This window comes from Sediminibacterium sp. FW305-C-49 (genome assembly GCF_058231085.1).
In genome coordinates this window covers 1,334,620-1,392,290 of record NZ_JBIQXS010000001.1, presented here as the reverse complement: position 1 = coordinate 1,392,290, position 57,671 = coordinate 1,334,620, and the positions used below count along the sequence as shown (strand labels likewise).

Annotated in this window: 53 protein-coding genes (2 of these 53 only partly in view); 12 read left to right on the top strand and 41 right to left on the bottom strand. The window is 41.6% G+C overall.

Going from position 1 to position 57,671, the window contains the following annotated elements; all coding sequences use genetic code 11:
- From ACH3Z1_RS05795 to ACH3Z1_RS05735, 13 genes are all read right to left on the bottom strand, one after another.
- Window positions 1–393: the 5' portion of an OmpH/Skp family outer membrane protein gene (locus ACH3Z1_RS05795; RefSeq protein WP_490820918.1), read on the bottom strand. It extends 123 nt beyond the left edge of the window; the window shows 393 of its 516 coding nt (coding positions 1–393); it begins with the start codon at window positions 391–393; its stop codon lies beyond the left edge, outside the window.
- Between the two features lie 23 nt (window positions 394–416).
- A complete protein-coding gene (locus ACH3Z1_RS05790) occupies window positions 417–3,131 on the bottom strand; it encodes a BamA/OMP85 family outer membrane protein (RefSeq protein WP_490821237.1) in 2,715 nt (904 codons plus the stop codon).
- A gap of 181 nt (window positions 3,132–3,312) precedes the next feature.
- On the bottom strand, window positions 3,313–4,077 hold the full coding sequence (gene uppS, locus ACH3Z1_RS05785; protein ID WP_490820917.1) for an undecaprenyl pyrophosphate synthase: 765 nt from the start codon (window positions 4,075–4,077) through the stop codon (window positions 3,313–3,315).
- Window positions 4,078–4,185: 108 nt separating this feature from the next.
- Window positions 4,186–5,040: a type IX secretion system protein PorG gene (gene porG / locus ACH3Z1_RS05780; RefSeq protein ID WP_490820916.1), complete on the bottom strand. Its 855-nt coding sequence runs from the start codon at window positions 5,038–5,040 to the stop codon at window positions 4,186–4,188.
- Window positions 5,041–5,383: 343 nt separating this feature from the next.
- On the bottom strand, window positions 5,384–6,262 hold the full coding sequence (locus tag ACH3Z1_RS05775) for an NAD kinase (RefSeq protein ID WP_490820915.1): 879 nt from the start codon (window positions 6,260–6,262) through the stop codon (window positions 5,384–5,386).
- 72 nt (window positions 6,263–6,334) lie between these two features.
- Window positions 6,335–7,762, bottom strand: coding sequence for a POTRA domain-containing protein (locus ACH3Z1_RS05770; protein WP_490820914.1), 1,428 nt, complete (start codon window positions 7,760–7,762; stop codon window positions 6,335–6,337).
- A 141-nt stretch (window positions 7,763–7,903) separates the two neighbouring features.
- Window positions 7,904–9,184 (bottom strand): M24 family metallopeptidase, encoded by a 1,281-nt coding sequence (locus ACH3Z1_RS05765; RefSeq protein WP_490820913.1) that lies wholly within the window; start codon window positions 9,182–9,184, stop codon window positions 7,904–7,906.
- A gap of 114 nt (window positions 9,185–9,298) precedes the next feature.
- Window positions 9,299–9,958 (bottom strand): CBS domain-containing protein, encoded by a 660-nt coding sequence (locus tag ACH3Z1_RS05760; RefSeq protein ID WP_490820912.1) that lies wholly within the window; start codon window positions 9,956–9,958, stop codon window positions 9,299–9,301.
- Between the two features lie 40 nt (window positions 9,959–9,998).
- Window positions 9,999–10,772 (bottom strand): alpha/beta fold hydrolase, encoded by a 774-nt coding sequence (locus ACH3Z1_RS05755; protein WP_490820911.1) that lies wholly within the window; start codon window positions 10,770–10,772, stop codon window positions 9,999–10,001.
- A gap of 155 nt (window positions 10,773–10,927) precedes the next feature.
- On the bottom strand, window positions 10,928–11,473 hold the full coding sequence (locus ACH3Z1_RS05750; protein WP_490820910.1) for a CvpA family protein: 546 nt from the start codon (window positions 11,471–11,473) through the stop codon (window positions 10,928–10,930).
- 72 nt (window positions 11,474–11,545) lie between these two features.
- Window positions 11,546–12,001 (bottom strand): GatB/YqeY domain-containing protein, encoded by a 456-nt coding sequence (locus ACH3Z1_RS05745; RefSeq protein WP_490820909.1) that lies wholly within the window; start codon window positions 11,999–12,001, stop codon window positions 11,546–11,548.
- 11 nt (window positions 12,002–12,012) lie between these two features.
- Entirely contained in the window at window positions 12,013–12,357 is a 345-nt protein-coding gene (gldC, locus tag ACH3Z1_RS05740; RefSeq protein ID WP_490820908.1) for a gliding motility protein GldC, read from the bottom strand.
- Between the two features lie 67 nt (window positions 12,358–12,424).
- On the bottom strand, window positions 12,425–13,555 hold the full coding sequence (locus tag ACH3Z1_RS05735; protein WP_490820907.1) for a glycosyltransferase family 4 protein: 1,131 nt from the start codon (window positions 13,553–13,555) through the stop codon (window positions 12,425–12,427).
- An 86-nt stretch (window positions 13,556–13,641) separates the two neighbouring features.
- Between ACH3Z1_RS05735 and ACH3Z1_RS05730 the strand changes: the two genes are divergently transcribed.
- Window positions 13,642–14,781, top strand: coding sequence for a hypothetical protein (locus ACH3Z1_RS05730; RefSeq protein ID WP_490820906.1), 1,140 nt, complete (start codon window positions 13,642–13,644; stop codon window positions 14,779–14,781).
- A gap of 46 nt (window positions 14,782–14,827) precedes the next feature.
- Here the strand turns inward: ACH3Z1_RS05730 and ACH3Z1_RS05725 are convergent, their stop codons facing one another.
- The gene (locus ACH3Z1_RS05725; protein ID WP_490820905.1) at window positions 14,828–16,603 is read right to left on the bottom strand and encodes a DUF885 domain-containing protein; all 1,776 of its coding nucleotides are present in this window, start codon (window positions 16,601–16,603) and stop codon (window positions 14,828–14,830) included.
- A 73-nt stretch (window positions 16,604–16,676) separates the two neighbouring features.
- Window positions 16,677–17,525, bottom strand: a complete 849-nt coding sequence (locus tag ACH3Z1_RS05720; protein WP_490820904.1) for a 3-hydroxyacyl-CoA dehydrogenase family protein — start codon at window positions 17,523–17,525, stop codon at window positions 16,677–16,679.
- 97 nt (window positions 17,526–17,622) lie between these two features.
- Here ACH3Z1_RS05720 and ACH3Z1_RS05715 point away from each other — a divergent pair, with 97 nt between their 5' ends.
- Entirely contained in the window at window positions 17,623–18,339 is a 717-nt protein-coding gene (locus tag ACH3Z1_RS05715; RefSeq protein ID WP_490820903.1) for a MerR family transcriptional regulator, read from the top strand.
- A 59-nt stretch (window positions 18,340–18,398) separates the two neighbouring features.
- Here ACH3Z1_RS05715 and ACH3Z1_RS05710 read toward each other — a convergent pair whose 3' ends face one another.
- From ACH3Z1_RS05710 to rsfS, 6 genes are all read right to left on the bottom strand, one after another.
- The gene (locus ACH3Z1_RS05710; protein ID WP_490820902.1) at window positions 18,399–19,487 is read right to left on the bottom strand and encodes a mechanosensitive ion channel family protein; all 1,089 of its coding nucleotides are present in this window, start codon (window positions 19,485–19,487) and stop codon (window positions 18,399–18,401) included.
- Window positions 19,488–19,506: 19 nt separating this feature from the next.
- A complete protein-coding gene (locus ACH3Z1_RS05705) occupies window positions 19,507–20,232 on the bottom strand; it encodes a UDP-2,3-diacylglucosamine diphosphatase (protein ID WP_490820901.1) in 726 nt (241 codons plus the stop codon).
- A gap of 53 nt (window positions 20,233–20,285) precedes the next feature.
- A complete protein-coding gene (locus ACH3Z1_RS05700; protein ID WP_490820900.1) occupies window positions 20,286–20,714 on the bottom strand; it encodes a gamma-glutamylcyclotransferase family protein in 429 nt (142 codons plus the stop codon).
- A 7-nt stretch (window positions 20,715–20,721) separates the two neighbouring features.
- Entirely contained in the window at window positions 20,722–21,363 is a 642-nt protein-coding gene (locus tag ACH3Z1_RS05695) for a LutC/YkgG family protein (RefSeq protein WP_490820899.1), read from the bottom strand.
- Window positions 21,363–23,423: an ATP-dependent zinc metalloprotease FtsH gene (ftsH, locus tag ACH3Z1_RS05690; protein WP_490820898.1), complete on the bottom strand. Its 2,061-nt coding sequence runs from the start codon at window positions 23,421–23,423 to the stop codon at window positions 21,363–21,365. The genes ACH3Z1_RS05695 and ftsH overlap by 1 nt, the downstream gene beginning before the upstream one ends.
- A gap of 62 nt (window positions 23,424–23,485) precedes the next feature.
- Window positions 23,486–23,887, bottom strand: coding sequence for a ribosome silencing factor (gene rsfS / locus ACH3Z1_RS05685; protein ID WP_490820897.1), 402 nt, complete (start codon window positions 23,885–23,887; stop codon window positions 23,486–23,488).
- A gap of 149 nt (window positions 23,888–24,036) precedes the next feature.
- Here rsfS and ACH3Z1_RS05680 point away from each other — a divergent pair, with 149 nt between their 5' ends.
- Window positions 24,037–24,756 (top strand): biotin--[acetyl-CoA-carboxylase] ligase, encoded by a 720-nt coding sequence (locus ACH3Z1_RS05680; RefSeq protein ID WP_490821236.1) that lies wholly within the window; start codon window positions 24,037–24,039, stop codon window positions 24,754–24,756.
- A 17-nt stretch (window positions 24,757–24,773) separates the two neighbouring features.
- Entirely contained in the window at window positions 24,774–25,826 is a 1,053-nt protein-coding gene (gene selD, locus ACH3Z1_RS05675; RefSeq protein ID WP_490820896.1) for a selenide, water dikinase SelD, read from the top strand.
- A gap of 7 nt (window positions 25,827–25,833) precedes the next feature.
- On the opposite strand, the gene ACH3Z1_RS05670 is transcribed toward selD, so the two are convergent.
- The 4 genes from ACH3Z1_RS05670 to ACH3Z1_RS05655 all read right to left on the bottom strand — a co-directional run bounded on the left by ACH3Z1_RS05670 (window position 25,834) and on the right by ACH3Z1_RS05655 (window position 29,164).
- Window positions 25,834–26,685 carry an arginine deiminase-related protein gene (locus ACH3Z1_RS05670; RefSeq protein ID WP_490820895.1) on the bottom strand — a complete coding sequence of 284 codons (852 nt, stop codon included), beginning with the start codon at window positions 26,683–26,685 and terminating at the stop codon, window positions 25,834–25,836.
- A 1-nt stretch (window position 26,686) separates the two neighbouring features.
- Complete coding sequence (locus tag ACH3Z1_RS05665; protein ID WP_490820894.1) at window positions 26,687–26,917, bottom strand: 4a-hydroxytetrahydrobiopterin dehydratase; 231 nt, start codon at window positions 26,915–26,917, stop codon at window positions 26,687–26,689.
- A 94-nt stretch (window positions 26,918–27,011) separates the two neighbouring features.
- The gene (locus ACH3Z1_RS05660; RefSeq protein WP_490820893.1) at window positions 27,012–27,455 is read right to left on the bottom strand and encodes an IPExxxVDY family protein; all 444 of its coding nucleotides are present in this window, start codon (window positions 27,453–27,455) and stop codon (window positions 27,012–27,014) included.
- Window positions 27,456–27,520: 65 nt separating this feature from the next.
- Window positions 27,521–29,164 (bottom strand): M28 family peptidase, encoded by a 1,644-nt coding sequence (locus tag ACH3Z1_RS05655; protein ID WP_490820892.1) that lies wholly within the window; start codon window positions 29,162–29,164, stop codon window positions 27,521–27,523.
- Window positions 29,165–29,330: 166 nt separating this feature from the next.
- Here ACH3Z1_RS05655 and feoB point away from each other — a divergent pair, with 166 nt between their 5' ends.
- Window positions 29,331–31,445, top strand: a complete 2,115-nt coding sequence (gene feoB, locus ACH3Z1_RS05650; protein WP_490820891.1) for a ferrous iron transport protein B — start codon at window positions 29,331–29,333, stop codon at window positions 31,443–31,445.
- A 120-nt stretch (window positions 31,446–31,565) separates the two neighbouring features.
- On the opposite strand, the gene ACH3Z1_RS05645 is transcribed toward feoB, so the two are convergent.
- The gene (locus ACH3Z1_RS05645) at window positions 31,566–32,426 is read right to left on the bottom strand and encodes a serine hydrolase (protein ID WP_490820890.1); all 861 of its coding nucleotides are present in this window, start codon (window positions 32,424–32,426) and stop codon (window positions 31,566–31,568) included.
- A gap of 97 nt (window positions 32,427–32,523) precedes the next feature.
- Window positions 32,524–32,991 (bottom strand): thioredoxin-dependent thiol peroxidase, encoded by a 468-nt coding sequence (bcp, locus tag ACH3Z1_RS05640; protein WP_490820889.1) that lies wholly within the window; start codon window positions 32,989–32,991, stop codon window positions 32,524–32,526.
- 218 nt (window positions 32,992–33,209) lie between these two features.
- On the opposite strand from bcp, the gene carB reads away from it, so the two are divergent.
- The 3 genes from carB (at window position 33,210) to ACH3Z1_RS05625 (ending at window position 36,793) form a co-directional block, all read left to right on the top strand.
- The gene (carB, locus tag ACH3Z1_RS05635; protein ID WP_490820888.1) at window positions 33,210–34,856 is read left to right on the top strand and encodes a carbamoyl-phosphate synthase large subunit; all 1,647 of its coding nucleotides are present in this window, start codon (window positions 33,210–33,212) and stop codon (window positions 34,854–34,856) included.
- A gap of 209 nt (window positions 34,857–35,065) precedes the next feature.
- Window positions 35,066–36,028 carry a transketolase family protein gene (locus tag ACH3Z1_RS05630; protein WP_490820887.1) on the top strand — a complete coding sequence of 321 codons (963 nt, stop codon included), beginning with the start codon at window positions 35,066–35,068 and terminating at the stop codon, window positions 36,026–36,028.
- A gap of 186 nt (window positions 36,029–36,214) precedes the next feature.
- Window positions 36,215–36,793, top strand: a complete 579-nt coding sequence (locus tag ACH3Z1_RS05625; protein ID WP_490820886.1) for a hypothetical protein — start codon at window positions 36,215–36,217, stop codon at window positions 36,791–36,793.
- Window position 36,794: 1 nt separating this feature from the next.
- On the opposite strand, the gene pdxH is transcribed toward ACH3Z1_RS05625, so the two are convergent.
- The 9 genes from pdxH to ACH3Z1_RS05580 form a co-directional block, all read right to left on the bottom strand.
- Entirely contained in the window at window positions 36,795–37,436 is a 642-nt protein-coding gene (pdxH, locus tag ACH3Z1_RS05620; protein ID WP_490820885.1) for a pyridoxamine 5'-phosphate oxidase, read from the bottom strand.
- Between the two features lie 106 nt (window positions 37,437–37,542).
- A complete protein-coding gene (locus tag ACH3Z1_RS05615; protein ID WP_490820884.1) occupies window positions 37,543–40,617 on the bottom strand; it encodes an efflux RND transporter permease subunit in 3,075 nt (1,024 codons plus the stop codon).
- A 50-nt stretch (window positions 40,618–40,667) separates the two neighbouring features.
- Complete coding sequence (locus tag ACH3Z1_RS05610; protein WP_490821235.1) at window positions 40,668–41,717, bottom strand: efflux RND transporter periplasmic adaptor subunit; 1,050 nt, start codon at window positions 41,715–41,717, stop codon at window positions 40,668–40,670.
- A gap of 241 nt (window positions 41,718–41,958) precedes the next feature.
- Window positions 41,959–42,924, bottom strand: a complete 966-nt coding sequence (locus ACH3Z1_RS05605) for a hypothetical protein (protein WP_490820883.1) — start codon at window positions 42,922–42,924, stop codon at window positions 41,959–41,961.
- 23 nt (window positions 42,925–42,947) lie between these two features.
- Window positions 42,948–43,685 carry a peptidase associated/transthyretin-like domain-containing protein gene (locus ACH3Z1_RS05600; RefSeq protein ID WP_490820882.1) on the bottom strand — a complete coding sequence of 246 codons (738 nt, stop codon included), beginning with the start codon at window positions 43,683–43,685 and terminating at the stop codon, window positions 42,948–42,950.
- A 144-nt stretch (window positions 43,686–43,829) separates the two neighbouring features.
- Entirely contained in the window at window positions 43,830–44,561 is a 732-nt protein-coding gene (locus ACH3Z1_RS05595; RefSeq protein WP_490820881.1) for an esterase family protein, read from the bottom strand.
- A 74-nt stretch (window positions 44,562–44,635) separates the two neighbouring features.
- Window positions 44,636–45,379 carry a ParA family protein gene (locus ACH3Z1_RS05590; RefSeq protein WP_490820880.1) on the bottom strand — a complete coding sequence of 248 codons (744 nt, stop codon included), beginning with the start codon at window positions 45,377–45,379 and terminating at the stop codon, window positions 44,636–44,638.
- A gap of 229 nt (window positions 45,380–45,608) precedes the next feature.
- Window positions 45,609–46,868, bottom strand: coding sequence for a chromate efflux transporter (gene chrA / locus ACH3Z1_RS05585; protein WP_490820879.1), 1,260 nt, complete (start codon window positions 46,866–46,868; stop codon window positions 45,609–45,611).
- 258 nt (window positions 46,869–47,126) lie between these two features.
- Window positions 47,127–48,071, bottom strand: coding sequence for an isopenicillin N synthase family dioxygenase (locus tag ACH3Z1_RS05580; protein ID WP_490820878.1), 945 nt, complete (start codon window positions 48,069–48,071; stop codon window positions 47,127–47,129).
- A 128-nt stretch (window positions 48,072–48,199) separates the two neighbouring features.
- Here ACH3Z1_RS05580 and ACH3Z1_RS05575 point away from each other — a divergent pair, with 128 nt between their 5' ends.
- A complete protein-coding gene (locus ACH3Z1_RS05575) occupies window positions 48,200–49,234 on the top strand; it encodes a DUF3089 domain-containing protein (protein ID WP_490820877.1) in 1,035 nt (344 codons plus the stop codon).
- 49 nt (window positions 49,235–49,283) lie between these two features.
- On the opposite strand, the gene ACH3Z1_RS05570 is transcribed toward ACH3Z1_RS05575, so the two are convergent.
- The 4 genes from ACH3Z1_RS05570 to recQ form a co-directional block, all read right to left on the bottom strand.
- Window positions 49,284–49,538 (bottom strand): hypothetical protein, encoded by a 255-nt coding sequence (locus ACH3Z1_RS05570; protein ID WP_490820876.1) that lies wholly within the window; start codon window positions 49,536–49,538, stop codon window positions 49,284–49,286.
- 215 nt (window positions 49,539–49,753) lie between these two features.
- Window positions 49,754–50,248 (bottom strand): ExbD/TolR family protein, encoded by a 495-nt coding sequence (locus ACH3Z1_RS05565; protein ID WP_490820875.1) that lies wholly within the window; start codon window positions 50,246–50,248, stop codon window positions 49,754–49,756.
- A gap of 48 nt (window positions 50,249–50,296) precedes the next feature.
- Window positions 50,297–51,028 carry an endonuclease/exonuclease/phosphatase family protein gene (locus ACH3Z1_RS05560; RefSeq protein ID WP_490820874.1) on the bottom strand — a complete coding sequence of 244 codons (732 nt, stop codon included), beginning with the start codon at window positions 51,026–51,028 and terminating at the stop codon, window positions 50,297–50,299.
- Between the two features lie 211 nt (window positions 51,029–51,239).
- Window positions 51,240–53,531 carry a DNA helicase RecQ gene (recQ, locus tag ACH3Z1_RS05555; RefSeq protein WP_490820873.1) on the bottom strand — a complete coding sequence of 764 codons (2,292 nt, stop codon included), beginning with the start codon at window positions 53,529–53,531 and terminating at the stop codon, window positions 51,240–51,242.
- Between the two features lie 321 nt (window positions 53,532–53,852).
- Between recQ and ACH3Z1_RS05550 the strand changes: the two genes are divergently transcribed.
- The 3 genes from ACH3Z1_RS05550 to ACH3Z1_RS05540 all read left to right on the top strand — a co-directional run bounded on the left by ACH3Z1_RS05550 (window position 53,853) and on the right by ACH3Z1_RS05540 (window position 57,237).
- A complete protein-coding gene (locus ACH3Z1_RS05550) occupies window positions 53,853–54,815 on the top strand; it encodes a KpsF/GutQ family sugar-phosphate isomerase (RefSeq protein WP_490820872.1) in 963 nt (320 codons plus the stop codon).
- Between the two features lie 125 nt (window positions 54,816–54,940).
- Window positions 54,941–56,023, top strand: a complete 1,083-nt coding sequence (locus tag ACH3Z1_RS05545; protein WP_490820871.1) for a mannose-1-phosphate guanylyltransferase — start codon at window positions 54,941–54,943, stop codon at window positions 56,021–56,023.
- A 143-nt stretch (window positions 56,024–56,166) separates the two neighbouring features.
- Window positions 56,167–57,237 carry a 3-oxoacyl-ACP synthase III family protein gene (locus tag ACH3Z1_RS05540; RefSeq protein ID WP_490820870.1) on the top strand — a complete coding sequence of 357 codons (1,071 nt, stop codon included), beginning with the start codon at window positions 56,167–56,169 and terminating at the stop codon, window positions 57,235–57,237.
- Between the two features lie 40 nt (window positions 57,238–57,277).
- On the opposite strand, the gene ACH3Z1_RS05535 is transcribed toward ACH3Z1_RS05540, so the two are convergent.
- Window positions 57,278–57,671: the 3' end of a dioxygenase family protein gene (locus tag ACH3Z1_RS05535; protein WP_490820869.1), read on the bottom strand. It continues 818 nt past the right edge of the window; the window shows 394 of its 1,212 coding nt (coding positions 819–1,212); its start codon lies beyond the right edge, outside the window; the stop codon is at window positions 57,278–57,280.

Here is a 57,671-nt window from a genome sequence, read left to right as displayed (position 1 = left end):
CTGAACAGCATTGTACACCCTGTCTTGTACCGGCTTTATAAGACGCTGGCGCTCTTTAAAAAGGTCGCCCTCATAGCCAAAACGTTTTTTCTGAAGGTCGCGGATCTCCTTTTCCCTAACAAAAAGTTCATCTTCCCGTTTCTTTCTCAATGCTTCAGTCAGCATAAACTGTTCAGCTTCATAGTTCTTATACATTTTATCGAGCTGCACCTGTTTATCATCAATTTCTTTTTGCCATTGCTCACCTACCTGCTGTAGTTTTTTATCGGCATCACGATATTCCGGAATACGTTCCAGGATATACTTTGTGTCGATGATGGCATAACGCTGTTGTGCTTGTGTTCCGAAGGCCGTACATACCAATACCAGTGCAATGAGTAAGGTTTTTTTCATAAACTTTTTTTTAGGGTTCAGGTTTATTCAGGTTCAAAGCCCAGCATAAAGGTAAACCTTGCTGCATCTTTCATTGAACCATTTGGTGAAAACCTATCCAATCCTATGCCATAATCAAATCCGAGTAGTCCAAACATAGGCAGGAAGAAGCGCATACCCAGTCCAACAGACCTGCGGAGCTTGAATGGATTATAATCTTTGATATTGAACCAGCCATTCGCAGCCTCATAGAATGCAAGCCCATAAATGGTACTGCTTGGATTCAGGCTCAATGGATACCTGAGCTCCATGGTGTATTTGTTAAAAATTGTAAAATATTGCCTGGCACTCTGCTGATCGGGGTTCACTTTAGGGTTTGAGTTATCATAAACAGGATAACCACGGTGTGCAATGATATCATAACCCAATAATGCAAACTGGTTACTCAAGCCCGCATCACCGACCTGAAAACGTTCAAATGGTGAAATCTGCAGGTTCTTATTAAACTTACCCAGGAAACCAAATTTTGCCGATGCCCGCAATACAAATTGTTTATTCCTGTCTTCACCATGTGGTCGACCCAACGGAACAAACCATTCCCCATTAAAACGCCATTTATGGTATTCTACCCAACGATAGGGATTGGTGGCAGTAACTATATTTTTATTGATCAGCGAGTAAGGTGGTGTAATCGCAAGACTCAGCATAAAGTTGGAACCCGAACGTGGGAACAATGGCTGATCTACAGATGAACGCTGTAATGCTATCCTGAAGTTGAAGTTGTGTACATTACCATTGTCAAACCCGGGCAGGTTAATAGGATCGATGGCATAATTACTCAGTTTATACCTGGTAAAGTTTAAACCCAGTGACAGGGAGAAAAAGTCATCCGGCCATTTTAATTGTTTGGCCAGACTTACGGTAGCTCCGGTAGTAGATATAAAACTTTTGTTTGAATAGCTAGGATCGAACAGACCTGTGTTTGGATCAAATGTTTGTCCGAAACGGGTATTATAAATACTGAAAGTAAGTGCATTTCTTTTCTTACCACCTAACCAGGGTTCGGTGAACGAGAAGTTATACGACCGGAATGCTTTACCATTACTCTGCACACGTAAACTCAGTTTTTGCCCATCCCCCATTGGCAATGGATCCCATGCAGATTTTTTCCAGATATTTCTGATGGAGAAGTTATTGAATGACACACCCAATGTTCCGGTCAGACCAATCATACCACCCCACCCTGCACTCAGTTCTAACTGGTCACTTGATTTTTCTTCCACACTGTAGTTAATATCTACTGTTCCATCTTCCGGATTGGGAATAGGGTTGATACCGATTTTTTCCTGGTTGAAATAGTTCAACTGAGCTATCTCACGCTGTGAACGTATCAGGTCGGTACGACTGAATTTTTCACCCGGAATGGTTCTCAGTTCACGACGTATTACGTGTTCCTTTGTTCTGTCGTTACCGCTGATGCGGATATTTTTAATAGTGGCCTGCGGACCTTCAATAATCCTGATTTCAAAATCGATGGTATCATTGTACACCGCCGTTTCTACAGGATCCGTTCGGAAAAACAGATAACCATCATCCTGGTAGATGCCACTGATATCGCCTCCATCCGGTGAAGCCGATTTCCCTAATTTTTTATTGAGTACATCGAGGTTATAAATATCCCCTTTCCGGATACCCAATATAGCAGTAAGGATAGAATCAGAATATTTGGTATTACCTCTCCAGCTAATATTACCAAAATAGTAACGACGGCCTTCGTTTACTTTCAGATCGATATTCAGGTTTCCGGCTTTATTAAAGTAAACAGTATCTTTTTCAATTACCGCATCACGATAACCCAGAGAGTTATAATAAGACAGAAGACTTTCTTTGTCTTCACTGAATTTTACCCGATCGAATTTTGCAGATGACAATTTAAAACGTGCATATGGATCGAGTACTTTTTTGGTTTTGCTGAGTGTAAGGAATCCTCTTTCTTTCAGGTATTGTTCAAAACCGTAGCGTTTTACGGTTACAATCTGACCACTATCAAAAGTCGGATTAAGTGTTAACCTTGATTTCTCTTTGGTGCCCTTTAGCTGTTTTTTCAGTTTTGTAGCTTCTACTGTATTACCTCCAAAGTTGATATTATTGATTTTTACTTTAGCACCTTTATTCACCACAAATTCAAGAATCAATGTATTGTCAAAAGTAGTATCAACTCTTTCATCAATTCTTACAGATGCATTTTGATATCCTTTTTCACCGTAGAATTTTTTGATGGCTTCAATCGCAGAAATTTTCATGTTTTCTGTGATCACTCGATTACGTACAAGACCGGTTTTTCCTGTAAGGTCTTCAGATTCTCCTTTACGCACCCCTTTAAAAACAAAGTTTGATAACCTCGGGCGTTCTGTTACGGCTATTTCAATTTCAATTTCTTTGTCAACCAGTTTGGTGATGAAAATCTCTACATCACTAAAATATTTTTCATTCCAAAGTTTAGTAATGGCTTTTGAAAACGCATCACCACCCGGAATAGTAATTTCATCCCCTACATTAATATTAGCAATAGAGATCAGAAGGTTCTCATCGAAGAACTTATTTCCTGTAACCTTTACAGCCGATACTTTGTATTTTTTGGGTGTTCGCTGGTTAAAAATATTGAGGAGCTCTGCATCCACAGATGTGATAACGGTATCCTTACTAGTCGTTTGTGAATAAGCAAGGTTACTTACCAGTGATGATACTAAAGCCAACACGAAAAATTTGTACACTTTCTGCATCCGGATTCTGTTTGTTCTTCAACTGGCTGGTCTCTTGTTACAGCAGTCTCTGCAATGGTTTTGGGTTATCTAAGCGGGGCAAATTAACGGGAATTATTAAAAGTCTTTGTTAAATCAACCACCTTATTTTAGTATTAGAAGGGATTTAAGACTTTTATCATGCCACTGTGGTTTCATTCTGTACCTGCTGACCTGTTTTTCCAAACCTGCGTTCCCTCATCTGGAAATCGAGAATGGCCTCATATAAATGCTCTTTTCTGAAATCAGGCCAGCGTGTATTGGTAAAATAGAGTTCGGCATATGCCAGTTGATATAAAAGAAAATTACTGATTCTGTATTCCCCACTGGTACGTATCATCAGTTCAGGGTCGGGTAACTGACTGGTCGACAGGTATTGCTGCAGGGTATCCTGGTTAATAGTTTCGGGATCAATCTTTCCGGCTTTCACATCTATTCCTATCTGTTTTACGGCATTCACCAACTCCCAGCGGCTGCTGTAACTCAATGCCATCACAAGGTTCAGTCCGGTATTGGTTGATGTCATCTCTAACGCCTCATTCAGTTCATTACGGGCAAATTCAGGCAACATCTGCATATCGCCGATCACATGTAAGCGAATATTGTTCTTGTTTAAAGTAGGTACTTCCTTGCGGATGGTATCTACCAGCAGTGCCATCAGTCCTTCCACTTCCTGCACGGGGCGGTCCCAGTTTTCGGTGCTGAAAGCATAAAGTGTGAGATAACCGATACCCAGTTCGGCACAGCCTTCTACGATATTACGTACACTTTCTACGCCATGAAAATGGCCGTATAACCTTTCCTGGCCTTTTTCTTCTGCCCAACGGCCATTACCATCCATGATAATGGCAATATGTTTGGGCAGGCGGTCTTTATCAATTTGTGCAATCAGTGCTGACTCCATGGTCGTTCCGGACGGTATTAAGGCTGCGAAATTAACAAAATCAACGGGTTGGAGGGATTTAATTGGTGGAAATATAGCCCTTTCCCCCTTTTACAGCCTAAAAAATGTTTAACGGGTGGTAGCAGTAGGACATTTATACGATTGCAGGCTGAAAGATACCCCTACTTTAAAAGTGGCAAAAGCGTCTTTTTGAGGGCTATTGCCCCGCTGACGGCCTTTGATACCAATAGAACTGCCTGTTTCATAACTTCTGTCTTGTAGCAGGAAGGCAGGTGAGGGAGATCCGTCCGGTAAGGGAGGGAAAGCGTCCGGTGCATATAAGCCGCTTACATCGTCGAGGTAATCGGTATTGGTAAAGCGATAAGTCAGCTCACCAAATACATTCATCTGCTCATTGAGCGCATATTTAAAGCCTACAGTAAAAGGAATACTGATAGCAATAGGATTGTATGGCTTTAAGTCAGGATACAGGGAACTGCCCTGCCCCTCTGTGCCTAATGGACGAAGCTGTACTTTTTCTCCATTCAGATAAGCATAGGGGTCGTGTGAGAAAACGCCCAAACCAATCCCTACGTAGGGTGTATAATGATACCCTTTAAAACCAGGCTGAAAACGAAAGAAATTGAAATCACCGGCAACCGAAAGTTCCCATACATTGCTGTTGAAACTCAGGTTACGTCTGCGTTGCGATGCATTGTCGCTATATACATCCGAATACCCCAGCATGGCATAATCAGCCGATACCCTTACACCAATATAGTTGCTGATCTGTTTACGAAAAAACAATCCTGCGGCTATCTTAGGGCGGTTTACTTTGATATTGGGATTGAGGTCACCAAAATAATGAGCGGCCCCCACAGAAATACCTATTTCACCCTGGTGAACAAAGCTTTCCATAAGCTGTGCATTTGCTTCATGCAAACCCAGGAATAATGCTGCGGTAACAATTGCTTTTTTAAACATAGAACTATCGGGTGCTTACATCCCTGTAAAATAGCATCAAAAAATGTTACTATAAAAGTTAATTTCTCTCTATTTCAATGAAAGATATTACTACAAAGAGCCGGCCAAATCACCGAAATCGACTCAGAATTCTTAAAATATCCCTTCTTCTTACTGTAAAGATCGATAAACCACAGTTAATGATGCCTGAACCTGAACAGTAAATTTGGCTGATAGTCGTGAGCGCTGAGCCATAAGTTTGTTTATAAGGTTTAGGAGGTAGATCAGCGAATAGTTTAGTATTCACAAATCGACTCGCAGCTCGTAGCACAAGGCTCAGCGCTTTTAAACCTTCCTCCGGCTATCAGTTTCTTTTATCTAGTCCCCAGGTAAGTTTACTGCGTAATGTAGACAGAAAACTGTTTTCATTCAGTCTTACCAGGTTTACCGTGAATTTTTCCCTTCGCACCGCTAATTGTACTGTTTTATCAACTATTTCTCTTCTTGCATCAAGGGCGCAGATAAACTGATCGGCCCTTCCTTCTACTTCAAAGGAGATCACGTTATTATCAGGTACAATAATGGGTCGAACATTCAGGTTATGAGGTGCCACAGGCGTAATTACAAAACTGGCCGATTCAGGAAAAAGGATGGGGCCGTTACAACTCAGATTATATCCACTGGAACCGGTTGGCGTAGAAACGATCAGGCCATCGGCCCAATAACTGTTCAGGAATTCGCCATTCAGGTAAGTATGAATTTTAATCATGGGTGAAATATCCCGTTTATGAATGGCAAATTCATTCAGTGCAAATGGCGCATCGCCAAATAGTGGCTGGTTGGAATCGAGATGAATAAGGGTTCTTTTATCTACAACAAAAGTCCGGTTGATTAATGCATCAACAGCACTGCCCAGTTCTTCCGGACTGATGCTGGCCAGGAAACCCAGCCTGCCAAAATTAATACCCAAGATAGGGATGCCGGTATCACGAACCAGTGTAACTGCATCGAGTATGGTGCCGTCACCTCCAAGGCTAATCAGGCAGTCTATTTCATCATTCAAATCAGCCGAACTATAAAAAGGTATCATTTTTTCGGCCTGGGGCAAAGGCACCTGCATGGCTGCAATCAAGGGCTGATAAATATATACCTGGGTTTCATAACGTGCGAGTTCTTCCAGCAATACCAATAAAGGATTGCCCATATCGGCATCAAGCCCGCGGCTATAAATGGCAATTTTCATGTCTTATTCATTTAAACTGAAGCATATCTCATCCTCTTTTCACACGCGCATGATAAGCCCGCTATACCAGTTTTAAAAATCGTTCCTGCTCTGTAAATATAAGCCATTGCGGCCCAGTTGATTAAAGCTGTATTCAATTTTAAACACAAAGTCATAAATGGAAACAATATCAAGCCCAAGTCCCCAGGTACGCAAGAGTTTATTGTTCAGCGTATTGGACGGAAGTGGATTCGTGTGATACCCATAACCCAGGTCGCCATATGCTTTTAAAAAGAACCGGATGGGAATTTTATCATGTGTTTTACTGGGGAATGGGTTACGGAGAATAAACCCGAATATTTTTTTGTGTATGCTGGTTTTTATTATACCTGCTGCTACACCATCAACTACATTATATTCCAGCCCCCGCATCTGGTTAAAACCATAACCAATCAATCGCTGATTAAAATAAACATTATTAAAAGGTAATTTTAAAATACCAAGCCCTTCCATATGCAAAAAACTATTTTTTGAAAGAGGCTTTGCATATACTGCTCTTGCACTGGTAAGCCACAAATTGGTGTTTTTATTAATCCCCCGCTTATACAAACTGGCTTCCAGTTGGAAGCCTTTTGAAGGGTATGGAATATAATCAACATTGTAGTACTTGTACTGGTAATTAAAATCTACATATTCAAACCGTGAAGTACCTCCGGGGAAATAACCGGGATTGAGTTTCAGAATGGTATCTGCCAACTGCTCATTGTTATATGCGATCCGCAGATAATGCCTGTTACGAACATCGGGGCGATAGGAGTAGGTAAAATCTGCCCGGGTAAATTTTCTCACGATATAATCCTGCCGGCTAAATAACTGTTTATTATCTCCTGTTGCATAATTCAGCTCTTTCTGTGTGGCACGTATGAAACCAATATTGAACCCCTGTTTCAGTTTTTTATCGAAGAAAGGTCTGTCATACCTAACTGTAAACTGCTGTGTATATCCATTGATGAACCAGATATCCAAGTTATCATTTCGTCCGCTCACATTATTTTGTATAAACTTCAATCCATAATTTACCCGGTCAAGACTGCGCTTCTGTTCTACCCACCACTGGTTAAAATTCCGGTCTACCAGTCTGAAATATGGAAGCGGGAAAAAATACCAACGTTCTTTTACATCCACATTAATCACCAGCACATTTCCTTTTTTGGCAGCCACATAAACATTTACATCTACAAAAAGCAGGGTATTCATTACCTGCTGTTTGGCCAGTGTCAATATTTTTTCCAAGTCGCCGGCAGAAAGCCTGTCACCTTTTTTAAAGGGCACTTCCCGCAGTATGATGTATTCTTTGGTTTTTTTATTACCATTCACTTTCACGTCTCCAACCAGTTGATAGATACTTTTTGAGGCAACCAGTTCTGAAAGACTTTTTTCAGTTGAAACTGCAGAATCCTGATCCTGCGCCAATAGCGAACCGGATAGTAGTAATAAGCAATAAAAGAAAAATAACCTCATGCGCTTCCCCGGTTGTTACAATCAGAATTTGTAAAAATAGGGGAATCACTTCTTAGAGTTTGTTTAAAATTATGTTCATTATAGGTATAGCTATGAGCTGTGAGCCTTGGGCTGTGAGAGTAAGGGTCTTTTATTCCTCGGTTATACAAATGGCTGGTCAATGGAGGGCGCCGGCTGAGAGAACCATGTAGGGCCGCTTTCTGTCATGTATACGCAGTCTTCATGACGTACCCCGAATTCACCAACAATTGAAATATTCGGCTCTATACTAAAACACATGCCTGCCTGTAACAACAATTGATTTCCTTTTACCATATTACCCCATTCATGTCCATCCATACCGATACCATGTCCGGTGCGGTGTGGCAAACCCGGTAACTGGTAACCGGGTCCAAAACCGGCATCTGTAATTACTTTACGTGCTGCAGCATCTACCTTTTCACAAGGCACACCAATCTGCGCAGCTTTATACCCTGCAGTTTGTGCAGCTTTCTCCAGATTCCATATTTCCTGCTGGCGAGGGGTGGGTGCTGCTCCGAATACAATGGTTCTGCTGATATCGGACGAATAACCTTCTACTCTGCAGCCACAATCCATCAATACTATATCTCCTTTTTTCAGTTTTTGCGGTTGTGTACTGCCATGCGGAAAAGCGGAAGCTTCCGCAAAATTCACCATGGCGAAATCGCTGCTGCCGCCAAATTTGTTTTGTGCTTCCGTAACGATCTCTGAAAATTCTTTGGGCGACATGCCTTCACGTAAACTACTGATACCAATTTTCATGGCCGCAATGGTTATATCTGTTGCTTTCTGCATCAGCGCAATTTCAGCAGGCGATTTAATGATCCTGCATGGAATTGTAACAGGATCTCCACTCACAAAACTGAACTGGGGTGCCAGTTTACGAATTCCATCCATGATAAAAAAGCGAATTGATTCTTCCACTGCCAATGCGCCGCCTGTAATGCCTGCTGATCCTAGTGATTGTATGATTAACTGATAGGGGCTTTCATCTTCCTGCCATGCGTGAACCTGTTTGCCAATTCTAATGAGTTCGCGCAAACGGTTCTCTTCAAAGCCGGGACATATATAAAACACTTCTCCGGCTGCCGGAATAACTGCTACCATTGTTCTTTCGCTTCTACCCCAACGGATACCAGTAAAATAAACCATGGCTGTGCCCGCATCAAGTATCAAGGCCTTCATATTATTTTCTACGAGTAGCTGCTGTGCTTTTTTTATCCTCGACTGTCGCTCCTCCAATGTGATGGGCTGCACATCCTTAGTCATGGGCAACAAGTTATCCAACAGCTTAGCTGGATCTTCATTGCCGGATGATGCTGTTGAACAGGCATTTAAACCGACTACAGCCCCTGTACCGGCTGTGACAACAGACAGGTTGATAAAAGCTCTTCTTTTCATAATAAGGTGATTGGAGAAATCAAGTTAGCAGAAGATAAGTAATACTTTGTGCAGGATATTGATCGAAGATTATTAAATCTTACCCTAATGAAAAGAGATGTAAGGCTGGTGAATTTACATGTTCAGATAGGACAGCAAATGATTGTAATTTTCCTTTAATTCATTGGCGTACTGTTCTTCACCAAAATAGTACCGTACAATATAATCGTAACGCTGGAAAGTGGCTACAATATCTGACACTTCAATTTTATTGATCTTGATGGTTACAATAACCAGACCTGTATCGCTTTCCGGGTAAGTGTTTAACTGGGTAATATAAGCATCATTGGTTTCTACCAGCCGGCTGATTTCGCCAAAAGAAAAATGTCTTTTATCTGTTTCAAGTACGATCACACCACCTTTTTCATCATTCCCTAAAAAATGCGATACAAGCGTAAATAAAGATTTAGCAGGAATAATACCCTGTAACTCCTGGTGTTCATTGATAACGGGTAACATGGTTAACTCATTTTCTGCCACTTGTTTTACAGCTACAAGAAAATGTTCTTCCCCTTTTACAAAGATTTTTTTGAGCGCTTGTTCAAGCGATGCCAGCAGGCTGTCTTCATCGGCATCAAGCAGGTCATCTTTTTCAACAACGCCGGCAAATTTTTCTTCGCTGAGTACAGGCAGGTGTAGCAGGTCGTAATCTTCCATTAACTGGAGGGCAAAAGAAACCTTATCAAAAAGATTAACGGCAGGGAAACCAGTGTTGATCAACTGCGATGCTAGCATAACAAATCCTCCTCTTACTAAATATACGCTTCAATGCTTACTAAGGTTGCGGGGCAACACTTAATTTATTCAAAAAACCATCCAGTATCTCGTTAAACTCATGTGGTACTTCCATCATGGGCGCATGACCACATTTATCTACAAAATGTAATTCGCTGTTAGGAATTAACCGATTGAATTCCTTACCCACAAATGGTGGTGTAATGGTATCATTATTACCCCAGATGAGTAAAGTGGGTTGTTTAATCTGGTTCAGTTCTTCTCCCAGGTTATTTCGAATGGCACTTTTTGCCAGTGCAATAATTTTAATGACTTTAATACGGTTGTTGGTAATTTCAAACACTTCATCTACCAGTTCTTTGGTAGCGGTATTGGGATCATAAAAAGTAAGCTGTGTTTTCTTTTTGATGTATTCATAGTCACCACGTTTGGGATAACTATCACCCATACCATTCTCAAACAAACCACTGCTTCCGGTAAGAATTAATGATTTGATCTTTTCGGGATGCTTTAGAATATGTACCAGTGCCACATGACCCCCCAATGAATTTCCCAGTAAATGAATACCTGTATAACCACGTGCTTCAATAAATTTCTGTACGTGTTTTTCCAATCCACCAACTGAAGTGTGAAAAATATCGAGGTCAAACAGTGGTAACATGGGTACCACTACTTTGTATCTGTGTCTGAAATGTTCAATCAGATCCCTGAAATTACTCAGTGCCCCGAATAACCCATGCAGCAATAACAAAGGCTCTCCTTCTCCCTCTTCGATGAACTTAAATTTATCCTGATGTTTAATCTCGTAATTCATTAGGTTAGTTTCTTATGCAAGCAATATGACCGGTACAAATAAAAGAAAAACCATTTACAAATACAGTAACGTTTAAACAGGGTGTCAGATTGTTTTCCTTCTTCGCTAAAATACTGATTTAACGGCAAAAACGAATGTTTAAATACTTGCAGATATCAATGTGCCGCATTCTGTGTCTTGCCTACACTTTCAAAAAAGCCGGTCAGGCTTTCGAACATATCGCTAAATAAAGGAATAAGTTTACCGATTCCATCAATTGTTTTGGGTCCCCAGGGCTGTATAAAGCCATATATTTTGGATGTAGCAATGCTATTTTGATCGATCAGATGGAGTTTTTCAGCAAAAAACAACAATACACTTAAAACAAGCATATACAATACTGCATATAATACAATGCCTGCCAGTTTATTCAACCACCCCAACATCACCAGTTCTGCCATTTTTTGCAAGGCACTTGCACCCAGCCTTACCAATATCACTACTGCAATCATTACCAACGCAAACGATATAAAAGGCAACCATGATTGCGATACCGATGTATGTTCACCCAACTGCTTCGCTACATATACCGACAATTTCATGGCAGCAGCCAATCCAACAATAATGGCCAGCAATGAAAACACCGCCACAATTAATCCATTACGGTAACCCTTGAAAAGAGCGATAACCATACAGATGATGAAGAGGATGTCGATAAGCATAGTATGTCAATGAGGAATGGTGAATGGTCAATGGAGAATATATTTCATTATTGACCATTCACCATTCAGGTTTTAGCTCCCTGCTAATAATTCCTTTACCACCGCCGAAATAGCTTTTCCATCGGCTTGTCCGGCGAGTTGCTTACTGGCTGTACCCATTACTTTGCCCATATCCTGTGGGCCTGTAGCACCAACAGTAGCAATAATTTCAGCCACCATCTTTTTGAGTTCTGCTGCATCTAATTGTTTAGGCAGAAATTTTTCGATGACAGCAATTTCTTCCTGTTCTTTCTGTGCCAGATCAGTACGGTTTTGCTGCTGGAATATTTCGAGTGAATCTTTTCTTTGTTTCACCAGTTTCTGCAGAAGCTTCAGTTCACCATCTTCCGAAATCTGTCCATTGGCGCCAGGTTCTGTTTTGGCTTTGATGATTTCTGCTTTGATGGCACGAAGACCGCGCAATAATGCTTCATCTTTCGACTTCATGGCTTCTTTCATACCCGCCATTACTTTTTCTTCTAAGCTCATATCGGTAAGTTTTATTGATTTTCTTTTAGCTGGCTATCACGGAATTTTTTGTAAAAGTCTTTGGCAAATTTTTTCATATCCTCTACCAACTCTGTTTGCTGGGTGGCACGCATATAAGTATCTGCCATACCCATCAGGGTCTGGTAATAGAAATCTGCCATTTCATCTACCATCATGTCCTTGGTCCAGAGGTCGATACGCAGGGCCGATTTATCGGCTGCATCCCAAAAAGCCACCATCATAGCCCTGGCCTGTTGTGCCATGTCGGCAGTACTGTCTGTGGCCTTCCACTCAATATTCTGTGGCACTTTATGCTCATCTAAATGTACGTCGATGCTTATTGTTGACTGGTGCATAATTCTCAATATATAAATGAGGCGCAAAAATAGGATTAATCGGAGAGATATAAGCGCTATGACTTTACTATAGAGACAAAACAGCCTGTTGCAGCTCCTGATAAATGGCATCAGCAGTGGAATCCCAGCTAAACGATTGCGCTCTTTGCAAGCCCTTTTCAATAAATGCGTTACGGATGCCTTCGCTACGATACAATGCCAGCATTTCTTTACCAATTGCATCAGGGTTGGCCGGGTCTATCAGTAATGCCGCATCACCTGCTACTTCAGGCATGCTGCTGGTGTTGGAACAGATAACGGGTACACCCGTCTGCATGGCTTCTAGTATGGGTAGTCCAAATCCTTCGAACCAGGATGGATAAACCAATGCATAAGCTCCCCCAACCACTCTTTGTAATTGGGTTTCTGGCAGGTAACCCAGTAATACCACATCTTCCCGATACTTGTATGTTTTCATTTTTTCAAGCAGGTCATCATACTGCCAGGCCATTCTGCCTGCTACCAGTAATTTCATATTACTGTGCTGCCATTTTTTGAAATGCGAAAATGCTTTGAGCAGGTTCAACAGGTTTTTACGCGGATGAATACCCCCCACAAATAAAAAATATTCCCTTCCATCGGCATAACCATCTTTCACCGCCTGCTTTTCTTCCCAGTCAAGCGGAACAAAACCAGTTCTGGCTGCACCCGCAATAATAATTGTTTTATTGCCAGCAGCCCTGTAGGTTTTGATAATATCATTTTTTGAAAACGCTGAAACGGTGATGAGTTTTTTTGCTTTACGTATAAATGCAGGCGTAAACCAGCGATAATACAAACGCTGGTGCCAGCTTATATACTGTGGGTAATGTTTGAAAGCCAGGTCATGTATCATTAATACCTGTGGTACACTGCTGGTAAGGCTACAAAAACCATAGGGTTGAAACCATACATCTGCCTTCCATTTTTTTACTGCGGCGGTGGCTTTTATATCGTACCAGTATTTAAAACTCAATGGATGGCGGGCGGCGGGTGTTACCTGCAGATGAGTAACATTGGGTTGATTGATAAAATCATTATCCCAGGGTCTGTCGTACAACAATAAAAATTCATCTGCAGGATGTGATGCGATTATTCGTTGAATAACTTCAGCCGTATAATGGCCATACCCTTCCATTGGATTGTTCTGCAGAAATATGGCGTTGATGGCGATGCGCATGTGGGGGCAAAATTAGCTGCATTAATTGTTAAAATAGTTGTTCGGCTTGACAACTGTTTCATTTTTATATATTATTGTATTCATCTATGCGAATACTCCTACTTTTCTTTATCTGTCTTGGCAGCTCCACCCTCAGCCTCGCATCCGATTCGCTGATGGTAGATATCAACAAAACCAGTTTCAAAAAAGGAGATACCATCGATTTCAGTTGCATCATCCCCAATTTTGAGCAACAGAAACTCAATGCATCTTCGCTTCATGTATGGATCGATAATATTACTACCGGAACAAGATGGAAATTCCGTTACCCGTTTATCAATGGTGAGGCGCAGGCAGCTATTGTGGTAGGAAAAGAAATTCCAAACGGACATTATGCCATTAATTTTCTGGTGCAGAAAGGATATTTCAGGATGACGGGTGAAGTAAAAAATCACCTGAAAGCTGAGAAACAGATCAATTACATGATGGTGCCCAAAAACAAGCGGACTTATTTTGAAACCATTTCACTCAACCCTGATGGTCAGTTCAGACTCAAAAGCACTTTGTTTGAAGACTCTGCCTATTTTGTTTTTACACCGGTAAAGAAGAACGAAAAAAACACTTTGCACATTGGTATTGAAACACCGCTTGATTCTTCCTTTATACCTGTGATGGAAAAGAGGACATGGATCACAGTAGGTAATACAACTGCACGTATTAATAAAAACGATTCTTCCGGTTATGTATTCAATATGGAAACCACTTCAGGTACCGATCTCTTACCCGGTGTTACTGTAGTTGGCAAGTACAAGAAAAAAATTGATCAGTACAATGAATTCTACTCCAGTGGCCTGTTTCAAAGACCAGAAGCCTTGATATTTGATGGCATTGAAGATGAAACCATATCACGCTCCATGAGTATTCTGCGTTTTCTGGAAGGAAAAGTACCGGGACTTATCATAGAAAAAGACCAGGAAACCATGACTGAACTGGCCAGGTGGAGAGGTGAACCGGTAGAAATTTATTTAGATGAGTTCAAAGTTTCTACGCAGGATATCTGGGTAGTTTCTCCTTCTGATGTAGCCATGGTGAAAGTGTACAGACCACCCGCCATGCTTTCTCCATTATCGGGCTCTGCAGGCGCTATTGCCATTTATACCAAACGTGGTGAATTTCGTAATAAAGACAGGTTCAGACATAGCTTTACGGTAAAAGGTTACACTACTGCGCTGAGTACCTGGCAATAATTTTTTTCCCTGCCCCCGGATTTAAATCCGGGGGCAGGGAAAAAAATTATTGTTTAGTTGCCCACAAATCCATTTTCTTTTCCAGCACCTCCAGTGGTAATGCTCCATCTTGCAGAACGGCATCATGAAAAGCATTCACTTTAAATTTGTCACCTAACTGCTTTTCATACTTTGTTCTCAATGCCCTGATTTTTAAAGCTCCTATTTTATAACCCAGTGCCTGTGCGGGTATGGACATATATCTTTCAATTTCAGCCACAGCACCCGCTTCGCTGATCTGTTCATTTTCCATCATATATTGAATGGCTTCTTCTCTTGTCATTCCTTTTGCATGCATGCCTACATCTACCACTAACCTGATGGCTCTGTGCATTTCGTCGCCCAATGCACCGATGTACTGATAAGGATCTTTATACAATCCTAATTCATGTCCCAGACTCTCACAATACAAGGCCCAGCCTTCTGCGTATGCATTGTTACCACCAAAACGTCTGAATTTGGGCAGCTTTGTATTTTCCTGCTGCAGACTGATCTGGTAATGATGCCCCGGTATGGCTTCATGTAAAAACAAACTCTGCATACCACTGGTAATGTTGAATGTACCGGCATCTAGAATAGGTACATAAAATACACCCGGTCTGCTTCCATCAGCCGTACCCTGCTGGTATTCTGCACTGGCACTCGCTGCGCGGAAAGCTTCGGTTTGTCTGATTTCAAATGCCGTTTTGGGTGTTTTGCTGAAAAATTTATCCAGATTAGGTTGTATGAGTTGTTGTATCGACTGAAAAGCTTCAATTACTTCTGTTGCCGATTTATACGGTGTGAATTTTTTATCGGTATTGATATAACTAAAGAATGCTTTCAGATCGCCTTTAAACCCTACGGCCTCTTTTGTCTTTTCCATTTCAGCACGAATGCGTTTCACTTCTGCCAACCCTGTTTCATAAATTTCATCGGGTGTGAATCTGGTGGTGGTTTGTTGTTTTATAAGGAAGCGATAATATTTTTCTCCATCCGGAATAGCGGCAATACCAGTAGATGTTCTCGCCACCGGCAAATATTCATGCTGCAGAAAGTCGGCCATTTTTCTGCATGCAGGCGTTAATTGCTGATTGATCAGCGTAATGAACGCTTCTGCCAGCCTTTTTTTATCTGCAATCTCAAATGCAACAGGCAGCAGGTTAATAGGACCGTAAAACAAACTGGCAGCAGCCGTATCTGTTACAACAGATCGAAACTGTGGAATCATCCGTTCTACCAGTATTTTAGGCAACACATGCCCAGAAGCCATACCCTTCTTAAAGTACACAATGGCACTATCGAGGTAAGCAGGAAAAATGGCCGCACGTTTTAACCAGTTATCATAGTCCTGCACTGTTTTGAAGGGTTGATACACCTGTCCGCTGCCCATTTGCATAAATACCAGGTGTGTGCTGGAGAACTGGTTCAACGGCATATAATGATCTTTGAAGCCCAATGCTTCAATATTCACTTCGAGATCTCGCTTCAACAGATCATAACTCAATTGGTCGTTGGTATTGAGGTGTTCACGATCGAATTTGCTGAGATAAGTTAGTTGCTCCTTATAAAATTTTTTCAGTGCTGAGCGATGTTCATCTGTAAAGTCAATCAGCAAACGATCGTTATACCTTTCATCTCCATTAATGGTTGCTTCAATAGGATAAAACTTTAATCGCTCCTCATAGTAGCTGTCTACAAACACAGCCAGTTCTTTATTGTCTTCACCTGTAACATTACTGTTACTTAACTGGCAGGCTGATAACAGCAGGAGAAAACCCAATCCAAGAAAAAAATATTTCATACAAATTGATTTTGAGAACAAGACGATAGTCTATAGTCAATGGACCATGGTCTATAGACTACAAGACTATGGACTAATACCTATAAAACCCTTTCCCTGTTTTTCTTCCCAACTCTCCAGCCTCCACTTTTGCGCGTTGTACAGGTGAGGGTGTTAATCGATCTGGCTTACCCAGAGCCTCCCATACAATATTGCTTACGCTATAATTAATATCCATGCCAATCAGATCCATCAGTTTAAAGGGGCCCATTTTAAATCCGCTGGCTTCCATGAGTTGGTCGATGGTTTCTATATCGGCTTGTTCTTTCTCTACAAAACGCATGGCTTCAAGATAGTAATGCCTTGCCACTCTGTTTACAATAAAACCAGGTGCATCTTTACAAAGTACAGGTGTTTTCTGCATTTGCTTAGTTACTGCAATGGTTTGTTCAATGACAATAGCTGAACTGTTAGCTGTTTTAATCACTTCCACCAGTTTCATCAATGGTGCCGGATTGAAAAAATGCATACCCACCACCCTTTCAGGATGAGGAAGTGCTTCGGCAATTTCAGTAACTGAAATAGAAGATGTATTGGTAGCCAGTATGGTTTCGCTGGTATTGATATCCGACAACCGCTGAAACAGGCTGATCTTGGCTTCTTTTTTTTCGATGATCGCTTCAATGATCATATCGGCCTTACAGTTCTGTACATCTGTTGTAAACAATATCCGGTTCATGATGGCTTCCTGCTCAGCAGCAGTTAACCTTCCCTTCTCCACCATTTTACCCAAACCTGATTGGATGGACAGTTTGCTTTTTTCAACCATATCGGGGTTCAGATCGAATTGTATGGTCTGAAAACCTGCCTGTGCCGATACTTGTGCAATGCCACTTCCCATGGTTCCCGCTCCGCAAACACAGATGGATTGAATCTTATTCATATGGCTCATTCTTAAGATGGATGCAAGATACTTACATCTTTTCCACTTTAACTAACCCACATAAGTTACTGCTTTACAGATGTATTACTTTTATACCATGCAAAAACCTCTTCAGCAACTCGATTTGTTTGGTATGCCCGTTGAGCCGGTTTCTCCGCCTGCTAAGAAAAAGCCGGTAGTAAAGGAAAAAACCGTTGAGACCCTGCCTGTTGTTGTTGAAACAGCACCAGAGCCCGAACCTTTACCAACACCTGTTATTGAAAAACTGGCTCCTGTAACAGACCCGGTGGTATTTGCAGATGAACGAATTGTGGTGAAGATTAAAGCAAAAACACCTGAACCAGTTGTAGCAATTGAAAAACCTATACCCGAAGAGCCGGTTGTGATGGCAGAAAACAACGCAACTCGCCAGCCCGGTAAACGTGGTCGAAAATCGTTCCGTGAAATTGATACGGAGGTTGATCTGATTGAAATACCAGATGAAGAAACACTGAAACAGAAATTATATTATTCCATCAGCGAAGTGGCTGGATGGTTTAAAGTAAATACTTCTTTGCTGCGCTACTGGGAAAATGAATTTGATGTGCTGCAGCCACGTAAAACACGAAAAGGCGACAGGCTATTCCGTGTGGAAGACATTAAAAATCTCCAGCTTATTTATTTTCTCCTGCGCCAGCGTAAATTTTCCATTGAGGGGGCCCGCAATTACCTCAAACAAAACAAAGGTCAGGCCGATGTACAATTACAACTGGTGCAATCGCTTACCAAATTCAAATCTTTTTTACTGGAATTGAAAGCCGGACTGGGTAATTAACCTTCTTTTCTTTTCCTTGCCCCGGATTTAAATCTGGGGCAAGGAAAAGAAAGAGATCATTATACCTGTTTTACTGTAACAGATGTATTGGATGCTGCAAGTGCAACATTATGTTGTTCCATCCAGTTAATGATCTGCAGGTTTGTTTCCTGACGCAACTGGTTAAATGATTCTATGGGCTGTTCGGCGCTGGTAAAAAATTCTACCGTGATGATATGCGCATTCTTCCCTGTTTCACCTAAAAACACCGCTTTGTTTTCAATTTCGGGTACCGTGAGTATTTGTTTGATGGCATCGGTTAAAGCCTGAAGTTGTGCGGCTGTAGCTGCAAGGTCTATTTCCAGTCTGAGTTCAGCTTTGCGCTGTGTGCGTAAACTCATATTATCTACAATGCTGTCTACCATCTGTTTGTTAGGAACAGATATATATGTTTTCTCCGTAGTTCTGATTCTTGTACTTCGCAATCCTATTTTTTCGATATTGCCTGTAAAGCCGTTTACTTTTACCAGATCGCCTACTGCAAAGGGTTTATCAAAGAAAATAATAAATGAAGCAATCAGGTTCTCCATACTTTCCCTTGTGGCCAATGCAATGGCCGCACCCACGATACTCAGACCTGTAAGCAGGTTACCAATACTTTTATTAAAAGAAAACTTCATCATTAGTAGTATACCAATGATGACGAGGATCACTTTAAAAAAATCCTTGAAGAAAATGATGAGCTGGTTATCAGTCTGGTCTTTTGTAAGATTGGCCTTCTCTTCCAGAATAGTTGCTATAAAATCAATCACCCGCAAACAGAGTCTGATAAAAACAATTACCATTACTGCGTTGGCAATAGAATCTATCAGGTCTTTTGATGTGATACGGTAAATTTTAAAATCCAACACACCCGGAAATCTTAACTTATCAATCGCAATGATGGAGATAGAGAGTAACAAAAACCAGCCAAGCGGCTGTACCACCAGATCTAGAAATGATTTCCTGGCTGTCTGGTTCTTTTTATTGGCAATCATTTTAAACAACTGCTGTGCCAGGTATTTTGAGATGAGCCGCTTCAGTAATAACATCAGCAAAATAGTGCCCAGTACATAGAGATAGGACTCAACCGTATTATCAAATACTTTCTGTTGTAAGAAACGATCCATAATTATCATTTAAGAAGCGTTACTGCTCCCATTTATGCAACTGCATATTGGTACCATCAAAGCTGGCATAGGTATAGTTTCGAATCCAGTCGCCCAGATTAATATAACGACTTTGCGAAGTTAGTGCAAAATCAATCGGGTAATGGCGATGGCCAAATACCATATAGTCGTACCGCTCTTTCTGCAATAATTCTTTGCAATAAATAATCAGCCATTCCTTGTCTTCCCCTAAAAAATGTTCATCTGCCGTTCCAGTTTTCTCCCTGCTTTTACGGCTGAAATAATTAGCGAGGCCAATACCCCATGTTGGGTGTAACTGACCGAACAACCACTGACACAAAGGGTTTCTGAATATTTTTTTCAAAAATTTATAACCATGATCACCCGGACCCAATCCATCACCATGACCAATATAAAATCGTTTACCGTTCCACTCAAATACTTTAGGTTGATGGTATACAGGGATATTCAGTTCCTGTTCAAAATACCCACTCATCCACATATCGTGGTTACCAATGAATACACGAATATCAATACCGCTATCTGTTAACTCCGCCAGTTTTCCCAGCAAACGCACATAACCTTTGGGTACCACTTTTTTGTATTCGTACCAGAAATCAAAAATATCGCCTACGATAAATACCATGGCTGCATCCTGTTTGATCTGGTCAAGAAAAGCCACTACTTTTTTTTCACGTACCAGACTGCTTGCATAATCGGGTGCGCCCAGATGAAAATCTGACAAAAAATATATTTTCTTTTGGGGCGTAATCAGTTGCATCCGCGGTATAAAAAGGGTTATGATTTTTTTTGTTGCTGCATATAAAGTAAAAGATCACCGCAATCAATCTTCTGTTTTCCTTCCACTGATCCATTAAACCAGTATATCCATGCTTCTATGGATTGTCCGTTTAGCAAAACCGTTGTTTTATCTCTCCGGTATAATTGTGGTTCATCGGGTTCCCCATTAATTCCTTCATAATCATCTAACTGACCAATGGCCCAGGAAAATTCTTCTTCTTTTTGAATGGCGTATAATTCTCCTGTAATCCATTTTTCTTCAGTTGACGGAATAGCAGCTGGATATTCTCCCATATCATATAATTCACCACGAACAGTAGCTGTTCCCATCAAATCAAAATAGCGGCTGATATAGGCATAGGCAGGATGCTGAAAACCACTTCTCAGCGAGCCATATACAAATAAGGGTAGAATTTCAATGGGCATATGCTGGTCATCCGTTTCGTTGTACTAAAAAACAAAATACTTCTTTGGGTCCATGTACACCAACCACCAGTGTTTTTTCAATATCGGCCGTTCTGCTCGGGCCTGTTGCCAGTGTAATCATGGATGGTAATTGTTCACCGTATTCTTCTTTTAACGACAACAATGCTTCTTCCACATCGTACACCAACTGATCGGTATAGGCAATACAAATATGAACCGGCGCATACACACTTACGGTTCTGCCACTTTCCTGTGCGCTCGACATCAGCATGCTTCCTGTTCTTGCCACCAGGTATTCGCAACCGGTGATAGAAGCATCACAACTTTCCAGATCTGGTGCTGTCATGGCTTTAAAGCCGGCCTGCTGCAGGTTTTCTTTCAACTCTTCCTCCCTGCAATACAATGCTCGCCATTCACGCTTGATGAATAACATGTTCAATTGTGATGCCAGCTCTTTTTCATTCTCACAAAATGCAAAACGACCCTGTAATTGGGTAAAATTTTGCGCAAACAGTATTTCCAGATCATCTGTAGCAGGCTGAAATACCGATCCTGTTTCCTTTACTCTTTCAGGAAAGGGAACAGGCACTGGTTGAACCAGTGCCTGTTTTATTTTTTTCAGGATATTTTCTCTTGCGTTTTGTGACATTATGCAATAACAGTTGAATCTGTTTGTGTGTCGTTATTCTCTGCATTTCCGGTTGAAGAAGGAGCGGTTTCTGCTACTGGTTCTGTTGCCGTTTCGGCTTCAACTTCCAGTATTTTTTTCTCTTCAAACGGACGTTTTCCTATCAACTCTTCCACATCGCTTTTATGTAATACTTCTTTATCCAGTAATTCTTTTGCGAGTTTCTCTACTTCTTCTTTTTTCTCTGTAAGTAATTTGATGGTGCGCTGGTAGGCTTCATCAATAATACCTCTTACTTCCTCGTCAATAATCTTCCCTGTTTCTTCACTGAATGGTTTGGTAAATGTATTTTCCTGTGTAGGATCATAAAAACTCACATTACCCACTTTACTGTTCATACCGTATGCCGTTACCATGCTGTAAGCAATTCGGGTAATCTGTTGTAGATCATTTGCAGCACCGGTTGATATTTTACCGAAGAAAATCTGCTCTGCCGCACGACCACCCAGTGTCATACAAATCTGATCCATTAACTGATCGGTATTGTACAGGTATTGTTCTGTTGGCGTGTACTGCGCATAACCCAGGGCTGCTGTACCTCTTGGCACGATCGTTACTTTCAGCAAAGGATAAGCATGTTCAAGGAACCATCCACAAACAGCATGACCGGCTTCGTGATAAGCAATTACTGCTTTTTCGTGTGGGGCGATGATTTTATTTTTCTTCTCCAGACCACCAATCACCCGATCAATGGCATCCTGGAAATCGCTCATATCTACTGCTTCTTTCCCTTTACGTGCTGCAATCAGTGCTGCTTCATTACATACATTGGCAATATCGGCACCGGCAAATCCGGGTGTTTGTTCAGCCAGTTTATGCAGATCGAGTGTTTCAGAAATTTTGATCGGCATGAGGTGTACTTTGAAAATCGCTTCACGACCTTTCACATCCGGACGATCAATCGAAATCTGTCTGTCGAAACGACCCGGACGTAACAAAGCACTATCCAATACATCGGGTCTGTTGGTGGCGGCGAGGATAATGATACCGGTATCGCCACCAAAGCCATCCATTTCTACCAGTAGCTGGTTCAATGTATTTTCTCTTTCATCATTACTCATGATGGCATTTCTACCACGGGCGCGACCTATGGCATCTATCTCATCAATAAAAATGATACAGGGTGCTTTTTCTCTTGCCTGCTTAAACAGGTCACGTACACGGCTGGCACCTACACCTACAAACATTTCCACGAAATCGCTACCACTGAGGCTAAAGAACGGCACCTGTGCCTCACCTGCCATGGCTTTGGCCAATAATGTTTTACCTGTACCTGGAGGACCCACGAGCAAAGCACCTTTGGGAATTTTACCACCGAGTGAAGTATATTTTTTAGGATTCTTGAGGAAGTCTACAATCTCCATCACTTCCACTTTGGCTTCATCCAATCCGGCAACATCCGCAAATGTGATATTTACTTTGGCACCTTTATCGAATAAGGTTGCTTTTGATTTGCCGATATTGAAAATACCGCCCGGACCGCCACCACTGGATGGGCCACCCATTTTACGCATGAGCAATACCCATGCTACAATGATGATCAGTAAAGTAAATACCGTATTCAACAATGGGCCAAACCACTCGGGTGCTTTTACCACACGCATGTCTACTTCGGCAATATTATTGGCTTTGCAAAATTCATCGAGTCTTTCTTCAAATGCTTTCCAGTCTACCACTTCAAAAGAAAAGAGCGGGGCTGTACCGACTTTTTTGGGATCGAGTTTTCCTTTGAATTGTTTTACATAAAAGTCTTTGCCCAGCATATCTTTTTTAATGTACACATGTACCTGTTCTTTGTTTTTAACAAGATCCAGTTTTTGTACATCGCCCTGAACAAGAATATTATCCCTGAACTGTTTTTCAGTGATGGCTTTTAATTCAGGGGCAAAATTGAATACCTGAGCAGATATCAGTACGATGATGATAATACCGTATATCCAGTAAATATTGAATTTGGGGCCTTTACGTTGCCCGTCTCCTTTTTCCATGTTTGATTTCGATTGCTTGTTTTCCTGTGACATATTCCTCTCAGTATATTGACGTTTCAGGATGCTGTATATTCAGTGATCCTGTAATTTTTTCTTTATTCGTGTATTTGTGAAGCTGCATCGCTCCACATTTCTTCCAGTTTATAAAATTTGCGCGCGTCCGGATGCATTACATGTACCACAATGTTTACATAGTCAATCAACACCCATTGTAACGCCTGGCGGCCTTCGTGTTTATACGGAGCCTCTTCACAGGTTTTTTTCACTTCGTCTTCCACAGCATCGCAAATGGCCCTGATCTGGGTGGTACTGGATGCCTGACAAACCACAAAAAAATCGGCTGCTGCTTCCGGTATTTTCCTCAGGTCAAGACTTATAATATGTTCTGCTTTTTTATCCTGAACAGCTTTAATAATGGCCTTGAAAATTTTCGAGTTGCGTGTAAGTCTCGTTACCGAGCTTTTAGTACGGCTTTGTAAAACAGAAAGCGGTTCCAATAATAGATATGATTTAATTTTTAATAATGACTCCGGGCACCCATATCCCTAATAAACATCGGGTGTTTAACGGTCTCGTTGGTAACTTCGTCAAAAATAGTAATTCTTTGGCATCAGAGAACGTTAAACAACCAATTGGACAGCCGTTTGTGGAATTATCTGAAACTGATAGTACCAACATCTATGCCATGACCCATATTCAACACAATATGGCAACACATGGTTCGGTTTTTTTTGCGCATCGGCAATGGGCCGGAAAGGGTCAACATGGGAAAAACTGGGTTACTGAAGCTGCACAAAACATCATTATGTCGGCTGTTATTGATCCAAAACCACTGATCCTGGGACAACAGTTCCGGTTAAGTGTTGCTGTGGCACTTGCCTGTTACGATTTTTTCAGTTGCTATGCCGGAGAGGAGACGGCTATTAAATGGCCCAATGATATTTACTGGCGTGACAGAAAGGCAGGGGGGATTTTGATTGAAAACCAGTTACGTGGTCAGAATTGGCAGTGGGCTGTAGCGGGAATAGGTATCAATATCAACCAGGTATTGTTTGATGCTGCACTGGTAAATCCTGTTTCGCTGAAACAAATCACCGGAAAAAGTTTTGACACCATTCGGTTGGCTAAGGAACTATGTTCATACCTGGATACAAGGCTTTCCCAATTACAAAATGATTCTTTTGAAGTATTGCTTACTGCTTATAATGAACATTTATTCCGAAAAGGCGAGATCATTCACCTAAAAAAAGAGAACAGTCGTTTTTCCTGTACCTTATCAGGTGTAAATGAACAGGGGGAATTACTGGTTGAAAATGGTCCTTCAGATCGCTTTCAGTTTGGTGAAGTCAGTTGGATCATTGCGTAACATTATCTTGCATTGGTATGGAACCTGTTAAACTCACACAATTTTCGCATGGTGCCGGTTGCGGTTGTAAAATTGCACCAGCAGTACTTGATACGATCCTGAAAACAAATCAGCCTTCAAAGGCATTTCCACAACTGCTGGTAGGCAATGCCAGCAAAGATGATGCGGCTGCTTACGATTTAGGCAATGGGCAGGTACTCATTAGTACCACCGATTTTTTTATGCCGATTGTAGATGATGCTTTTGCCTTCGGAAAAATTGCAGGTGCCAATGCCATCAGCGATGTATACGCCATGGGTGGTACACCGATTATGGCCATTGCCATTTTAGGATGGCCCGTTGATAAACTCTCCCCCGAACTGGCACAACAGGTTATTGAAGGTGCAAGATCCATTTGTGAAGAAGCAGGAATTCCACTGGCTGGCGGACATAGTATTGATTCACCCGAACCTATTTTTGGTTTATCGGTAAACGGACTGACGACTAAAGAACAACTCAAACAAAACAACAAGGCAAGAGAAGGCGATCTTCTTTTTCTTACCAAGCCTTTGGGTGTAGGCATTTTATCAACAGCGCAAAAGAGAAATGTGCTGGAAGAAGAACATGCTACTTTGTTATTGCAGCAATTGATGCAACTGAACAAAGTAGGTGCAGCACTGGGAAAAATAGATGGAGTGCATGCCATGACCGATGTTACCGGTTTTGGCTTACTCGGTCACCTGATAGAAATGGCAGAAGGCAGTGATCTATCTGCTGAAATTTATTATTCAAAGCTGCCGATTATTGAAGCAGCAAAAACCTATCTCGCACAACGTATTGTACCCGATGCTACTTATCGCAACTGGAACAGTTATAGCAGCAAGACAGGTTTTGGAACAGGTGTGAATGTAATGGAGGCTTTTAATGTATTGCCCGACCCACAAACCAACGGAGGATTGTTGATAGCAGTTGCGCCCGATGCTGTACCTATTGTTCAGTCGGTGCTGGAACAACATCAGCTCCGGCATTTTCTTGAGCCGATTGGGAAAATAATAACGAAAACAGATAAAGTGGTGATGGTAAATGCCTGAAAGGGGGTTATTTAGCCTGTAACCATACAGGTGCCAGCATGGCATTCAATCCCGCGTCTCCAGCAGCTTCAATAGATTCAAGTGGTAATGGAATAATTTGCACCTGCTTGCCAATCTGCTTTTTTTGCTCTTTGGTTAAAGATCCTGCAGCAGCTTCCCCCATGAGTAATAAAGACTTTCCTTTTTTGTTTTTACAGGAAAAGCTATTCCCCATAAATAGGGTCAACTGATCGAGACTGAAAGGAATAATTCTATAGCCGGTTGATAATAATAATTGCTTTACTGCGATCAGATCCATATCATCCGTAAAAGCTTCTTCACAAAGCAGTACAAAGTCTTCTCCAAAATGCATCAGCATATTGGTATGTAATGGTATTTTACCGGATGCATCTCTGGCACTGAAGGTTATGGCTTTGTATTTATGTGCTGCCGAAAATTTTTCGAGAATAGCAGGATGTGTTCTCGGAGAAAGCGCCGAATAAATCAGTTTGTGTTTGTGATCCATTACCATACTGGCGGTGCCTTCCAGAAAAAATCCTTCCACTTCATATTCACTCCAGTCTTCCACATCTTTCAATAAATATCTTTTCTGAAGTGCTTCCAGTATATCATCTCTTTTTTCCTCTCTTCTTTCTCTTCTGTGTATAGGTAATACCAGTACTACCCCATCCGGTAAAGTAGTAAGCCAGCAGGCGGGGTACAAAGCTCCCACTGTACTATCGGCAGACTGGTTAAACAAGAGCATTTCTATGCCTAGTTCTTCCAATATGTTGTACAGAGATTGGAATGCCCTTACAATGGGTTTTCCCATTTTTGCATGGGGCTTAATGAGCATGACTGTTGTGGGTAGAGTTGTCATGCTATAACAGTTTATCAATTCTTTTTGCAAGTTGATGATCGAGATCTGTTACTATATCTCCGGCATCATGCGTACTCAGCCATATTTCAACCGTGTTCCATACATTACTCCAGTAGGGATGATGATTCATTTTCTCAGCTTCAATAGCCACTCGCGTCATAAAAGCAAAAGCTTCAGAAAAATTAGCAAACTGAAATTTCCGGTAAAGTTTATTATTCTCTTCTGTCCACATAAAACATCATTTAAATAATGAATAATGAATTGAGGAATATCGAATTTCGAAATCGGACATTCCTCTGTTCCTCTGTTCCTCTGTTCCTCTGTTTTTAAAACACCATATTCCCTTTGTTCTTAATCTGCTCATTGGTAAGTTCAGCTACTAATTGCACACCTGCAAGATTTTTTACTGATTGTTTAATCCAGTTGCACTTGTGATCATCAACCAGGTCACCTTTCATGAGCCATAAAAAATCCATGTGTTTAAATTCAGGCAATAAATATTCACCATCGAACTGGTTATGGTAGAGATAATGTACCAAAAAACTATTGGGCTCCTTGGATTCATAAATACTGAAATAATAACTCCTTTCTTTTCGGCGAAGATGTATTTCCAGTCCGGGATTGAGCCTGAACTGGTAGCCCAACAAATTGTTCAACTGTAAACAGAACTGGTAATTTTTTACCGGTGCCGTGATACCCAGCAGCCGGGTATCATCAAAGAAGTCTTCGTTGAGCTCTTCAATGTTCAGTCTTAATTTGGTTGTGGCCATGGTGGTAGTCCATAATCCATAGTCTATGGTCCATGGGCTATGGACTATGGACTACGGACGCTCTTTTAAAATTGAATATCGTATTCCTTTTCTTCAGTTCCTCTTTTGATACGCAGTTTGGTTTTATCACCTGCTTTAAAGCTACTCAAAGCTTCCGAATAACTTTTTACATCTATAAATTTAAATGTGCCAAGTTGTATCAGCACGTCTCCAGCCTGTAAACCTATTTTCTCACCTAGTTTACCAGGCGTTACACCATCAATACGCATTCCTGTTCCAGTATAACCATAATCGGGCATTACACCAAGCGATACTGTGAACCGGCGTGTTTGTCCCATTTGAGGTTCACTTGTTTTTGTAAAACTGAGCTTGCCTTTTGTATCGGTTTGTGCGATCAGTTCGTAAATCAGTTTTACAATATCGCGCTGTGCTGTATAGTTGATCTTATCTGCATCGTCACTTACTTTATGATAGTCTGCATGACTACCCGTAAAGAAAAACTGAACCGGTATATTAGCCCGGTAAAAACTTGCATGATCGCTGGGACCACTGCCGGTACTGTCGAATTTAGTGATCAGTCCGGCCTTTATATTCTTCCATACATCGCCCCAAACAGGTGAAGTTCCATATCCACCTACCGTTAGTTTATGTGCGGTATCATATCTGCCCACCATATCCATATTGATCATGTAATTGGGTGTAACTTTCACAGTAGGGTTTTCAAGCCAGTATTTGCTCCCCAACAAACCCAACTCTTCACCAGAGAAGTGCATAAGCAGATAATTATTATTAACTGGTGATTTTTCTTTCAACAGGCGCGCCAGTTCCAGCAAAGCCGCTGTTCCACTGGCATTGTCATCTGCACCGTTATGAATAGCATGAAAAGTATCCAACGCTGTTTTATCTTCTCCATAACCCAGGTGATCGTAGTGAGCGCCAATTATTATGGTGTTGGCTGCCTTGTTATCAATAAACGCGATGATATTTCTGCCTTTTCTTTTCTTTTCAGAAAGTGATACATTCAAATTAATATCCATGCTCGCTTCTTCATCGGAGAAGTATTTTTTCCATCCTTCTTTCGTAATATAAATGACCGGAACAGACAATAAAGCTGAACGATCGTTTTTATTAAACTGAATATTATCTGTCAGAGTGGAACTATTATAAACAAACAAAGCAGTGGCTCCTTTTGCCACTACTGTTTCTACCTGTTTTTTAACCGCCGCTTCCAGATCGAAATGAGGATTGTTTTTTTGTTCTTCCAGTATTTCTTTTACATCATAAAACCAGGGCTGGCCTTTCTCACTCAATATCATGGCCGGCTTTCCTTTGAGTTTTTTATTCGGACTATAAGGTAGCGGGAAATAATCTTTACGGATAGTCAGTGTTTTATCATCAATCACCAGACTGGTTGCAGCATCAATCTGTTTGCCTTCATTGATTTCGAATAATTGTTCATACCCATTTGTACCCTTGGGTGTAATACCTAATTGTTCATATTGTTTGATGATGTATTGAGCCGCGAGTTCTTCTCCTTTACTCCCCGTTAAACGGCCTTCTAACTGATCATCGGCCAGATAATTTACATGGGTTTTCAGGTTGGTTACCAACAGAGCATTGGCTTTTTCTTCCGCCATTCTCTTTTTACGTTTACTCTGCGACCAGGAAAGAACAGGCACCATCAACAGCAAAAACAATAGTTTCTTCATAATATCAGCTTAGCTGAGGCAAAAGTACGTTGCGTAACAGGAGTATAACAAGCTGTTTTATAAATAATGTTTAATTTTAGGTTACTGTTGCTTTTATACATCAACATTCTGTTCCCGATCTCGTAACTACTCACTATCCTTTGCCACTACTTTTGCAGTCAATCATTTGAGTCATAAGAATATCCATATTGCCCTTGTAGGTAATCCCAATAGCGGAAAAAGCTCTCTGTTTAACAGTCTTACCGGACTGAACCAGAAAGTGGGTAATTTTCCGGGTGTTACCGTCGACAAAAAAACGGGCACTATTTCACTGGATGACCGCACCAACGCAGAACTGATCGATTTACCCGGAACATATAGTCTCTATCCTCGTCGCGCAGACGAATGGGTGGCGTATAAAGTATTGATGGGCGCTGATGCAGACCTGAAAGCCGATGTTGTATTACTTGTAGCCGATGCCAGTAACCTGAAACGCAATCTCCTGTTCTGTAGCCAGATCATCGACCTGAAAATACCGGTGGTGATGGCACTCACCATGAATGATATTGCGGCCAGAAAAGATATTAAAATAGATATCAGTGGTCTGGAAGCCGATCTCGGTATTCCGGTTGTAGCAGTAAACCCGCGCAAGAACAAAGGTTTGGGTGAACTGAAAAAAGTGCTAGCACAGGTAGCGAGATTGGGAAACAATACTGCATCACGCGATTTTATTGAGAATAAAAAGCTGGCACCACAAGCCATTCCTGCTGTTCAGGAACTGGATAACCAGTTGAGTGATTATGCCGCGATTCACTTTCTCATTAACCACGAACATTTCCCGCTCAGTCATACTGTACAGGATAAGATGGAACAGATAGAGAAAGAACACCAGTTCAATCCTACCAAAACCCAGGCTGAAGAGATCATGCTGCGATACACCCGTATCAGGCAGCTCATGCAACAGAATGTACTCGAACCCGGACCATTGGAGAAAAAATTGTTTACCGACAAACTCGATAACCTTTTACTCCATCATGTTTGGGGATATGTGATCCTGTTATCTGTATTGTTCCTCCTCTTCCAGAGTATTTTCTGGCTGGCTGTTTTCCCGATGGATGGTATTGAATGGGGGTTTGCAGAAGTAAGTGGCTGGTTGAGTACCCATTTACCAGAAGCCTGGTGGAGTGATCTTATTATTAACGGACTCGTGGCCGGTTTAAGTGGCATACTTGTGTTTGTGCCGCAGATCATGATTCTGTTTGGACTCATTACCATACTGGAAGACACCGGTTACATGGCCCGTATCAGTTTTCTGAGCGACCGGCTGATGCGTAAAGTAGGGTTGAATGGAAAAAGCGTAATGCCCATGGTGAGTGGCTTTGCCTGTGCGGTACCAGCCATCATGAGTGCAAGAAATATTGAAAACCGGAAAGAGCGATTACTCACCATATTGGTAACACCTTTAATGAGCTGCAGTGCCCGCTTACCCGTATTCACCATTTTGATTTCACTCGTGATTGATGATACCTATTATTTAGGTTTCCTTAGCTTACAGGGTTTGGTGATGATGGCCCTCTATTTACTCGGAACGGTTATGGCGCTTATTGTAAGTTATGTGATGAAATGGTTCATCAAAATCAGCGAGAAAAGTTTCTTTATTCTTGAATTACCCATTTACCGCGCACCCCGCTGGAAAAATGTAGGTATCACCATGGTGGAGAAAGCCCGGATTTTTGTTACCGATGCCGGTAAAGTAATCATGGTCATCAGTTTATTGCTCTGGTTCATGAGCAGTTATGGACCCGGAGATCGTATTGAACAAACAGAAACCAAATATGCTACACTGATTCAGCAATCGCCTGAAAAAACAGATTCACTTAAAAGACTGGCTTCTACCGAAAAATTACAAAATTCCTATGCAGGTATCCTTGGTAAATGGATTGAACCAGCGATCGAACCTTTGGGTTACGACTGGAAAATAGGTATTGCCCTGATTACATCATTTGCGGCAAGAGAAGTATTTGTAGGCACCATGGCCACACTATACAGTGTTGAGGAAAGTGATGACAGTTCTTTGCGTGAGAAATTACAGTCGGCCAAACATGCAGACGGGTCTAAAGTATATACCCTCGCAGCAGCTCTTTCATTGATGGTGTTTTATGTACTGGCCATGCAGTGTATGAGTACGCTTGCTGTAGTAAAACGCGAAACCAAAACCTGGAAATGGCCCATATTCCAACTTGTTTATATGACCGTTCTGGCCTATGCCATGAGCTGGATTACTTACATAGTTTTCAACTAACTGCAGCGTTAACTCCCCTTCTCCCTTTCTCTTTGTGAAAAAAGTTTTACAAAAAAGGGGTTATCTATTTATAATACCATGTTAACAAAGAGAAAGAAGGGGAGTCGTTTTCTGATTAATTTACTTGTAATATTCCCAGAGCAACCCCGACAATTTTCTGGTCAGCATCCATGCTTCATTATGTTTTCCCCAGCTCTGGTCCTTGTTGTTTTTAGTACAAATACAAAATACATACCGGGCCTTGTCTCCATTTACATACATTACTTCACTCCTGCTTGCATTTACTGCTCCATTTTTACTGGCTACAAAAATGCCGGCAGGTATGGAGGATAAACCCTCTTCATCCCAATAATTTCTTCCCAATAGTTTCAGCATTTTTTCACTCGCAGTATCGCTGAGTATTTGTCTGGCGGCAATGCGTTCAAACAATTGCGCCATTTCTCTGGGTGTGGTTTGTCCCCAGCCATATTGATTCCTGTTTGCTTCACGACCGGGTGTTCTGCTATTGACCCTGGTATCTTTAAAACCCAGGCTATCCATGATCTCGTTGATACGTGAACCCGTTCCTGCCAGACTTTGTAACCATAAACTGGCTGTATTATCGCTGGTAGTAAGCATCAGCATCAGCACTTTGCTGAGTTCAATCTTCTCCTCATTTTTAAAAGAACCCAGTATATCGACACCTGCATACAATAAAGAATCTTTATAAGTCAGTGTCTGGTGATAATCCAATTCAGCTTTACCTATTTTATCCATAATGCCTACCAGTATCGGCACTTTTACCATACTGGCAGTGGGGAAAATGCTGTCGGCATTAATGGCAACGATTTTATTTTTTTTAAGGTCATGAGCATAAATACCTATATCGCCATTGAACCCTTGTATGAGTTGTGAGATTTGTTGCTGTAATTTTTTATCAGTCTTCTGAGCCACTGACTGAAGACAGATGGAAAGCAGACATATAAGCAGTAGGCGTTGCATAAAGGGATATTGATGCAACAAGATAGAAAAAAACATCTTTCTCTTTTCCCTACCCCGGATTTAAATCCGGGGTAGGGAAAAGAAGAAGGAAGAAAAATTATTCTTCACCCCATGCAGCTAATACCTCTTCGGCATGCTTTTTAGAAACAGGTTTCTGGATGATCTTCCTGATCTTTCCTTTTTCATCAATCAGAAAAGTAGTTCTGATGGTACCCATGAATTCGCGGCCCATGAATTTTTTGAGTTGCCACACGCCGTATTGCTCATGAATTTTTAGTTTTTCATCTGCTATCAATGGAAAGGGCAACTTGTATTTGGTTTCAAATTTTTTGTGCGATTTGATATCATCACTGCTCACGCCAATTACCTGGAAACCATGTTGTTTCAATAAAGCAAAATTATCCCTCAGGTTACAGGCCTGATCGGTGCAGGTGGGTGTGTTGTCGTGCGGATAGAAATAAAGTACAATTTTCTGTCCTTTGAAATCCGTCAAAGCGATTTTCTCTCCATTCTGATCAACCCCTTTAAAAACCGGTGCTTTTTTCCCTTCCGCTGGTAATGCCATCGCTCAAATTTTGCGCAAAGGTACGGAGACGGAGCTGCAAGCCACAAGCTACAAGCGGCAAGTTTTTATAAATTGTATACTTTCTTCTCTCTGCTTGCAACTTGTAGCTTGAAGCCTGCAGCTTGTTGCCTATCACTAACACCCATTAGTATCTTCAAAAAATAATCCCCCCATAACCCTTCCTTCCTTACATTTGCACAATTTATTTTTTTGTCCCCATGCCCAAAGACCAATCCATCAAATCCGTTCTCATTGTAGGTTCAGGCCCCATTATTATCGGACAGGCCTGCGAATTCGATTATTCAGGTTCCCAGGCGGCCCGAAGCCTACGTGAAGAAGGCATTAAAGTTATTCTGATCAACAGCAATCCCGCCACCATCATGACCGACCCGATGATGGCCGATAAAGTGTACCTGCTTCCACTGACTGTTGAAAGTATTGAACAGATATTAGAAGAAAACCAGATCGATGCAGTATTGCCGACCATGGGTGGACAAACCGCATTGAACCTCTGTAAAGAAGCAGATGAACTGGGCGTTTGGGAGAAATATGGCGTGCGTATGATTGGTGTGGATGTGGCTGCTATTGATACCGCAGAGGATCGGGAGAAATTCCGTCAACTGATGGTAAAAATCGGAATGGCTGTTGCACCCAGCAGGGTAGCCAACAGTTTCCTGGAAGGAAAAGAATTTGCACAGGAAATAGGTTTCCCCCTGGTTATTCGCCCTTCATTTACGCTGGGTGGTACTGGTGGTGGATTTGTGCATAGTAAAGACGATCTGGATGCAGCACTCGAACGTGGTTTAAAAGCTTCCCCTATACACGAAGTACTGGTAGAGAAAGCTGTATTGGGTTGGAAAGAATATGAACTGGAGCTCTTGCGTGATATGAATGATAATGTGGTGATCATCTGTACAGTGGAGAACCTCGATCCGATGGGTGTACACACAGGAGATTCTATCACTGTGGCACCTGCCATGACACTCAGCGACACCGCTTTCCAGGAAATGCGTAACAAAGCCATGCTGATGATGCGTTCACTCGGTAATTTCGCCGGCGGATGTAATGTGCAGTTTGCCTTGAATCCTGCAACAGAAGAACTCATTGCTGTAGAAATCAATCCACGTGTAAGCCGCTCATCTGCACTGGCTTCAAAAGCCACCGGATATCCTATTGCGAAAATTGCTGCTAAACTGGCCATTGGTTATAGTTTGGATGAACTGCAAAACCAGATCACCGGAACCACTTCTGCGTATTTTGAACCTGCACTGGATTATGTAATTGTAAAAGTACCACGCTGGAACTTCGATAAATTCAAGGGCGCCAACGATACACTTGGTTTACAGATGAAAAGTGTAGGTGAAGTGATGGCCATTGGACGCAGCTTTACCGAAGCCATTCAGAAAGCCTGTCAGAGCCTGGAAAATGAAGCAGTTGGATTGGGTTATTATGGTAAGAGCCTGATGAAAAGTGAGGAACTGGTAGAATATATCAAGACCCCGAAATGGGATCGTATTTTCCGTATCAAAGATGCTTTGATGCAGGGTTCTACGGTAAAATCCATTTCGCAGGCAACAGGTATTGACCGCTGGTTTATTTACCAGATACAGCAGATTTGTGTGATGGAAAAAGAAATTGCGAAATACAGCATCGACACCATTCCGGAAGACTTATTAAAAGAAGTCAAGAAAAATGGTTTTTCTGATGCACAGATTGCGCATATACTTCATGGCGACTGTAACGATGAGCAGGTGTATGAAAAAAGAAAAGCATTAGGTATTACCCGTGTTTATAAAATGGTAGATACCTGCAGCGCCGAGTTTGCAGCTAAAACACCTTATTTCTATAGTACGTTTGAGGGATAGTTTCGTGAATGGTGAATGGTCAATAAATGGATCATAAATTGACCATTCACCATTGACCATTCACCATTTACTAATTGCTTAATATCCCCTTTCTTTGCAAGGACTTTCAAAACAATACAGAAGTATGAAATGAGCCATAACAAAGTTTGATACAAACTGGAATGTTTATTGGCGAATTCCATGTGACCAAAATCAATAAATATAAACACATGAAACTTAAAGACATCCAGGTACTCAATGAAAAAGAAACCCGTGGTGGTTTTGGTGAGGGTATCCATGAATTAGCAAAAGAGAACGAAAATGTGGTAGTATTAACAGCCGACCTCGCAGGTTCTTTCAAGCTCGGACCCTATATCAAAGATTTCCCGAATCGTTTTATACAGTGTGGTATTGCAGAAGCCAATATGATTGGTATTGCTGCCGGTTTAACCATTGGCGGCAAAATTCCTTACACCACTACTTTTGCCAACTTCAGCACAGGTCGTGTATATGACCAGATTCGCCAGAGTGTAGCATACAGCGATAAGAATGTAAAAATCTGTGCCTCTCATGCCGGTTTAACACTGGGTGAAGATGGGGCTACGCACCAGATACTGGAAGATATTGGGCTGATGAAAATGTTGCCAGGCATGACTGTTGTAGTGCCATGCGATTTTAACCAGACCAAAGCCGCCACCAAAGCCATTGCCGACCTGCATGGTCCGGTATACCTGCGTTTTGGCCGACCCAAATGGCCCAACTTCACCAAAGAAGATGGCAGCGATTTTGTGATTGGCAAAGCACAGAAAATGAGTGAAGGAACCGATATTTCCATTTTTGCCTGTGGTCATATGGTATGGAAAGCCATTGAAGCCGGAAGAATACTGGAAGAAAAGGGTATCAGTGTAGAGCTGATCAACATACATACCATCAAGCCACTGGATGAAGCTGCCATTATTGCTTCTATCAGCAAAACAAAATGTGCTGTTACGGTAGAAGAACACAATATTATTGGCGGACTGGGTGATGCTGTTGCACAGGTAGCTGCGAGAAACTGTCCGGTGCCTATTGAATACATCGGCACCAACGATACTTTTGGTGAAAGCGGTAAACCCAATGAACTGCTGGCCAAATACGGACTGGATACACCATTTATTGTTGCTGCGGCTGAGAAAGCGATGAGCAGAAAATAAAGGATCTATTTTATACAAGGAAAGAGCGTTCGTGAACGCTCTTTTTTTATTCCCCCAACTCAAACTCCCCTTCTCCCCTTCTCTTTGTTAATGTCCTTACAAAAAGTAAATTAAGAATTTACTTAGGCTGTTATTAACAGGGAGAAGGGGAGTTTGAGTATATTTAATTTTTCGAATTTTATATTGATGACGAAGTATTTACTTATACTACTTTTTACAGGTTTGCAAATAACTGTTTATAGCCAGGTAAAACTTTCACTGGAAGAAAAAGAAATTATCGTGAACAAATCTCCTATTACACAACATCTCAATAAAATAATACTGGATTCTCTGATCGGAACAAAAAGCCGTTATACTTATGTTTTAAGTTCATACACGCCCGCTACAGGCGAAAAGGATAAGGAAAAAAGGCATGCTTATCGCTTTACCGAATCAGGAATATGGATTGAATACTATGCTAAAGAAAAAACTATTTATAGTGTTACACTATTCATGAAATCAAGTAATAGAAATCCCGAGAAAGACAACCTGATTACCTATCCTAACGTATACAGGGATGGTAATATTATTATAGATAGTGCTACATCGATGGAACAAATTTTACAAGTTTTAGATAAACAGAGCGTACTTAGTATTGGTATGCGCCCTTATTTACCCGGGTATAAGATTCCTTCGATTCTATATAAAAAGAATAATTTTTATATAGAGCTAATGTTTCATCCGGAAACTAAGCTCATCAAGCAGATTTATATAATAAAACGATAAATCAAGGCGCCAGTCTTTCTACTTTCCAGCTTTCATTCAATTGAGTATAATGAAACCGGTCGTGCAAACGGCTGCTCCTTCCTTGCCAGAATTCAAAAACAGTAGGTATGACCCTGTAACCGCCCCAATGTTCAGGTCTTGGAATATCATGACCCGTAAAACGCCTGGTGTACTGCTCTACATTGGTCTCAATAATTTTCCTGCTGGCAATGACTGCACTCTGTGGCGATGACCATGCACCAATCCTGCTGCCTTCCGGGCGCGAATGAAAATATTCATCGCTTTCTGCTGCACTTACTTTCTCTACTCTTCCTTCAATCCTTACTTGTCTTTCCAGTTCCTTCCAGAAAAAAACCAGTGCTGCGTATGGGTTATCCTGTAGTTCTTTTCCTTTGCTGCTTTCGTAATTCGTAAAGAATACAAAGCCATTCTTATCATATCCTTTCAATAAAACAATGCGGGCCGATGGTATGCCGGTTTTGCTTGCCGTTGCCAGTGTCATGGCATTTACTTCATCTACTTCTGCGGCCAGGGCCTCATTCCACCAACGATCGAATTGTGCATAGGGATCTGCAGCAACATCTGCTTCGTTCAGTGAATGCTGTTTATAATCTTTTCTGATATCTGCAATGGAACTTTTCATGGTCTGTTGATTCTGCTGCAAAAATACGATAGTCCATCAGCATACAGATCAATAAAAAAGGATGAAAACTTTCGCTTTCATCCTTTTCGCAGCAGGTAGTTCCCTATTAGTCTGCTATATCAATTTTTTTGGCTTCGTGTTTACCCGAGATAAACGTGTACACCGCCGGAATAACAAATAAGGTAAGTATGAGTGAGAAAAGAATACCGCCCACAATTACAATACCCAATGGCATACGGCTGGTGGCTGCGGCGCCAATACTCAGGGCAATGGGCAATGCACCCAATGCGGTAGCCAGGCTGGTCATCAGGATCGGACGCAAACGTTGAGCCGATGCTTCAATCACCGCATCCCTTTTCTGCAAACCAAACTCTCGTTTCTGGTTCGCAAATTCCACGATCAGGATACCGTTTTTCGTTACAAGTCCGATGAGCATGATCATACCAATCTGAGAGAAGATATTCAATGTCTGATCAAATAACCAAAGACTCAACAGCGCTCCCGCCAATGCCAATGGCACCGTTAGCATGATGGTAAACGGATCTTTAAAACTTTCGAACTGTGCCGCAAGTACCAGATAAATGAGTACCAGTGCCAGTCCGAATGCAAATGTGGTGTTCGATGAACTCTCTGCATAATCTCTTGAAGCACCACTCAGTGCTGTCTGGAAACTTTCATCCAGTAATTTATCACCAATGGCCTGCATGGCTTTTACACCATCACCTATTGTTTTACCTTCTGCCAGCGATGCAGAAATGGTTGCTGCTTTAAAACGATTGTAATGATAGAGTGTTGGTGGGTTTGAATTTTCTTCCAGTTTTACCACTGAGGTAAGCGGAATATTTTCTCCCCTGCTGTTTCTTACATAGAGATTTGAAATATCACCCGGCTCTTTTCGGTCTTTCAGTTCAACCTGTGAGATTACCTGGTATTGTTTACCATTCATGATAAAATAGGCCAGCCTTCTTCCGCTGAATGCGCTTGATACTACATCGGCTACATCAGAAATAGACAATCCCAGGTCTTTGGCTTTGATACGATCGATGGTAAGCTGTAATTCGGGTTTATTGAATTTGAGGTTTACATCTACGTTGGCAAAGGTTTTATCTTTTCTTGCCTCATCCAGGAATTTAGGGATCACTTCTTTGATCTTTTCAAAATCGAGGTTCTGCAAGATGAACTGAACAGGTAATGATCCTCTTGAACCCAGACCTACCGATATGGTCTGTTCTTCTACAGGAAATATCCGCGCATTATTAAACTGTGGTAATTTTTTACTGATGGCTCTTGCTATTTCACTCTGGCTTCTTTTTCTTTTATCAGGATCCACAAAAGCAATCCTTGCCGTACCACTGTTTACACCGCCACCACCACCAAAACCCGGAACGGCTGCAAACACAAAATCTTTTTCGGGAATGGAATCAGATAAATAGTCGATCAGTTTATTTCCCACATCAACCATATAACTATAACTCGCACCCTCGGGGCCCGACATCTGGAAACGTACACTGCTTCTGTCTTCCAGTGGTGCAAGCTCACTTTGCAGATTGCTTCCTACCAAAAAAATACCACCCAAACAGGCTACTACAATTACCCATGCCATCCAGCGTACACGCAGGAAAGCTGTGAGCATTCTTTTGTATCCGTTCTCCATACCACGGAAAAAGGGTTCGGTCATTTCATAAAACTTACCATGACCGCCATCTTTTTTATTCAGGTACACATTCAGTACTGGTGTAATGGTTAACGATACAAAGGCCGACACCAATACCGCTGCTGCCACTGTAATACCAAACTCACGGAACAGGCTACCCACAAAACCTTCAAGGAAGATTACCGGCAAGAATACCACGGCGAGTGTGATAGAAGTTGAAATAACGGCAAAGAAAATTTCTTTACTGCCTTCCAATGCTGCTTTGCGTATGGGCAATCCACCCTCCAGTTTCCGGAAAATATTTTCGGTTACCACAATACCATCATCCACCACCAGACCCGTTGCCAGTACAATACCCAACAGTGTTAATACATTCACAGAGAATCCGGCGATGTACATGATAAAGAATGTGGCCACCAGTGAGATCGGAATATCAATCAAAGGACGGATGGCGATGAGCCAGTTGCGGAAGAAGAAAAAGATGACCAATACCACAAGGCTAAATGAAATCAATAAAGTTTCTTCTACTTCTTTGATTGACCGACGTACATTTTTGGTCTGGTCAATCAGCGTAGTCATTTCAAAATCGCCTTTCTGACTTTTCTTAATGGCGTCTATTCTCTTGTAAAATTCATCTGCTATTTTAATATAGTTAGCTCCGGGTTGTGGAATGATGGCAAGACCCACCGCATTCACTCCATTCAATCGCCAGCTAAACTCTTCCGATTCGGGACCAATTTCTACTTTGGCCAGATCACTTAAACGAATGATACCTCTTGCATCTTCAAAGATGATGAGGTCACGAAAATCTTTTTCTGTTTGCAGGCGACCCAATGCACGGATGGTCATCTCCGTATTCTCGCCATAAATTTTACCGGAAGGAATTTCCACGTTCTCCCTGTTGAGCGCGGTGCGGATATCGGAAAAAGAAATATTATACGCATTTAGTTTATCCGGATCAATCCAGATGCGCATAGCTGGACGTTTTTGTCCGAATATATTGATGGCGCTTACTTCAGGTATGGTCTGTAATCTTTCTACCAGTACATTCTCGGCGTAATCGCTCAGCTCAAGTAATCCTTTGGTGCGGCTTTGTACAGCCATCATTACAATGAAGTCACTGTTGGCATCGGCCTTGCTTACTACGGGTGGTGCATCAATATCCTGTGGCAGATTTCTGGCTGCCTGGCTCACTTTATCCCGCACATCATTGGCAGCCGCTTCTAGGTCTTCATTGATGTTGAATTCTACAGTGATATTACTTGACCCATTTGAACTGGATGAAGTAATGGTTCTGATACCTGGTATACCGTTAATTGATTTTTCGAGTGGCTCTGTAATCTGGCTCTCTACAATATCTGAGTTGGCACCTGCATAAGCCGTTCGCACATTCACAATGGGCGGATCAATCGCCGGATATTCACGTACGGATAGAAATGTATATCCAACCACCCCAAATAATACGATGAGAATATTCATCACCGTTGCCAGGATGGGTCGCTTTAATGATAGTTCTGAAATATTCATGGTGTAGCCACGTTAAAGAAGTAAAAAGATAAAAGCATATACGAAGGCCATTACTGCTGATTGCCCGCGAATTCTTCAATTTGTTTTACACTTCTCACTTTTAGTTGTGAGTTGGGTCGAACAAATAATACGCCTGATACAGCAATACTGTCGCCGACTTTCAATCCGCTCAATACTTCTGCCATACCATTTACACGAAGACCTGTCTCGATATCAGTAAGTTTACCCTTGCCATCTTTTACCACCACTACTTTCTTTGCTTTTGCATCGGGAATGATGGCATTGGTTGGAACAAGGATACTGTTGTTCTTACCGCCTGTTTCAATCAATACTTTTACAAAACCACCGGGATTGATATCGGCACCGGCCAGCTCTGCTCTTACTTTCAGGTTACGGGTAGTAGCATCTATCTGTGGTTCTGTAGCAATGATGACTGCTTTTTTTGTTCCTTCCCGGCCATTGGTTTTAATATTCACTGTTTTACCTTTTGCAATAAGCGTTGTGTAAGCCTCGGGAATAGTGAAATCTATTTTAACCTTGTCTATCTGTTGTAAAGTAGCAAGAATGGTGGCAGGAGTAACATATGCTCCCGGACTAACCATTCTTAAACCAAGTACGCCGGTAAAAGGTGCTTTTAAAATTGTTTTATCAATCTGTGCTTTCAGGATGTCAAGATCAGCTTTTAATGTATTTACCTGATTCAGTACAGCATCATAATCAGCCTGGTTGATACCGCCGATGGATAATAATTTTCTTAAACGTTCTTCATTTTTTTGTGCGAGATCCAGTTGCACCTGTATTTTTTTTGTACTTGCCTGTAAGTCGGCATCATTAATGCGCGCCAGTACTGTGCCTTGCGATACTTTAGCACCTTCGGGTAAATTGAGGTAGGTTAATCGGCCGCTTACTTCGGGTTGCAGGTTGGTAGCTTCGTTGGCTACTACCGATCCGTTTACTTCCACAATATTGGAGATATTGTTTTTGCCGGCGATGATAACATCTACAATCACTGCCTGTGGACCATTATTCTGTTGACGTGGTTCTTCTTTTTTGCTCTTGCAGGAAATCACAAATACACTAGCAAGCAGCAATGGATACATTCTTTTCAAGGCGTAAAATTTATAGCGTCTAAAGATAAAGCTAAATAGGCTCTGTTGTTACTTCATGGGATGAATGGCCGGGCTGTAATTAATGAAGGGTATTTGTTTTTGAGTTGTGAGCTGCGAGCTATGAGCCATGAGCATTTTATGCTGTATTACAGAGGCTATTCAATACAATAAATATTCTGCGAAATGCCCGCAGCTCAAGGCTCAAAGCGCATAGCTCCAATTACGCCGGGAATTATTTGCTTTTCACCGAATCTTTTCTCCTGATGACCCATTCTGCCTGGTGGTATTGGTACAGTGCGAGGTTATATTTTAACTGTGTATCCATCAATTGTAAATTCAGGTGAACACCTGTACCTTTTTCTTTGCCTTCACTTTTACACCTGATGGTGAAATGATTCCACTCTTCTTCGCCCAGATTAATCCTGAAATAAAATGGTTTTTTACCCGGCACAATATCATCTTCAATTAAGCGCCCGTTTAGCCATATACTGAGTGTATCCTGGTCAACCAATCCGTTATCTATTAAGTTCCCATATATGGCTGGTGCATTAGTAGTAATCGTATCAAACAGTGGAAAAGGTTTAAACTGGCGATCAGGTGCTAAAGAGGATTCGTCAATCCGGTTTTTCTTCAGGAAACCATGCCATAGTTCAGGATTGATGGTTATCATCTCATTGGATGGGACAAAGGCAAAATTGCCAAATTTTCTTTTCCCGTATGGATCTTCCCACACACCCTGAAAAACAAAACCAGAATCGGTGTTTAGAAAACTTCCCCTCAAATCAAAAAGATCGGCTTTTTTGATGGTTTCATTTACCAGTACTGATTTTGCCTGTAAGTGATATTTATATGATTCTTTGGGTGTGGGTCTTACATAAAACTGGTACATGGTTACCAGTTTATTATCAGGGCCATAGGAAGTTAGCTGTGCCAGCATTCTTTCATCTGCTTCAATCATTTCCAGCTTTGCCTTTGTAACAAATTCAGGACTCCCATTCACATGTATAGCCATAGCAGGGCTATTCGGATTAATACGACCCAACCTCGTTTCATTACCAATACTGGGCAATGTTCCCACATTGAAATAAGGAACTGTGCCACCAAACACTACTATACCTCTCCATACACCTGTTTTATCCTGTGCCGTACTGCTTGTGATTAAAAAAACGAGTAAAATAAAAATGTATAAGACCCGCATATAGTTGGTTGAATAATAATAAACTATTCATCTTCTCTCCTGCGTAATCCCCCTCTCCAGTTATACCTCATCGATTTAAACTGCTCATAACATTTACCGATATAATACCCCAGCTCAAGATCATTCATCTGTGTCAGCAGTTCATAATCGGGTCGGTATCTTTTCATGAAAGTATCTATTTCCGGCGGATTCAGCAAGGTGATTTCACGAACAAATTTTTTACTGAATCGCCTGTCAGTGTATTTATCCTGTTCCTGTTGTAACAGCCTGTTCTGTAAAAATTCAAGGTTCCTGTTACGCCTGGTTCTGAACATATTAATGAGTTCTACCAGATCGAAGCCTACTGTTAGTCCACCGGGATTATAATTGGGGTTATTACTCAACCGAAGTGTTGGTTTTTTGAAATCAAATACTTTGGCATAATCGCGCCGGTTCTGGATGGAATCGAGTTTGTAATAATTGTTACGCACTTTTACTTCCGGTAAATCGGCAGCACGAACATGAATCATTACATTGAAATTATCGACATTGATGATGGTATCAACCGGGTATTTCATGGTTGACTTACCAATCATTGAAAACCAGATGGAATCTGTTCTGGGAACAATAATCAGGTAACGCCCCAGTGAATCGGTGATGGTGCCCCTGCCCGATGTGCTCAATACAGCAACAGCTTCCAGCGGTCGCCTTGCACTGATATCGTATACATTTCCTGAAATGGTAACAAACTGTGCATACAAATCCCTGCTACTCCAAAACATGCATGCGGAAAAACAACAAAGAAAAATGAGTAGCTTTTTTTTCAAACCCTTTAATTGAGCTGTAATATTAAAGCAGGATTCTCAGACCGCCTCAAATTTGCAGGGAATTAACGAGGTTTTTGCAGGGGCGGGCATGGTCCAACCTCAAAACTTTACATCAATAATATAAGGCAACATCGTTCGCCAGGTGGGCCAGTCGTGGTTGATATCGGCACCCCATACATCCAGATCGTACCAGATGCCTTTATTATAGAGTATGCCGGCAAAGCGTTTCGATGCATTCGGATCTTCATAAGAACCACTACCCGTATAAATATGAATATGATGACTGGCTTTTATCTTATCTAAGTACCATGGATCATTCAGCGTAGGTATATAATGTTCGGGACTGTTATAAAATACCTGCTCATCCCAGAAACCTTTGGTGTATTCCGACAAATCGTATACACCGCTCATACTGATGGCTCCGTTAATGATATCAGGACGTTTCAAAAACAGGTTCATGGCATGCAAAGCACCAAATGATGCGCCGCATGTATAGATCATGGTTTCACTACTCGTATTGGTACGGATAAAGGGAATCACTTCATTAAAAACATATTCGTTGAACTGGTTATGACGGATGGCTTTATGTGAGGGCTCCATCTCATTGTTCATCCAGCTTTCTTTGTTCATACTGTCGATGCTGAATACACGGAGTTTGCCGCTGTTGATGTATGGAGAGAGCGCATCAATCAACTGAAATCTTTCATATTCCAGGTAATCGGCTGCTGCTGTTGGTATCAGCAAAAGTGCAAAACCATAATGTCCATAAGAGGCTATGGGCATTTCTTTTCCGAGGGCAGGACTATACCACGATGACAAATGTCTTTCCATAATCCACAGGTTAACTTAGTAAGTAAAACGCTATGCAACTTGATTCCGGCTCGGGATCAAGTTGCACAGAGATATTATTCAATACAGGTTTTCCTGATTTCTTTCCACAAATCACGGTAACACTGTGCTGCATAACTACTGGCAGCAAAGGTTTCGAGCGGTGCGGCATGTACACCCATTTTCTCTACATCGCTCAGGTATGGAATATAACTTTTCAGGAAAAATTTGTCTTTGTAAAACTCATTCATCACTTCATGGTGCAGGTTTTTCCTATGATCCACCATGCTGAAGAAACATTTGATCTTACTACGGTCGAGATCGTTTTCTTTAAAATAACTATCCACTGTTTCATAGGAACGAATAGATAAGGTAGTAGGTATATTGGGCATGAGTACCCAGTCTGCCGCCACAAAAACAGCTTCATGCAAAACAGATATACCGGGCGGACTATCCAGTATTACGATATCATAGTCTTTTTTCAGGGGTGCTAACAGCGTGAGTAGTTTCCGGCGCGACTGTTTCATTTCATTCAGCAGAATATCTGCATGTCTGGCTGAGATGTCTGCCGGAATGATATCCAGGTTTTCATACCCGGTTGACTGAATAGCATCGGCCAGCTCCATCTCGCTGTTAAGCAGTTTACGGGATTCATTTTTTACTGTGGCACTGGCACCCAGGTAAAAAGAGGAGGAACCCTGTGGATCAAGATCCCATACCAATGTCTTATATCCTTCTTTGGCAAATAAATATGCCAGATTAATGGATGCGGCAGTTTTACCCACTCCACCTTTGAGATTGTAGATTGCTAATGTGACCATGCTCTAATATACGGTTTTTTTAGAAAGCCGATGGCTTGCCTTGAGCCATGAGCTACGAGCCACGAGCTGCCAGCTGCTGGCTACTAGCTACTGCAATAAAGCATAATTATAGGATTAACCAACTATCATCTATCTTACTATCCTTTTTTGTCTAGCAGCTAGAAGCTAGAAGCTAGAAGCTAGAAGCTCGTGGCTCGTGGCTCACAGCTCATAGCTCGCAGCTTCTCTCCTAATGCACCAAATACCCCAATACCAAACACCCCAATACAATAAGCGGCGCGGGTATACGCTTTAGCTGGAGGAGGAAAAAAGTAATAGCAATAATCAGGATATCGAGAATGGCTATATATCGGCCCTCAAAAAGGGCAATCAGGAATGTATCCTTCATCAGGTAAAAAGTAGCACCGGCCATAATGCCCACCACTGCTGCATTGATACCTTCCAGTGACCGGAAAATAACAACATATCGTTTCAGGTTATGCCATACCGGGAAGAAGAAGAGTACCAGCAGGGCACTGGGCAGAAAAATAGCAATGGCTCCAATAAAACAACCCATCAATTGCCACCAGGCTCCCTCCTCTCTCAATACCATTCCACCGGTAAAAGCGCCTATGGAAAAAACCGGACCCGGTATGGCTCTAACCATGCCCGAACCGGTGAGGAAATCTTCTTTCGACATCTTCAGTACTTCTCTACCCGTTTCCTGTATACGTTTCGATTCGGGGCGGGTTACATATTGCTCATACATCAGTGGCATCATTACATCGCCACCGCCAAATACAAGACTGCCAAAACGATAGGCATTTTCAAACAGATTAATGGCTTTCCTGTTTTCCCAGTTTTGTCTTGTCGCTGTTTCTGATATATAACCGGCAATACCAAAGAGTATAAAGAAGATGAGGATATTACCCCATTTAATTTTTTTCCGGGGCTGGTCTTTCTCCGGAATTCTTTTATCACTGAAATTGGTGGCAATACCGGCAGCCACTATCAAGGCTGGAAATATCCAGGGTGTTTTAAACAGTATAAAAGTGGCCAGTGACGCCACTGCCATGATGACCCTTGTAATGGTATTGTGAACAGCCAACCCAAAAATGCGATAGGTAGAATAGGCAATAAAACCAATGGCCATGGGCTGAATAAATACAAAGAAATCGGGGTGAATTGATTTACTGTTGAAATATTGCAGCAGGAAAGAAAGTCCACCCATCAATACACAGGCTGGTGTAATCCAGATCAGTAAAGTAAGAACCGCCAGTGGAACGCCTCCTCTCTTATAACCAATCAGTGTAAGCGTTTGGGTAGATGAAGCACCGGGTAATAACTGGCAGAAAGCATTATACTCCATCAGTTCTGTTTCCGATACATCCCTTCGCTGATGCACAAAGGTCTTCATCATCATACCCATATGTCCTTGTGGTCCGCCAAAAGCTGTGAGGCTATGCCATAATACAGCACGCAGAAAAGGAATATGGCGTAAAAGTATCAAGGAATAAACGGGGGATTAATGAAACTGAAAATTAGTGAAATCCCGGAAAACTGCATGTTACTCATTTTGGGGGATTTTAGTGACCAGTGAGTTGTCAGCAGTGAGTACTGAGTGTTTTTATTTGACACAGCAAACAAAAACGCAGATTGTCATCACAATCTGCGTTCTATTAATTAAGTGAGTAGTGAATAGTGAGTAGTCAGTATTAGGTCTTCCTACTTCCTGATCGCTTCTTCACTGTTTCTTGTTTCTTATTCCTTATTTTTTGAGCCCGATCTCCCTCAGTCTTTCATCCAGGTATTCGCCTGCGGTTGCATCCGGGTAAGCTTTTGGATGTGAGGCATCAATACAGCTATCCAGACAGGCCAAACTCATTTCACTTCTCGGATGCAGGAAAAAGGGCATGGAGAACCTGCTGGTATGCCAGTGTTCTCTTGGCGGATTTACCACACGGTGCGTGGTACTGCGTAGTTTATTGTTGGTTAAACGCTGTAACATATCGCCCACATTCACCACAATCTGTTCTGGTAAGGAAGTTACATTTACCCATTCACCCTGTTTGGTCAGTATCTGCAAGCCATCTGCAGATGCACCTACCAGTAAGGTGATCAGGTTAATATCTTCATGCTGCTCGGCGCGAATGGCACTTTTGGGTTCATTTGTAATGGGTGGATAATGAATACAACGCAGGATAGAATTCCCATTCACAATATGAGCATCAAAATAATTTTCATCGAGGCCTAAATACAAGGCAATAGCCTGTAATAGGGAACGCCCGCTTTTTTCAAAATTCCGGTAAGCATTAAACAGTGTTTTGTTCAATGGCTCCACTTCTTTTACTGATACATTATCGGGGTACTCGCTTTTAATGGGGTCATTGTTTTCAACGGTTTGTCCGTACTGAAAAAATTCTTTCAGATCTGGTGCTTCACTGCCTTTGGCATGTTCACGACCAAAGCTGGTATAACCACGCTGACCGGCCAGACCGGGTATTTCGTATTGCAGTTTTTTCTCCAGCGGGAGGGCAAAAAACTGCTGAACATATTCGTACTGGTGAGCAATGAGCTCATCTGGAATACCATGGTTTTTAACAGCAACAAAACCTACTTCTTCGTACGCTTTACCCAGCTCCTGTACAAAAGCCGCTTTGCGTTGGGGATCGCCACTTAAAAATTCTGCCAGGTCTACTACGGGAATGGCCATAACACTCGTTTTTGTGTGAATAATAAAGAACCGGTTTTTCAACCGTCTGGAAAATTACAAAACTAGTTGGATTTATGGTAGTATGTAGACAAAGCCTTTGTTTCAGGTATTTTTATCAACTTTAAGGAATGAAACACCCGGCTGTAGTATGCTTATGCATCGCTTTCTTATTTGCGTGTAATAACGGCTATCATAAATATGTATCAAGTTACAGCTTGTCTGAAACTGTTATTGCACCTGATTACAGCAATATGGATTACTGGGCGGCACATCCTTATAAAAAAGATCCTTCAGACAGTATTCCCAAACCATTGCGTAAAAATTATCAGCCCGATACCACCGTTGATGTGTTTTTTATTCATCCAACCACCTATACCGACGATGCCCGCCCTTTCGGATGGAACGCACCTATTTATAATGCTGAGCTGGCGGCTAAAACCGATTACAGCACCATTCTCTACCAGGCCAGTATTTTTAATGAAGCAGGCAGAATTTTTGCTCCGAGGTACCGGCAGGCCAGCCTGGGTTCTTATTTTCCGGTAACAGCAGCAGATACCATTGCCGCATTAGCCGCTTTTGAACTGGCTTATGCAGATGTAAAAGCAGCTTTCACTTATTACCTTCAACACTATCATCAAAACAGACCCATCATCATTGCCACACATAGCCAGGGCACCACGCATGGTAAAAGACTGGTGAAAGAATTTTTTGATGGCACTCCGTTAGAACAAAAATTAGTAGCCGCCTACCTCGTAGGTATTCCGGTGGAAGAAACCTGGTTTACAAATATTAAAACCTGCTCTACTGCAGCACAAACAGGTTGTGTTTTAAGCTGGCGTACTTTTAAAGCAGGTTATAAACCAGGTTATGTGCTGAATGAAAAAGAGAAAGCCATTGTTACCAATCCACTTACCTGGAGCAGTACCGATACTGTTGCCACCAGAAAGAAAAACAAAGGCGGTGTGGTGACCAATTTTAACCAACTGGTAAAAAAAGTGGCTGCTGCCCATAATGCCAGAGATGTTATCTGGACCCACAAGCCCCGTTTCTTTGGTAATATTTTCTTTACCACCAAAAACTACCATATTGGCGATTATAATCTCTACTACCTGAGTGTGCGTGAAAATGTAAAAGAGAGAGTGAACGCCTACAAAAGAAAATAACCCTGCATTTTTCCTTGTACCGGATTTAAATCCGGTGCAGGGTTTGATATTATTGTTTGCTGAAACGGATGGCTTTAATGAATACATCGCCATTAAATGCATTGAGGATATAATTACCACTGGCAAGGTCGCCGAGGTTAATAACCAGTTGCTGCAACCCCTCGCTCACATCTTCCACAATGGTTTTGGCCATATGTCCGTCTACATCCAATACTTTCAGTATCAGGTTACCTGCACGTTCAGACATGATGGTTAAATAGCTGTCTTCGTGGATGATATTTGGCTGTAAATGCTGGATATACATAAACCCTCCTTTTGTTCGGTTACATAATAATGGCTCAGGGGGATGTATAATATTGACACCAAATATGGTGCCAGTGCTGCATAAAATGGTGAAGATTTAGTGAATTCCCTGTAAAAATCAACGGTACTATGCGGCGAAGTTAAAGCGTCATTTACCGCAGAGAACAAGAGGAAGCAGCATTTACAAAGTGCTTTTTTGACAGAGTCGATGAAATACTATTTATCCTCCCCCAGCAACATATACTTCTTCACCCCATTAATCATCATTTCATCGAGCACATTTACTAAGTTACCATAACTCGATGCCTCTAATGGTCTGATGAGTACAACGGGTTCTGCATCAATACCAAATTCGGTTTTTACCTGTTTAATTTTGGCCAGTAAAACGGCTCTTAATCCTTTACTACTGTAATCTGTTTGCTGAATGGCTTTGTCATTACTGCCTTCATAATAGCGAATGATATTATGGCCATCAAGTAATAAAGAAATGGTTTTTCGTTCGCCTGTAACTGTCGGGTTATCCGTTTCTTTTTCATCGGGCAAGGGCATTACAATACTGGCCGGCTCGCTCAATGCAGTGGTGAAGATGAAAAATGTAATGAGTAGAAAACCCAGGTCTACCATGGGTGTAAGATCTACCCGGGTTGATAATTTTTTGTTGCGGTGCAGTCCTTTACGGTTCCTGCTTTCGGGTGTTTGCATCTCTGCCATAACCAGTCGTTTTGAATGAGATGATTTTATAGCAGTATTCCATACAAGCTATTGCCATTTTAATTCAACCATCACCGGTCTGTGATCCGACGCTACCGGCTCGTTCAATACTTCGGATTGAAGTACCTGTACTTTTTGTGTATGACGAACAAGGATATAATCAATACAACGATCAGGTTCATTGGATGGAAAACTCAACTCATTTGCGCTTACCAATTGAAATGATTGTTGCAGCATTTGCATCATGGTGCTGCCCGGTGTATCATTTAAATCGCCCGCCAATAAAACAGGTTTTTGATACCCTTTCAATTGTTCCTCTATCAGTTTTACTGAACTGATCCTGTCTTTTTCAGTGAGTGAGAAATGCGAACAGAAAACCACATAATCTTTAAACTCCACGATCAGTAATACCCTTGCTTCTTCCGTTCCGGGCAATGGAATTGTGGTCTGGGTTAATGGTTTTTCTTTCGATAAAACACCCACTCCATACTTACCTCCCTGAAAAGCTATAGCAACACCATAACTTGCATACATACCTGTTGTTGCTGCGAGCTCTTTCAACACATCTATACCTTTACTTCTTTGTGTAACACTATCGAGTTCCTGTAAAGCAACAATGGAGGCTTTTGATGCTGTAATTATATTGGCGATGCGTTTGTAGTCGGTAATATTATCCATGCCTTTGGCATTACGGATATTGTAGCTGAGTAGGCGTATGGGTTCTTTGGGAGAAAAGGAGAGTAAAATGAATGAGAGAAGAATTAAAAAAGATGTTCGCATTTATTAGCATGCTTTTTTAACCACGGGGTTACACGGAGTATGGCACGGAGTTTCACAGAGGTGGTAAAATTATTTCTGTGTATTTCTGTGTATTCAGTGGCAATACATAAATGCCACTGAAGACACAGAAATACACAGAATAATATACCGTATGATACTTTCGGTCTTCCGGACTTTCCGACTTTCCAACCTCACTAAAAGCGAGAAAACACTAATTCCCGTACACACTCAAAAACTTAATGCGCATAATTTTCAACTGCTCCCAGGTATACTCATTTTCACTCAACTCCTGCTGTGCAATTTGTAAGGACGAAGTTTCGCAGTTTTTGAAATACTCAATAATTTCTTCCTGGTCGTATTCATCCAGCCATTCGTCGATGGCATAGTCGAGGTTGAGTTTAGTGCCACTGGCGGCGATGGTTTCCATTTCTTCCAGCAGTTCATCGAGTCGCAGGTTTTTATTGCGTGCAATGGTTTCCAGTGGAATTTTCTTATCTACATTCTGGATGATATAGATTTTGTTGTTGGCTTTATTGGCCACACTCTTCATTACAAAATCATCGGGTTTCTCTATCTCATTTTCTTCCACGTATTTGGCCACCATTTCTACAAATGGTTTACCATACTTTAATGCCTTACCCTTGCTTACACCCTGGCATTTTTCCAGTTCCTGTAAAGTAGTAGGATACAGTGTGGCCATATCCTGCAAAGAAGTTTCGAGGAAAATAACAAAGGGGGGCAGGTTTTTACGCTTGGCTTCTTTCTGACGTAATTCTTTGAGCATTTCAAACAATTTGTCATCAGCCGCAGCACCGGCCTGCGTGCCGCCTTCTCCTTCTTCATCATCGGCATTGGCATCTTCAAACAGGTTATTCAATACTATTTTAAAAGACGCAGGTTTCTTCAGGAACTTCTCTCCTTTTTCGGTGAGCTTCAGTAAACCATATTCTTCAATGTCTTTCCTGATCAGGTTTTCCAACATCATCTGCCGAACAAGGCTGTTCCACAAATGAATTTCTTTATCCTTCCCAATCCCAAATACTTCGAGTTGATCGTGACGGAACATACTGATCTGCGGGGTAAGTCTGCCGATGAGTACACTGATCACATAATCTGCCACAAATCTTTCATCCAGGGCTTTAATTGTTTTCAGCACCTGCAGCACTTCTTCTTTTACCTCTATTTTTTCTTTCGGGTTGCGACAGTTATCGCAATTGCCACAATTCTTTTCGCCCCAGTCTTCCCCGAAATAATGCAACAGTATTTTTCTGCGGCATACAGCACTTTCTGCATAAGCCACTGTTTCATCGATCAGTTGACCACCCACTTCTCTTTCACTCAGTGGTTTATCGCGCATGAGATGCTCCAGTTTGGCCACGTCTTTGTGCGAATAATACAATACACAAATACCTTCCAGTCCATCACGCCCCGCTCTGCCTGTTTCCTGGTAATAGTTTTCGATGGATTTGGGAATGTTGAAATGAATCACAAAACGGATATCGGGTTTATCAATACCCATTCCGAATGCAATGGTGGCTACAATTACCTGTACATCTTCATTCAGAAACTGGTCCTGTCTGTCGGCACGTAATTTCTGATCGAGACCCGCATGGTAAGCCACTGCTTTAATATTATTGGCTACCAGCAGTTCGGCCAGCTCTTCTGTTGTTTTGCGGTTGAGGGTATATATGATACCGCTTTTGCCTTTGTGCTGGCTGATGAACTTTACAATATGCTTAACCGTCTGGTCCTTTTTTATTTTGGGCTGAATCTCATAATAGAGATTGGTACGGTTAAAAGAAGAAATAAAAATATTCGGTTCACGCAAACCCAGGTTCTTCACAATATCGCTTTGCACCTTGGGTGTGGCAGTGGCGGTTAAGGCAATAACGGGTACATCGGGGTTAATGATGTCCATCATTTCTCTTAACCTGCGGTATTCGGGTCTGAAATCGTGACCCCATTCTGAAATACAATGCGCTTCATCTACTGCGAAAAAAGAGATCTTGAGATCCGCAAAATATTCGAGGTTTTCCTGTTTGGTCAGGGTTTCGGGTGCCACATACAGCAGTTTGGTTTTACCGCTGTCGAGGTCTTCTTTCACCGCTTTTATCTGTCCTTTATTGAGGGAGGAATTGAGGAAATGTGCCACATCGTCTTTCTCACTATATCCGCGAACCAGGTCGACCTGGTTTTTCATGAGGGCAATAAGGGGCGAAACAATGATGGCGCAACCATCGAGTATCATGGCCGGTAACTGGTAGCAAAGGCTTTTACCGCCACCGGTTGGCATGATGACAAATGTATCTTTACCGCTTAATAAGCTGCGGATCGATTTTTCCTGTGTACCCTTAAACTCTCTGAAGCCAAAATAGGTTTCCAGTGCCCCATGAATATCAAAAGCGGCATCTGCCAGCTTTGTTGTGGTATTCTTTTTGCCTGCGGCGGCAGATTTGGGTGTTGTACCCCTTTTTACCGGGGCTTTCTTTGTGCTTGTTGCCATGTATATACAATCAGTTTACCGCACCGGCGGAACCCTTTATAACCATATAAGTTAATGATTTTACCGGAATTTTCACTTAATATTTGCCAATTGGCCTAAGAGGAAGTGTTTCCGGCGGAACCGGTGCATGGTGGCCCTTCTGAGGAAGCAGCCTGCTTTTTTCAAAAGGATGGCGAAGTTAACGAAGAATAGGCTGATTACATAGAGTTTGCTGTTAAAGTTTACCTTTGTGCCGCATGAAATGAGCCATATCAAAATTTTATACCAACGGAAATATTTATTAGCGAATTCCATGTGACCAATGACAACAGAAGTGAACACATGAAAAAAACGATTGTACAGACGGCTTTAGAAACCATTGAGTTGGAAGCAGCATCCATTGCTGGTCTTTCTGCTTTTATTGGTGATGATTTTGATAAAGCCATTCAGCAAATAGCCCTTTGCAAAGGCAGGATTGTCATCAGCGGGGTAGGCAAAAGTGCCATCGTTGCACAAAAAATTGTGGCCACCTTAAACTCTACCGGAACACCTGCACTTTTTATGCATGCTGCCGATGCCATTCACGGCGATCTGGGCATGGTTCAACAGGATGATATTGTATTACTCATCAGCAAAAGCGGAGAGAGCCCCGAAATAAAAGTATTGGTTCCGCTCATTAAAAATTTCGGTAACGAGCTTATTGGTATGGTGGGTAATACCGACAGCTTCCTCGCAAAATCATCCGATATTGTTTTAAATACCACTGTTAGCCAGGAAGCCTGTCCCAATAACCTGGCACCTACCAGCAGCACCACTGCACAAATGGTGATGGGCGATGTACTGGCGGTATGCCTGATGCAGTTAAATGGTTTTTCCGATCATGACTTTGCGCGATATCATCCCGGAGGTAATCTGGGTAAACGTTTGTACCTGCGTGTAGCCGATCTGTATAAAAACAATGAAGCGCCCAAAGTATTACCCAACACCAATTTAAAACAGGTGATTGTAGAGATCACTGAAAAAAGACTGGGTGTTACTGCCGTTGTAGATGATAAGAACATGGTACTTGGTATCATTACAGATGGCGATCTGAGAAGAATGCTTGAAAAAACAAACGATTTGAGCGCCATTACCGCCACCGATATTTTTTCTCCAAATCCGAAAACAGTTGACCCGGCTATGCTTGCTGTTGAAGCATTGGAAGTGTTGAGAGAAAATAATATCAGTCAGCTCATTGTTGCCGAAAACGGACAGTACATTGGCATAATTCACATACACGATCTGGTAAGAGAAGGGATTATATAAATAAGGAATAAAGAATAAGCAACATCAAATAAGAAAGTACGAGACAAGGATTAAACTATTTTTATTTCGCTGCAGCATAAGCCTGTAATATTGCAGGTCTGAACAGGGGATCAAATTAATTAGGAATGAACAAACATCATTATGTTGCCATCATGGCCGGTGGAATTGGCAGTCGATTCTGGCCCATGAGCAGAACAGCTTATCCAAAACAGTTTCTTGATATTTTACATACCGGCAAATCGTTGTTACAGTGGACCTATGAACGGTATGCCAGTTTTATCCCGAACGAAAATATTTTTATTGTTACATCAGAAGAATATGTACCCATTGTACAGAAACAACTGAAACATTTACCCTTTGAAAATATTGTGGCCGAGCCCAGCCGTAAGAATACAGCGCCCTGTATTGCTTATATTTCATTCAAGCTCCTCCAAAAAGATCCGGAAGCTTCATTGATTGTAGCACCCAGCGATCATATGATTTTAGACAATGAAGCTTTCAGGGCCGTTACGCTTAAAGCACTCGATTTTGTAAGCCATATCAAATCATTGGTAACACTGGGTATTACGCCTACTCATCCCAATACCGGCTATGGCTATATTCAGCACGATAGCATGACTGTTGCAGAAGGCATTTACAAAGTAAAGACCTTCACCGAAAAACCAAATCTGGAATTGGCCAAAACATTCATCAGCAGTGGCGATTTTCTGTGGAACGCGGGCATTTTTGTGTGGCAGGTAAAAAATGTCATCAAAGCATTTGAACAACACCAGCCTGAAATGTTTGAACTATTCGAAGGTATTAAAGAGGCTTACAATACCGGAGAAGAAAAGGCGGCGATCGACCGCATATATCCTTTGTGTACCAATATTTCCATCGATGTAGCCATTATGGAAAAAGCGGAAAATGTATATGTCATCCCTTCTTCATTTGGCTGGAGCGATCTGGGTACCTGGAACAGTGCTTATGATAACCTAGAAAAAGATTATCTGGGTAATGCCGTGGCCAGTGATAATGTGATTGTAATTGATGCCACCAAGTGTATGGTATCGGCACCCAAAGAAAAATTACTGGTATTACAAGGGTTAGACGATTTTATCGTGGTAGACTCAAAAGATGTGTTGCTCATCTGTAAAAAAGAAAAAGAGCAGTCGATCAAAGAATATGTGGCTGAAGTAAAAAGAAACAAAGGCGATAAATATTTATAATAAATTTTAAGCCACAGATTCACAGATTATTGAGACCTAAATCTGTGAATCTGTGGCTTAAATTTCTTCTGCAGAAACCTTCCACAATTTCACTGAAGTTCCCTCATAATCAGTAGATTTGGCATTACCCCATTCTAATAGCAATGCCAGAAAAGAAAACAGTTATCACCGGAACCGGAAGTTATATTCCTCCCCACATTAAAACCAACAGTGATTTTACTGCCCAGGATTTTTATACAGAAGACCATGAACGCATTGTAGCCGCCCCGAATGATATCATTGAAAAATTTCGTGATATTACCGGTATTGAAGAGAGAAGGTATGTAGGAAATGAATTCAATGCTTCAGATATGGCTGTTATTGCTGCCAAGCACGCCATTGAAGATGCCGGTATTGATCCCGAAACACTTGACCAGATTATCGTTGCACATAATTTCGGAAACGTAGTAAAACATACCATTCAAACCGATGTATTACCGGCTCTTGCTTCCCGTGTAAAACAGGCATTGCAGATTCGTAATCCATCCTGTGTGGCCTATGATATTTTGTTTGGTTGTCCGGGCTGGATACAGGGTGTAATTCAGGCCGATGCATATATCAAAGCAGGCATCGCTAAAAAATGTCTTGTTATCGGAACAGAAACACTAAGCCGTGTATTGGATCATTACGACCGCGACAGTATGATTTTCAGCGATGGCGCCGGTGCTTGTATTATTGAAGAAAAGGAAGGCGATAGCGGTATACTTGCTGCCAGTGTGCAAAGTCATTGTATAGATGAAGCCTATTATCTCTACATGGGCAAATCGAATTTGCCGGATTCAGATCCATGTGTACGTTATATAAAAATGAAAGGCAGAAAAGTATATGAGTATGCCATCAAGAATGTACCCGCAGCCATGAAAGACTGCCTCGATAAATGTGACGTGCATGTAACCGAGGTAAAAAAATTCTTCCTGCACCAGGCCAATGAAAAAATGGATGAAGGTTTTATCAAAGTATTGTATAAACTCTATGGCCTCAAAGAAGTACCGCCACATATTATGCCCATGAGTATCCATAAACTGGGTAACAGTTCCGTAGCCACCATTCCTACTTTATACGATCTGGTTAAACGCGGTGTGCTGGATGATCATTCCTTACAAAGCGGCGATATCGTGATGTTTGCATCGGTAGGTGCAGGCATGAACATTAATGCGGTTTGTTACAGGGTATAAGGAAGATGGTTCAAGAATCAAGAACCAGGGAGGAGCATTGCTAGTTGTGAGGCAGACCCGGTAAGCCAAAATAATCTCCACGGGTTTTATCAAGAATAGCTGACAGTTGCTGAAAGTTATGAGCCGATGGTTTCAGGTTCACTTTTTTATCAATAATGCGCCTGTGCTTGTATATAATAAATGTATTTTCGGCTGATGGGTTAATCTTGTTGAGATGTGCTTCTGTTTCTTCATCTGTAAAAGAAGGTACAAAACAAAGTGCCACCTGCTTTATCTGAAGTTCCGCCCCAATTTTTGCCAGTTCTTGTTCCCTATTTTTCCTGTTATATCCATTTTCATTGCCATACACAAAATAGGCTTTCAGGTATTGTTTACGTTTTATACTTTCCTCTTCCAGGAAACTCAACCATTCCTTGACCGCTGGCCAATCTGGT

Bases quoted from the DNA above. Each gene is read 5' to 3' on its own strand.
- pdxH (WP_490820885.1), bottom strand. From the start codon at position 37,436: ATGAAAAGTTCCATTGCAGATATCAGAAAAGATTATAAACAGCATTCA.
- gldC (WP_490820908.1), bottom strand. From the start codon at position 12,357: ATGCACCAGTCAACAATAAGCATCGACGTACATTTAGATGAGCATAAA.
- ACH3Z1_RS05665 (WP_490820894.1), bottom strand. From the start codon at position 26,917: ATGTGGACAGAAGAGAATAATAAACTTTACCGGAAATTTCAGTTTGCT.
- bcp (WP_490820889.1), bottom strand. From the start codon at position 32,991: ATGGCATTACCAGCGGAAGGGAAAAAAGCACCGGTTTTTAAAGGGGTT.
- porG (WP_490820916.1), bottom strand. From the start codon at position 5,040: ATGTTTAAAAAAGCAATTGTTACCGCAGCATTATTCCTGGGTTTGCAT.
- ACH3Z1_RS05775 (WP_490820915.1), bottom strand. From the start codon at position 6,262: ATGAAAATTGCCATTTATAGCCGCGGGCTTGATGCCGATATGGGCAAT.
- ACH3Z1_RS05660 (WP_490820893.1), bottom strand. From the start codon at position 27,455: ATGGCCACAACCAAATTAAGACTGAACATTGAAGAGCTCAACGAAGAC.
- uppS (WP_490820917.1), bottom strand. From the start codon at position 4,077: ATGGAGTCAGCACTGATTGCACAAATTGATAAAGACCGCCTGCCCAAA.
- ACH3Z1_RS05560 (WP_490820874.1), bottom strand. From the start codon at position 51,028: ATGCGAACATCTTTTTTAATTCTTCTCTCATTCATTTTACTCTCCTTT.
- selD (WP_490820896.1), top strand. From the start codon at position 24,774: ATGGAACCTGTTAAACTCACACAATTTTCGCATGGTGCCGGTTGCGGT.
- recQ (WP_490820873.1), bottom strand. From the start codon at position 53,531: ATGGCAACAAGCACAAAGAAAGCCCCGGTAAAAAGGGGTACAACACCC.
- ACH3Z1_RS05575 (WP_490820877.1), top strand. From the start codon at position 48,200: ATGAAACACCCGGCTGTAGTATGCTTATGCATCGCTTTCTTATTTGCG.
- ACH3Z1_RS05580 (WP_490820878.1), bottom strand. From the start codon at position 48,071: ATGGCCATTCCCGTAGTAGACCTGGCAGAATTTTTAAGTGGCGATCCC.
- ACH3Z1_RS05670 (WP_490820895.1), bottom strand. From the start codon at position 26,685: ATGACAACTCTACCCACAACAGTCATGCTCATTAAGCCCCATGCAAAA.
- ACH3Z1_RS05610 (WP_490821235.1), bottom strand. From the start codon at position 41,717: ATGTATCCATTGCTGCTTGCTAGTGTATTTGTGATTTCCTGCAAGAGC.
- ACH3Z1_RS05625 (WP_490820886.1), top strand. From the start codon at position 36,215: ATGACGAAGTATTTACTTATACTACTTTTTACAGGTTTGCAAATAACT.
- ACH3Z1_RS05605 (WP_490820883.1), bottom strand. From the start codon at position 42,924: ATGCGGGTCTTATACATTTTTATTTTACTCGTTTTTTTAATCACAAGC.
- ACH3Z1_RS05695 (WP_490820899.1), bottom strand. From the start codon at position 21,363: ATGTCACAAAACGCAAGAGAAAATATCCTGAAAAAAATAAAACAGGCA.
- ACH3Z1_RS05735 (WP_490820907.1), bottom strand. From the start codon at position 13,555: ATGCGCATCGCCATCAACGCCATATTTCTGCAGAACAATCCAATGGAA.
- carB (WP_490820888.1), top strand. From the start codon at position 33,210: ATGCCCAAAGACCAATCCATCAAATCCGTTCTCATTGTAGGTTCAGGC.
- ACH3Z1_RS05565 (WP_490820875.1), bottom strand. From the start codon at position 50,248: ATGGCAGAGATGCAAACACCCGAAAGCAGGAACCGTAAAGGACTGCAC.
- ACH3Z1_RS05630 (WP_490820887.1), top strand. From the start codon at position 35,066: ATGAAACTTAAAGACATCCAGGTACTCAATGAAAAAGAAACCCGTGGT.
- ACH3Z1_RS05750 (WP_490820910.1), bottom strand. From the start codon at position 11,473: ATGCTTATCGACATCCTCTTCATCATCTGTATGGTTATCGCTCTTTTC.
- ACH3Z1_RS05545 (WP_490820871.1), top strand. From the start codon at position 54,941: ATGAACAAACATCATTATGTTGCCATCATGGCCGGTGGAATTGGCAGT.
- ACH3Z1_RS05655 (WP_490820892.1), bottom strand. From the start codon at position 29,164: ATGAAGAAACTATTGTTTTTGCTGTTGATGGTGCCTGTTCTTTCCTGG.
- ACH3Z1_RS05645 (WP_490820890.1), bottom strand. From the start codon at position 32,426: ATGCAACGCCTACTGCTTATATGTCTGCTTTCCATCTGTCTTCAGTCA.
- ACH3Z1_RS05760 (WP_490820912.1), bottom strand. From the start codon at position 9,958: ATGCTAGCATCGCAGTTGATCAACACTGGTTTCCCTGCCGTTAATCTT.
- ACH3Z1_RS05755 (WP_490820911.1), bottom strand. From the start codon at position 10,772: ATGAATTACGAGATTAAACATCAGGATAAATTTAAGTTCATCGAAGAG.
- ACH3Z1_RS05540 (WP_490820870.1), top strand. From the start codon at position 56,167: ATGCCAGAAAAGAAAACAGTTATCACCGGAACCGGAAGTTATATTCCT.
- ACH3Z1_RS05710 (WP_490820902.1), bottom strand. From the start codon at position 19,487: ATGGATCGTTTCTTACAACAGAAAGTATTTGATAATACGGTTGAGTCC.
- ACH3Z1_RS05615 (WP_490820884.1), bottom strand. From the start codon at position 40,617: ATGAATATTTCAGAACTATCATTAAAGCGACCCATCCTGGCAACGGTG.
- ACH3Z1_RS05600 (WP_490820882.1), bottom strand. From the start codon at position 43,685: ATGTTTTGGAGTAGCAGGGATTTGTATGCACAGTTTGTTACCATTTCA.
- ACH3Z1_RS05720 (WP_490820904.1), bottom strand. From the start codon at position 17,525: ATGAATAAGATTCAATCCATCTGTGTTTGCGGAGCGGGAACCATGGGA.
- ACH3Z1_RS05550 (WP_490820872.1), top strand. From the start codon at position 53,853: ATGAAAAAAACGATTGTACAGACGGCTTTAGAAACCATTGAGTTGGAA.
- ftsH (WP_490820898.1), bottom strand. From the start codon at position 23,423: ATGTCACAGGAAAACAAGCAATCGAAATCAAACATGGAAAAAGGAGAC.
- ACH3Z1_RS05570 (WP_490820876.1), bottom strand. From the start codon at position 49,538: ATGTATATCCAGCATTTACAGCCAAATATCATCCACGAAGACAGCTAT.
- ACH3Z1_RS05715 (WP_490820903.1), top strand. From the start codon at position 17,623: ATGCAAAAACCTCTTCAGCAACTCGATTTGTTTGGTATGCCCGTTGAG.
- ACH3Z1_RS05765 (WP_490820913.1), bottom strand. From the start codon at position 9,184: ATGAAAAGAAGAGCTTTTATCAACCTGTCTGTTGTCACAGCCGGTACA.
- ACH3Z1_RS05745 (WP_490820909.1), bottom strand. From the start codon at position 12,001: ATGAGCTTAGAAGAAAAAGTAATGGCGGGTATGAAAGAAGCCATGAAG.
- ACH3Z1_RS05770 (WP_490820914.1), bottom strand. From the start codon at position 7,762: ATGAGGTTATTTTTCTTTTATTGCTTATTACTACTATCCGGTTCGCTA.
- ACH3Z1_RS05725 (WP_490820905.1), bottom strand. From the start codon at position 16,603: ATGAAATATTTTTTTCTTGGATTGGGTTTTCTCCTGCTGTTATCAGCC.
- ACH3Z1_RS05590 (WP_490820880.1), bottom strand. From the start codon at position 45,379: ATGGTCACATTAGCAATCTACAATCTCAAAGGTGGAGTGGGTAAAACT.
- ACH3Z1_RS05595 (WP_490820881.1), bottom strand. From the start codon at position 44,561: ATGGAAAGACATTTGTCATCGTGGTATAGTCCTGCCCTCGGAAAAGAA.
- ACH3Z1_RS05730 (WP_490820906.1), top strand. From the start codon at position 13,642: ATGCGAATACTCCTACTTTTCTTTATCTGTCTTGGCAGCTCCACCCTC.
- ACH3Z1_RS05700 (WP_490820900.1), bottom strand. From the start codon at position 20,714: ATGCCCATTGAAATTCTACCCTTATTTGTATATGGCTCGCTGAGAAGT.